Origin of the sequence: Burkholderia dolosa (genome assembly GCF_902499135.1) — a bacterium.
GTDB lineage: Bacteria > Pseudomonadota > Gammaproteobacteria > Burkholderiales > Burkholderiaceae > Burkholderia > Burkholderia dolosa.
In genome coordinates, this window is sequence record NZ_CABVPR010000009.1 from 1 (window position 1) to 56,068 (window position 56,068).

At 65.9% G+C, this 56,068-nt stretch carries 54 protein-coding genes (1 of these 54 cut by a window edge); 37 read left to right on the plus strand and 17 right to left on the minus strand.

Going from position 1 to position 56,068, the window contains the following annotated elements:
• The 6 genes from gspL to gspG form a co-directional block, all read right to left on the minus strand.
• A partial coding sequence (gspL, locus tag BUB20358_RS06255; protein WP_254593964.1) for a type II secretion system protein GspL occupies positions 1-560 on the minus strand: 560 nt, incomplete at its 3' end.
• Positions 561-584: 24 nt separating this feature from the next.
• On the minus strand, positions 585-1,718 hold the full coding sequence (gene gspK, locus BUB20358_RS06260; protein WP_035973224.1) for a type II secretion system minor pseudopilin GspK: 1,134 nt from the start codon (positions 1,716-1,718) through the stop codon (positions 585-587).
• Positions 1,719-1,720: 2 nt separating this feature from the next.
• The gene (locus tag BUB20358_RS06265) at positions 1,721-2,425 is read right to left on the minus strand and encodes a PulJ/GspJ family protein (protein ID WP_035971462.1); all 705 of its coding nucleotides are present in this window, start codon (positions 2,423-2,425) and stop codon (positions 1,721-1,723) included.
• Positions 2,403-2,831 carry a type II secretion system minor pseudopilin GspI gene (gene gspI, locus BUB20358_RS06270; RefSeq protein ID WP_045552543.1) on the minus strand — a complete coding sequence of 143 codons (429 nt, stop codon included), beginning with the start codon at positions 2,829-2,831 and terminating at the stop codon, positions 2,403-2,405. Before gspI ends, BUB20358_RS06265 begins: the two co-directional genes overlap by 23 nt.
• A gap of 2 nt (positions 2,832-2,833) precedes the next feature.
• Positions 2,834-3,361, minus strand: coding sequence for a GspH/FimT family pseudopilin (locus tag BUB20358_RS06275; protein WP_006763008.1), 528 nt, complete (start codon positions 3,359-3,361; stop codon positions 2,834-2,836).
• Between the two features lie 34 nt (positions 3,362-3,395).
• Positions 3,396-3,848 (minus strand): type II secretion system major pseudopilin GspG, encoded by a 453-nt coding sequence (gene gspG / locus BUB20358_RS06280; RefSeq protein WP_006763007.1) that lies wholly within the window; start codon positions 3,846-3,848, stop codon positions 3,396-3,398.
• 177 nt (positions 3,849-4,025) lie between these two features.
• Here gspG and BUB20358_RS06285 point away from each other — a divergent pair, with 177 nt between their 5' ends.
• Entirely contained in the window at positions 4,026-4,436 is a 411-nt protein-coding gene (locus BUB20358_RS06285) for a type II secretion system protein N (protein WP_006763006.1), read from the plus strand.
• Positions 4,437-4,457: 21 nt separating this feature from the next.
• On the opposite strand, the gene gspF is transcribed toward BUB20358_RS06285, so the two are convergent.
• Genes gspF through gspD form a run of 3 tightly spaced genes read right to left on the minus strand, consistent with a single transcriptional unit; the run spans position 4,458 to position 9,518 of the window.
• Positions 4,458-5,675, minus strand: a complete 1,218-nt coding sequence (gene gspF / locus BUB20358_RS06290; RefSeq protein WP_006763005.1) for a type II secretion system inner membrane protein GspF — start codon at positions 5,673-5,675, stop codon at positions 4,458-4,460.
• A gap of 4 nt (positions 5,676-5,679) precedes the next feature.
• Positions 5,680-7,179, minus strand: coding sequence for a type II secretion system ATPase GspE (gene gspE / locus BUB20358_RS06295; RefSeq protein ID WP_006763004.1), 1,500 nt, complete (start codon positions 7,177-7,179; stop codon positions 5,680-5,682).
• On the minus strand, positions 7,176-9,518 hold the full coding sequence (gene gspD, locus BUB20358_RS06300; protein ID WP_046377158.1) for a type II secretion system secretin GspD: 2,343 nt from the start codon (positions 9,516-9,518) through the stop codon (positions 7,176-7,178). Before gspD ends, gspE begins: the two co-directional genes overlap by 4 nt.
• Before the next feature lie 366 nt (positions 9,519-9,884).
• On the opposite strand from gspD, the gene BUB20358_RS06305 reads away from it, so the two are divergent.
• Both BUB20358_RS06305 and BUB20358_RS06310 read left to right on the plus strand, forming a co-directional pair.
• Positions 9,885-10,334, plus strand: coding sequence for a lytic transglycosylase domain-containing protein (locus BUB20358_RS06305; protein WP_006763002.1), 450 nt, complete (start codon positions 9,885-9,887; stop codon positions 10,332-10,334).
• Positions 10,335-10,494: 160 nt separating this feature from the next.
• Entirely contained in the window at positions 10,495-11,808 is a 1,314-nt protein-coding gene (locus BUB20358_RS06310; protein WP_035971458.1) for a GTP-binding protein, read from the plus strand.
• A gap of 119 nt (positions 11,809-11,927) precedes the next feature.
• Here the strand turns inward: BUB20358_RS06310 and BUB20358_RS06315 are convergent, their stop codons facing one another.
• A complete protein-coding gene (locus BUB20358_RS06315; RefSeq protein ID WP_006401505.1) occupies positions 11,928-12,206 on the minus strand; it encodes an HU family DNA-binding protein in 279 nt (92 codons plus the stop codon).
• Between the two features lie 388 nt (positions 12,207-12,594).
• Here BUB20358_RS06315 and mnmC point away from each other — a divergent pair, with 388 nt between their 5' ends.
• The 7 genes from mnmC to BUB20358_RS06350 all read left to right on the plus strand — a co-directional run bounded on the left by mnmC (position 12,595) and on the right by BUB20358_RS06350 (position 21,508).
• Positions 12,595-14,577: a bifunctional tRNA (5-methylaminomethyl-2-thiouridine)(34)-methyltransferase MnmC2/FAD-dependent 5-carboxymethylaminomethyl-2-thiouridine(34) oxidoreductase MnmC1 gene (gene mnmC / locus BUB20358_RS06320; RefSeq protein WP_006763000.1), complete on the plus strand. Its 1,983-nt coding sequence runs from the start codon at positions 12,595-12,597 to the stop codon at positions 14,575-14,577.
• A gap of 669 nt (positions 14,578-15,246) precedes the next feature.
• Entirely contained in the window at positions 15,247-16,461 is a 1,215-nt protein-coding gene (locus BUB20358_RS06325; protein ID WP_035971456.1) for a cation:proton antiporter, read from the plus strand.
• A gap of 14 nt (positions 16,462-16,475) precedes the next feature.
• Positions 16,476-17,591, plus strand: coding sequence for a YbdK family carboxylate-amine ligase (locus BUB20358_RS06330; protein ID WP_035971455.1), 1,116 nt, complete (start codon positions 16,476-16,478; stop codon positions 17,589-17,591).
• Between the two features lie 508 nt (positions 17,592-18,099).
• Entirely contained in the window at positions 18,100-18,738 is a 639-nt protein-coding gene (locus BUB20358_RS06335) for a MarR family winged helix-turn-helix transcriptional regulator (RefSeq protein ID WP_006762998.1), read from the plus strand.
• Positions 18,739-18,766: 28 nt separating this feature from the next.
• Entirely contained in the window at positions 18,767-19,477 is a 711-nt protein-coding gene (locus tag BUB20358_RS06340) for a glutamine amidotransferase (RefSeq protein WP_035973223.1), read from the plus strand.
• Positions 19,478-19,662: 185 nt separating this feature from the next.
• Positions 19,663-20,775 carry an NADH:flavin oxidoreductase/NADH oxidase gene (locus BUB20358_RS06345; protein ID WP_006762996.1) on the plus strand — a complete coding sequence of 371 codons (1,113 nt, stop codon included), beginning with the start codon at positions 19,663-19,665 and terminating at the stop codon, positions 20,773-20,775.
• Positions 20,776-20,980: 205 nt separating this feature from the next.
• Positions 20,981-21,508: an SET domain-containing protein gene (locus BUB20358_RS06350; RefSeq protein ID WP_035971453.1), complete on the plus strand. Its 528-nt coding sequence runs from the start codon at positions 20,981-20,983 to the stop codon at positions 21,506-21,508.
• 111 nt (positions 21,509-21,619) lie between these two features.
• Here the strand turns inward: BUB20358_RS06350 and BUB20358_RS06355 are convergent, their stop codons facing one another.
• Entirely contained in the window at positions 21,620-23,101 is a 1,482-nt protein-coding gene (locus tag BUB20358_RS06355) for a sensor histidine kinase (RefSeq protein ID WP_006762994.1), read from the minus strand.
• A gap of 109 nt (positions 23,102-23,210) precedes the next feature.
• The gene (locus BUB20358_RS06360; RefSeq protein ID WP_006401494.1) at positions 23,211-23,903 is read right to left on the minus strand and encodes a response regulator; all 693 of its coding nucleotides are present in this window, start codon (positions 23,901-23,903) and stop codon (positions 23,211-23,213) included.
• 123 nt (positions 23,904-24,026) lie between these two features.
• Here BUB20358_RS06360 and BUB20358_RS06365 point away from each other — a divergent pair, with 123 nt between their 5' ends.
• Positions 24,027-24,257 (plus strand): DUF3717 domain-containing protein, encoded by a 231-nt coding sequence (locus BUB20358_RS06365; RefSeq protein ID WP_006401493.1) that lies wholly within the window; start codon positions 24,027-24,029, stop codon positions 24,255-24,257.
• A gap of 92 nt (positions 24,258-24,349) precedes the next feature.
• Here BUB20358_RS06365 and BUB20358_RS06370 read toward each other — a convergent pair whose 3' ends face one another.
• Together BUB20358_RS06370 and phhA are read right to left on the minus strand one after the other, a co-directional pair.
• The gene (locus BUB20358_RS06370) at positions 24,350-24,658 is read right to left on the minus strand and encodes a 4a-hydroxytetrahydrobiopterin dehydratase (RefSeq protein ID WP_006762992.1); all 309 of its coding nucleotides are present in this window, start codon (positions 24,656-24,658) and stop codon (positions 24,350-24,352) included.
• A 100-nt stretch (positions 24,659-24,758) separates the two neighbouring features.
• Positions 24,759-25,685: a phenylalanine 4-monooxygenase gene (gene phhA, locus BUB20358_RS06375; RefSeq protein WP_006762991.1), complete on the minus strand. Its 927-nt coding sequence runs from the start codon at positions 25,683-25,685 to the stop codon at positions 24,759-24,761.
• Between the two features lie 106 nt (positions 25,686-25,791).
• Here phhA and BUB20358_RS06380 point away from each other — a divergent pair, with 106 nt between their 5' ends.
• A complete protein-coding gene (locus BUB20358_RS06380) occupies positions 25,792-26,277 on the plus strand; it encodes an Lrp/AsnC family transcriptional regulator (RefSeq protein ID WP_035973222.1) in 486 nt (161 codons plus the stop codon).
• Between the two features lie 72 nt (positions 26,278-26,349).
• On the opposite strand, the gene BUB20358_RS06385 is transcribed toward BUB20358_RS06380, so the two are convergent.
• Both BUB20358_RS06385 and BUB20358_RS06390 read right to left on the minus strand, forming a co-directional pair.
• Positions 26,350-26,898 (minus strand): class IV adenylate cyclase, encoded by a 549-nt coding sequence (locus tag BUB20358_RS06385; RefSeq protein WP_006762989.1) that lies wholly within the window; start codon positions 26,896-26,898, stop codon positions 26,350-26,352.
• Between the two features lie 266 nt (positions 26,899-27,164).
• Positions 27,165-28,064 (minus strand): LysR family transcriptional regulator, encoded by a 900-nt coding sequence (locus BUB20358_RS06390; protein ID WP_035971451.1) that lies wholly within the window; start codon positions 28,062-28,064, stop codon positions 27,165-27,167.
• Positions 28,065-28,448: 384 nt separating this feature from the next.
• On the opposite strand from BUB20358_RS06390, the gene BUB20358_RS06395 reads away from it, so the two are divergent.
• The 6 genes from BUB20358_RS06395 (at position 28,449) to BUB20358_RS06420 (ending at position 35,388) form a co-directional block, all read left to right on the plus strand.
• Positions 28,449-30,134: a GMC family oxidoreductase gene (locus BUB20358_RS06395; RefSeq protein WP_035973221.1), complete on the plus strand. Its 1,686-nt coding sequence runs from the start codon at positions 28,449-28,451 to the stop codon at positions 30,132-30,134.
• Between the two features lie 457 nt (positions 30,135-30,591).
• Entirely contained in the window at positions 30,592-31,371 is a 780-nt protein-coding gene (locus tag BUB20358_RS06400; protein WP_006762986.1) for an ABC transporter ATP-binding protein, read from the plus strand.
• On the plus strand, positions 31,368-32,123 hold the full coding sequence (locus tag BUB20358_RS06405; RefSeq protein ID WP_006762985.1) for an ABC transporter ATP-binding protein: 756 nt from the start codon (positions 31,368-31,370) through the stop codon (positions 32,121-32,123). Before BUB20358_RS06400 ends, BUB20358_RS06405 begins: the two co-directional genes overlap by 4 nt.
• Before the next feature lie 77 nt (positions 32,124-32,200).
• A complete protein-coding gene (locus tag BUB20358_RS06410) occupies positions 32,201-33,400 on the plus strand; it encodes an ABC transporter substrate-binding protein (protein WP_006762984.1) in 1,200 nt (399 codons plus the stop codon).
• Positions 33,401-33,532: 132 nt separating this feature from the next.
• Complete coding sequence (locus tag BUB20358_RS06415) at positions 33,533-34,417, plus strand: branched-chain amino acid ABC transporter permease (protein ID WP_006762983.1); 885 nt, start codon at positions 33,533-33,535, stop codon at positions 34,415-34,417.
• Entirely contained in the window at positions 34,417-35,388 is a 972-nt protein-coding gene (locus tag BUB20358_RS06420; RefSeq protein ID WP_006762982.1) for a branched-chain amino acid ABC transporter permease, read from the plus strand. Before BUB20358_RS06415 ends, BUB20358_RS06420 begins: the two co-directional genes overlap by 1 nt.
• A 494-nt stretch (positions 35,389-35,882) precedes the next feature.
• Here the strand turns inward: BUB20358_RS06420 and BUB20358_RS06425 are convergent, their stop codons facing one another.
• The gene (locus BUB20358_RS06425; RefSeq protein ID WP_158380485.1) at positions 35,883-36,296 is read right to left on the minus strand and encodes a hypothetical protein; all 414 of its coding nucleotides are present in this window, start codon (positions 36,294-36,296) and stop codon (positions 35,883-35,885) included.
• Between the two features lie 96 nt (positions 36,297-36,392).
• Here BUB20358_RS06425 and BUB20358_RS06430 point away from each other — a divergent pair, with 96 nt between their 5' ends.
• The 19 genes from BUB20358_RS06430 to BUB20358_RS06520 form a co-directional block, all read left to right on the plus strand.
• Positions 36,393-37,550: an ABC transporter substrate-binding protein gene (locus tag BUB20358_RS06430; RefSeq protein ID WP_006762981.1), complete on the plus strand. Its 1,158-nt coding sequence runs from the start codon at positions 36,393-36,395 to the stop codon at positions 37,548-37,550.
• Positions 37,551-37,739: 189 nt separating this feature from the next.
• On the plus strand, positions 37,740-38,795 hold the full coding sequence (locus tag BUB20358_RS06435) for a branched-chain amino acid ABC transporter permease (protein ID WP_006762980.1): 1,056 nt from the start codon (positions 37,740-37,742) through the stop codon (positions 38,793-38,795).
• A 4-nt stretch (positions 38,796-38,799) separates the two neighbouring features.
• Positions 38,800-40,584 (plus strand): branched-chain amino acid ABC transporter ATP-binding protein/permease, encoded by a 1,785-nt coding sequence (locus BUB20358_RS06440; RefSeq protein WP_006762979.1) that lies wholly within the window; start codon positions 38,800-38,802, stop codon positions 40,582-40,584.
• Positions 40,584-41,339 carry an ABC transporter ATP-binding protein gene (locus BUB20358_RS06445; protein ID WP_035971449.1) on the plus strand — a complete coding sequence of 252 codons (756 nt, stop codon included), beginning with the start codon at positions 40,584-40,586 and terminating at the stop codon, positions 41,337-41,339. The genes BUB20358_RS06440 and BUB20358_RS06445 overlap by 1 nt, the downstream gene beginning before the upstream one ends.
• Before the next feature lie 240 nt (positions 41,340-41,579).
• A complete protein-coding gene (gene mnmG / locus BUB20358_RS06450; protein WP_006762977.1) occupies positions 41,580-43,550 on the plus strand; it encodes a tRNA uridine-5-carboxymethylaminomethyl(34) synthesis enzyme MnmG in 1,971 nt (656 codons plus the stop codon).
• A complete protein-coding gene (gene rsmG / locus BUB20358_RS06455; protein WP_006762976.1) occupies positions 43,547-44,233 on the plus strand; it encodes a 16S rRNA (guanine(527)-N(7))-methyltransferase RsmG in 687 nt (228 codons plus the stop codon). Before mnmG ends, rsmG begins: the two co-directional genes overlap by 4 nt.
• 50 nt (positions 44,234-44,283) lie before the next feature.
• The gene (locus BUB20358_RS06460) at positions 44,284-45,063 is read left to right on the plus strand and encodes a ParA family protein (RefSeq protein ID WP_006762975.1); all 780 of its coding nucleotides are present in this window, start codon (positions 44,284-44,286) and stop codon (positions 45,061-45,063) included.
• Positions 45,064-45,094: 31 nt separating this feature from the next.
• On the plus strand, positions 45,095-45,988 hold the full coding sequence (locus BUB20358_RS06465) for a ParB/RepB/Spo0J family partition protein (RefSeq protein WP_035973219.1): 894 nt from the start codon (positions 45,095-45,097) through the stop codon (positions 45,986-45,988).
• A gap of 12 nt (positions 45,989-46,000) precedes the next feature.
• A complete protein-coding gene (locus BUB20358_RS06470) occupies positions 46,001-47,134 on the plus strand; it encodes an SLC13 family permease (protein ID WP_006762973.1) in 1,134 nt (377 codons plus the stop codon).
• A 591-nt stretch (positions 47,135-47,725) separates the two neighbouring features.
• Positions 47,726-48,253: an ATP synthase subunit I gene (locus tag BUB20358_RS06475; protein WP_006762972.1), complete on the plus strand. Its 528-nt coding sequence runs from the start codon at positions 47,726-47,728 to the stop codon at positions 48,251-48,253.
• A 109-nt stretch (positions 48,254-48,362) separates the two neighbouring features.
• Entirely contained in the window at positions 48,363-49,214 is an 852-nt protein-coding gene (gene atpB / locus BUB20358_RS06480) for a F0F1 ATP synthase subunit A (RefSeq protein ID WP_006762971.1), read from the plus strand.
• Between the two features lie 75 nt (positions 49,215-49,289).
• Entirely contained in the window at positions 49,290-49,559 is a 270-nt protein-coding gene (gene atpE / locus BUB20358_RS06485; protein ID WP_004195828.1) for a F0F1 ATP synthase subunit C, read from the plus strand.
• 129 nt (positions 49,560-49,688) lie between these two features.
• Positions 49,689-50,159, plus strand: a complete 471-nt coding sequence (locus BUB20358_RS06490) for a F0F1 ATP synthase subunit B (RefSeq protein ID WP_006401466.1) — start codon at positions 49,689-49,691, stop codon at positions 50,157-50,159.
• A gap of 2 nt (positions 50,160-50,161) precedes the next feature.
• The gene (locus tag BUB20358_RS06495; protein ID WP_006762969.1) at positions 50,162-50,701 is read left to right on the plus strand and encodes a F0F1 ATP synthase subunit delta; all 540 of its coding nucleotides are present in this window, start codon (positions 50,162-50,164) and stop codon (positions 50,699-50,701) included.
• Positions 50,702-50,745: 44 nt separating this feature from the next.
• On the plus strand, positions 50,746-52,287 hold the full coding sequence (gene atpA, locus BUB20358_RS06500) for a F0F1 ATP synthase subunit alpha (RefSeq protein WP_006762968.1): 1,542 nt from the start codon (positions 50,746-50,748) through the stop codon (positions 52,285-52,287).
• Positions 52,288-52,408: 121 nt separating this feature from the next.
• The gene (gene atpG, locus BUB20358_RS06505; RefSeq protein ID WP_006762967.1) at positions 52,409-53,284 is read left to right on the plus strand and encodes a F0F1 ATP synthase subunit gamma; all 876 of its coding nucleotides are present in this window, start codon (positions 52,409-52,411) and stop codon (positions 53,282-53,284) included.
• 66 nt (positions 53,285-53,350) lie between these two features.
• Positions 53,351-54,745, plus strand: a complete 1,395-nt coding sequence (gene atpD / locus BUB20358_RS06510) for a F0F1 ATP synthase subunit beta (RefSeq protein ID WP_006762966.1) — start codon at positions 53,351-53,353, stop codon at positions 54,743-54,745.
• A gap of 147 nt (positions 54,746-54,892) precedes the next feature.
• The gene (locus BUB20358_RS06515; RefSeq protein ID WP_006762965.1) at positions 54,893-55,318 is read left to right on the plus strand and encodes a F0F1 ATP synthase subunit epsilon; all 426 of its coding nucleotides are present in this window, start codon (positions 54,893-54,895) and stop codon (positions 55,316-55,318) included.
• A gap of 240 nt (positions 55,319-55,558) precedes the next feature.
• Positions 55,559-56,068: the beginning of an AMP-binding protein gene (locus tag BUB20358_RS06520; protein ID WP_006762964.1), read on the plus strand. The gene runs 1,218 nt beyond the window's last position; the window shows 510 of its 1,728 coding nt (coding positions 1-510); it begins with the start codon at positions 55,559-55,561; its stop codon lies beyond the right edge, outside the window.

Here is a 56,068-nt window from a genome sequence, read left to right on the forward strand (position 1 = left end):
AGCACCGCGGCCACCGTCGCAGGACGCGCGGCCGGCGCGAGCGCGTCGTCGGCGGCGATGCCGGGTTCCGCAGCGTCGCCCTCCTGCGGCACGGACGCCACCGCGTCGGCCGACGCGCACGGCGCGGGCAGGCAGCGCGTCGCAGGCACCGCCCGCAGGTGCCGATGGCCGGCTGCGGCGAACGCGTCGCGGATCGTGTGGAACCACGCACGGTCGACGACCGCGAGCACGCGGCGCCCGTCGGGCAGCGCGACCGGATCGAGCGCGATGTGGCAGCCGAGCGGATCCTGGATCAGCTGATCCTCGACGATATTGGGCAGCGCCTGGCGCAGCTTCGGGCCCTTGAGCGGCGGCACGGTCGCGGCCAGCAGCAGCACGTCGCGCGCGGCGACGATCAGCACCGTCGCGTTCGCGCGCGGCAGCAGCGCGAGCGCCGCGCGGCCGGCGCGCTGCACGTGGCCGGCCTTGTCGACGAGCGTGAACGGCAGCTCGGGCCACTGCCATTCCTGCAACGGCACGGCGGGCTCGCGCGGCGGCAAAGAAACAATCAACGTGCTCAAGAGCTCCTCTCCCGGATGGCGTCGTTATAGCTGATCGCGGATGCGCACGATCCGCGTCGTGTGCGTGGTCGGATCACGATACACGAGCGCCGTGCGATCGACCTCCGCGCGTTCGTGCTGGATCCGTCCATGCACGATGAAATAGCTCGAATTGACGTCGGCGAGGCTGCCGTCGATCGTCATGTTCGGCGCGCCGGCGCCGCGCAGCGCGAGCTGCACGTCGCCGACGTTGCGGAAAAACACGGTCTCGCGGCGCGACACGAGCGCCTGCGCGGACGACACGCTCATGCCCGGCACCAGCGCAGCGATCACTTCGGCCGGTGCGGTGTTCATGTTCACCGGCGTCGTGGTCGGCAGCACGGTGACGAACGGGCGCAGCCGCGCGACCATCTCGGGCGTCACGCCTTCGACGTCGAGCAGGCTGTCGACGCTCGTCATCATGAGCGGCGCCGGCCCGCGCTCGCCGCCCGCCAGCCCCGGTTCGTCGGTGAAGTCGCCGGTCTGCATGTCGCCGCCGGCCACCGGCGCGGTCGCCGCGGTGCCGCCGCCCGGCAGCGTCGGCGTCTGGAAGCGCGTCGCCGACTGCCGCAGGCCCGCGCGCACCTGCTGCGCGATGCGCTTCGCGAACGCGCCGTCGTAGCCGAGCGTCGTCAGCAGCCGCTGGAATACCTGCATCTGCGTCGCGTTGAGCTGCAGCACGCCCGGCGCCGGCGACGACACGAGATTGCGCAGATTGAACTTCGCCTGCGCATCCTCGATCGAGCCGGAGATATACGTGTCTTCGCCGCCGTTGTCGTTCGGCGCGCCGATCCGGCCGAGGAAGTCCGACAGTTTCGTCTTCGCGATCGGCACCGCCCAGATCCCGCCGAGATACGTGATGCCGGGCGCCGTGTCGGCTTCGGAGCGCAGGATCATCCGCGTCCAGTCGAGCGCGCCGCGTGCGACCCACTGCGCCTGCGCAATCGTGCGCTGGTTCTCGATGCGGCGGATCTGCACCTGCTGGCGCCACAGCATCCCGGACACGAGAATCGCCGACAGCGCGACGACCAGCAGCGCGGTGATGATCGCCGCGCCGCGCTCGCGGCGCAGCCGGCGCGGCACGCATGCGCGCACGACGGCGCGCGCGGCGGGCAACGGACGGGAAGGGCGCACGCGCATCGTCATTCCCCGACCAGAAACACGCGCGTGACCGGCACGCGCAGCGACGTCGCGCCGATGCTGACCTGCAGCCCGGTGACCGCGCGCGGCGGTGGCGCATTGCCGAGCTGCGGCACCTTCAGCGCATCGTTGTTCTGCGCGAGCGCGTCGTCGGCCGCCTGCAGGCTCGTGGTCCAGCCGACGCGCGGTACGTACAGCTTCGCGTCGATCGCGCCGACGCCGCCCATCAGCGCGACGTGGCTCCAGCCGTCGACGTCGCTGTCCTTCAGCACGCTGCGCAGCCGGTTCGCATCGCCGAGCGGCGGCGACGCATAGCGGACGACGCGTCCGCCCGCGATCCGGTAGCGAACCACCTGCAGCCGCGGCGCGGCGCCCGGCACGTACAGCGTGCGGACGATCTGCAGCGTGTTGCCGGCGACGCCGATCGCCGGCTGGCCCGCCTCGTCGTCGGTCGCCGCGAGCCGCGCGTCGATGCGCATCTGATCGAACATCTGCGCGAACACGCGCTCGTCTTCCATTGCGGACGCAACCTTGTCGCGGCCGCGCATGATCTGGTCGAGCCCGCGCCACGCGAGCACGGCGACCACCGCGAGGATCGCGATCGCGATCATCAGCTCGATCAGCGTGAACCCTCGCATGCGGCGTGCGCGGCGGACATGCGCGGGCCGGCGCCGCGTCGGCGCGTCAGAGCGGGCGGCCGGTTTCATTCGCGACCACCGTCACCATCTGCGCGAGCACGCCGGCGCGCCCCGGCATGCTCACCGACACCTGCACGCGGCGGAACACCGGATTCGGCGTCGCGCTCACACGCTGCGTGCAGACGAGCTGCACGTTGCCCTGCGAGCAGTCGAAACTCTGTTCGCCGATCTGCGGCCACGCATGCGCGAGCCGCAGCTGCGCGAGCGCGTTGTCGGCGCTCCAGCCGGCAAGCAGCCGGCGATGAAGATCGGACGCGTTGGTCGCCATCGTGCCGACCGCGCGGATCGACGCGGCGAGCGCGACTGCGATGATCGCGAGCGCGACGAGCACCTCGATCATCGTGAAGCCGCGCGCCCGAGGCAGCCCGGTCGACGGGCGCGGCAAGGCGGCGGAGAACGGTGGCCGACGACACATCGTCATTGCACCTCGTAGCGGCCGTTGCCGGTGCCGACGATCGTCGCGCTGCCGGCGGCCGAATGCAGCGTCACGCGCACCGGCGTGTCGATGCTCTCGGTGCCGAACACGAGACGGCTCGCGCGTGTGTCCGAGCCCGGATAGTCGATGTCCGCGCCGGTCACGCCGCCGTCCCAGTCGCGCGGGCGCAGCAGGTCGTCGCGCAGCGTGCGCCAGCCGTCGAACGAACTGACGTCGAAGCGGAAGCCGTGCGCGGTCGGCTGCCACGCAATCGGGCGCGCGCGCACCTGCGCTTCGTCGCCGGCCGTCTCGAACAGCAGCGCGAGGCGTTGCGCTTCCTCGCGCAGGTCGGTGCGCGGATTGCGCGTGAGCGACAGCGATGCGAGCGACACGAGCAGGCCCGCGATCACCAGCACGACCAGCATTTCGAGCAGCGTGAAGCCGCGTTCGCGCGAACGCGCGGCAAACGCCGCGCGAGCGCACGAGCGGCGGTCGCGGCCGGAGCGGGTGGGCATTCGCATCGCGCGCATCGGAGGAACGAACGTCAGGCCGAGCGGCGCTGCGTCATTGCCACGAACCGATATCGGAGTCGTTGCTCTCGCCGCCTTCCTTGCCGTCGGCGCCGTAGCTGAACACGTCGATTTCGCCGTGCACGCCCGGGTTCAGATACTTGTACGCATTGCCCCACGGGTCGTTCGGCAGCCGTTCGAGATAGCCGCCGTCCTTCCAGTTGTTCGGGATCGGATCGGTGGTCGGCTTCTGGATCAGTGCGTTCAGGCCCTGTTCCTGGGTCGGGTAGCGGCCGTTGTCGAGCCGATACAGCTTCAGCGCCTGCATGATCGTGCCGATGTCCTGCTTCGCGGCGATCCGGCGTGCCTCGTCCGGGCGGCTCATGATCTTCGGCACGATCAGCGCCGCGAGGATCCCGAGGATCGCGACCACCACCATGACCTCGATCAGCGTGAAACCGCGCTGACGGCGCGCGGCCGCATTGCGGCGAGTGATCCACGTTTGCATGACTGACTACCTCTTTCCAAAAAAATATCGTCGATTGAGTGACGCGGCCCGCGCATCCGGACGATCGCCTGACGGCGAGCTTCCGGTGCGCGGGGCGCGGAGCACGCATTGTAAGGCGCGCATTGCCGAGGGCTTTCACTCAACGCAAATTTCACATACATCCGTACAATAGCGCGCATGAACGCGCTCTCGATCCGGATCCTTTCCCTCGCTCTCTTCGCGGCGTTGTGCGCGACGGCCACGTACTGGGTCGTCACGCTGTCGGCCCGGGAAGCGCCGCTGCCCGCCGCCGCCGCGCGGCCGCCGATCCGCACCGAGGACGCCGCCGCGCTGTTCGGCGGACAGCTCGACAAGAACGCCGCGCAGGACATCCATCTGTTCGGCATCCTCGCGCTCGATCACGGCGGCGCCGCGATCGTCAGCATCGGCGGCGAGCCGCCGCGCGCGGTGTCGCTCGGCTCGGAGCTCGCGCCCGGCGCGAAGCTCGCCGAAGTCCGCAGCCGCTCGATCGTCATCGACCGCAACGGCGCGCGCGCCGAAGTCCAGCTCCCGGCGAACACGCCGTCCCCCACGATCTACGTGCGCTGAACGCAGCGGCGGCGCCCGCCGTCACTGCACCATGTTGTTCAGCTCGATGATCGGCAGCATCACCGCGAGCACGATCACCAGCACGATGCCGCCCATCGCGAGGATCAGCAGCGGCTCGAGCAGGCTCGTCAGGAACATCGTGCGGCGCTCGAGCTCGCGCGCTTCGCCGTCGGCCGCGCGATCGAGCATCGTCGTCACGTCGCCGGTCGCCTCGCCGGAACGGATCAGGTGCACGAGCACCGGCGGAAACGTCTTCACGTTGTTCAGCGCACGCGACAGCGCGGAGCCTTCGCGCACGCGCACGATCGCGTCGTCGATGTTCGCGCGCATCGCGCGGTTCGACAGCGTCTCGCCGGCCGCCTGCAGCGCACGCAGGATCGGCACGCCGGCCGCGGTCAGAATGCCGAGCGTGCTCGCGAAGCGCACCGTGTTGTAGCCGCGCACGAGCTTGCCCGCGAGCGGCGCGGTGAGCAGCCACCGGTCGAACGCGAGACGCGGCCCCGCGCGCGACAGCGTCGCCTTCACGAACCACCCGGCGAGCGCGACCGCGATCAGGAGCGCCCACCACCAGTGCCGCACGAAACCCGACAGCGCCATCATCACGATCGTCAGCAGCGGCAGCTGCTGCTTGGTGCTCGCGAACACGTTGACGACCTGCGGCACGACGTAGCTCAGCAGGAACGTGACGATGCCGAACGCGATCACCGTGACGATCGCCGGGTACGTGAACGCGAGCAGGATCTTCTGCTTCAGCGCGTTGCGCTGCTCGATGTAGTCGGCGAGCCGCGACAGCACGATGCCGAGCTTGCCCGTGTGTTCGCCGGCCGACACCAGCGCGCGGTAGATCTCCGGAAAATCGCGCGGGTGCTGGGTCAGCGCATTCGCGAGCGAATGGCCGCCGAGCACCTCGGCGCGGATCGACGCCATCAGTTCGCGGATGTAGTCGCGCTCCGACTGTTCGGTCAGCACGCCGAGCGCTTCGTCGAGCGGCAGGCCCGCGATCAGCAGGCTCGCGAGCTGGCGCGTGAGGATCGCCTGCTCGCGCTGCGACAGCTTGCGGCCGAGCGCGAGCCGCTGCGAGCGCGCGCCGCGCGTCGCGCTGGCCGCCGGCTCGACGACGAGCGGCGTGAGTCCCTGCGTGCGCAGCTGGCCGCGGGCGGCGCGCGCGCTGTCGGCGTCGATCACGCCTTTCTGCGCGCGGCCCGCCGCATCGATCGCTTCGAAACGGAATGCCGGCATCGCGCTATGCGCCTCCCGTCACGCGCAGCACTTCCTCGAGCGACGTTGCGCCGGCTGCAAGCCAGCGCTCGGCGTCGTCGCGCAGCGTGCGCATGCCTTGCGCGCGGCCCGCGGCCAGAATCTCCGCGTCGGCCGCATTGCGGTGAATCAGCGTGCGGATCGAATCGTCGACGACCAGCAGCTCGTACACGCCGCGCCGGCCCGCATAGCCGGACTGTCCGCACTTGTCGCAGCCGACCGGATGCCACACGGTGCGGCCTTCCTCGTGCCGCTCTTCCTTGCACACCGGACACAGCTGGCGCACCAGGCGCTGCGCGAGCACGCCGAGCAGCGACGACGCGAGCAGGTACGGCTCGACGCCCATGTCGGTCAGGCGCGTGACCGCCGACGCCGCGTCGTTCGTATGCAGCGTCGCGAGCACGAGGTGGCCCGTGAGCGACGCCTGCACGGCGATCTGCGCGGTTTCGAGATCGCGGATTTCGCCGATCATGATCACGTCCGGATCCTGACGCAGGATCGAGCGCAGCGCGCGCGCGAACGTCATCCCGATCCGCTCGTTTACCTGCGTCTGGCCGATGCCCGACAGGTCGTATTCGATCGGATCCTCGACCGTCATGATGTTGGTGGTCGCCGTCTCGAGCCGCGACATCGACGCGTACAGCGTCGTCGTCTTGCCCGAACCGGTCGGGCCCGTCACGAGCACGATCCCGTGCGGGCGCGAAATCAGCTTGTCGAACTGCGCGAGCGTGTCGCGGCCCATCCCGAGCGCTTCGAGGTTCAGCCGCTGCGCGTCCTTTTCGAGCAGACGCAGCACCGCGCGCTCGCCGTGCCCGGTCGGCAGCGTCGACACGCGCACGTCGACCGGCCGGCCGCCGACGCGCAGCGTGATGCGGCCGTCCTGCGGCAGGCGTTTCTCCGCGATGTCGAGCTGCGCCATGATCTTGATCCGCGAGATCAGCGCGCCGTGCAACGCCTTCTTCGGCCGCACGACGTCGCGCAGCGTGCCGTCGACGCGAAACCGCACGACCGACGCGTTCTCGAACGGCTCGATGTGAATGTCCGATGCCTGTTCGCGTGCGGCCTGCGTGAGCAGCGCGTTGATCATCCGGATGATCGGCGCGTCGTCTTCGGACTCGAGCAGATCCTCGACTTCGGGGATGTCCTGCATCAGCCGCGACAGGTCGACTTCGCCTTCGACCTCGCCGACGACTTGCGCGGCGCTGCCGTCCTGGCGCGCGTACGCCTGGTTGATCGCCTGCGCGAGTTCGTCGGCCGGCACGCGATGCACGGCGATCGAGCCGAAGTTGCGCGCGATCTCCGCAAGCGCCGCATCGCTCGTGCGTTCGCTGATCCACACTTCGAGCGTGTCGTCGAGCTGATGCGCGATCAGCACCTGGCCGCTCTTCGCGAAACCGTACGGCAGCAGCCGCGCGGCGAGCGGCGACGGCGGCTGCCGTTCGCCCGGCGCGCCGTCGTGGGCCGATGATGCGAGCACGTCGCTCACTGCGAGGCTCCCGGCGTCGCGGTCAGCGGCTGCTGCGGCACCGACTGCTGCGGCACGCTCTGCGGCTGCACCGGTTCGGGTGCAGGAACCGGCGCCGGCGCGGGAACGGGCGCGACCTGACGCTGCATCTGTTGACGGCGCATCTTGTCCAGATCGAACAGGTTGCCTGCGGGCGTACCGCCCTGGCTCGGGCCGAGCGGCATCGGCGGGACGATCGGGTCGTCCTTGTCGCGCATCACGTTGTTGTCGGACCTGTACGCGCCCGTCACGCCCTGGATGTAGTCGTAGCGGTTCGCCGTGACTTCCTGCGCGACGTTGCGATCGGTGATGATCACCGGGCGCAGGAACACCATCAGGTTGGTCTTCTGACGCTGCTTCGATTCCGACCGGAACAGCTGGCCGATCCACGGGATGTCGCCGAGCAGCGGCACCTTGCTGTTCGACACCTGGTAGTTGTCCTGCATCAGGCCGCCGAGCACGATGATCTCGCCGTTGTCGGCCAGAATCGTCGACTGGATCGAGCGCTTCGTGAACGTCGGGCCCGTCTGCGAGCTCGTCGTGCTGGGGACGACCGCCGAATCCTCGGTATAGAGCTGCAGCTTCAGGATCCCGCCGTCGGTGATCTGCGGCTTCACGTGCAGCGTCAGGCCGACGTCGCGACGGTCGTAGGTGTTGAACGCATTGCTCGTCGTGCCGCTCGTCAGGTTCGAATACGAACCGGTCGCGATCGGCACGTTCTGGCCAACGACGATCTTCGCTTCCTCGTTGTCGAGCGTGATCAGGTTCGGCGTCGACAGCACGTTCGCGTCGCTCACGCCGGAGAAATACTGCAGCAGCGCGCCGAGTCCCTGCACGCCGAACATGTTGTGCAGCCAGCCGACGTTCAGGCCCTGGGTCAGCGTTCCAAGATTCGCGGCCAACCCGCCGCCGGTGACGCCGCCGGCGCTGGTCGTCGTGCCGCCCGCCGTCAGGTTGATGATGCTATTGCCCAGGCCGGACGTGGGATTCAGGTTCGTGCCGCCGAGAAACTGACCGCTCGCCACCTGCCATTGGATGCCCAGGTTGCCCTGCGTCGTCGAGTTCAGCTCGACGATCAGCGCTTCGATGTACACCTGCGCGCGCCGCGCATCGAGCTGGTCGATCACCGCGCGCAGGTTGCGGTACACGGGGTCCGGCGCGGTGATGATCAGCGAGTTGGTCGCCGAATCGGCCTGGATCATCCCGCCCGGCTGGTTGTCGTCGCTCTTGTCCTTGTCGCCGCCGAGCAGCCCACCGCCGCCGAGGCCGCCGCTGCCCGACGCGCCGCTGCCGTACGACGAGGACGACGAGCCGCCGAGGCCGCCCGACGGCAGCGGCGGCGTGCCGGACGTGCCGGTCGAGAAGTTGCCGCTCGACGACGACCCGCCGCTCTGATTGAAGCTGTTCGCATCGTTCGACGACGCGGACGAACCGCTGTCGTTGCCGCCCTTGCCGAGCATCCCGCGCAGCGTTTTCGCGAGCTTCACCGCATCGGCGTTGCGCAGCGGCACCACGTGCATGTTGCCGGGCACCGAGCTCGGCGCGTCGAGCTGCTGCGCGAGCCGCTTCGCCGACGCGAGCCGCGCGGCGCTCGACGCGCGCAGCAGCAGCGAATTCGTGCGCGGGTCGGCGGTGACCGACACCTTCAGCGTCGCATCGCTGTTGCCGATCGCGCCCGGGTCGAGCATCTTCTGCATCTGCGCGGCGAGGTCGATCGCGTTCGCGTTGTGCAGCGGCACGACCTGCACCTGCGCGCCCGCCGCGCTGTCCACGCCGGCGATGATCTGCGCGATGCGGCGCACGTTGTCCGCGTAGTCGGTGACGACGATCGTGTTGTTCGCCGGGTAGGCCGTGACCGTATTGTTCGGCGAGATCAGCGGCCGCAGCACCGGCAGCAGGTTGTTCGCCGATTCGTTGCGCAGCTCGAACACCTGCGTGATCACCTGGTCGCCGCGCGCCTGCGGCGTATTGCCGACGTAGGTCGGCACGCCCTGCAGCTTCGCGTCGGCTTCCGGCACGACCTTCAGCACGCCGTGATCCTGCACGAGCGCGAAGCCCTGCATCCGCAGCGCCGACTGCAGCGTCTTCAGCGCCTGGTCTTCGGGCACCGGTCGTTCGGCGACGAGATTGAGCTGCCCCTTCACGCGCGGGTCGACGATGATCGTCTTGCCGGTGGCGGCGCCGATCGCCTTCGCGACCTGGTCGATATCCGCATTCACGAAGTTCAGCGTGACCTGAGCGTAGGCCGCCTGCGAAACGATGATGCCGGCGACGATCAAGGTCGTGGCGACGCGCCGCATAACGAAGCGATTTCTTGTCATGGATGATTGGGTCGATGCCGGCTCAGGCGATTTCCGGCGGTAGTGCAGGAATCCAAGTCCGAAAAGGGCGACATTAGCAGTTTTTCATGTCCGAAATATCACATTGATCCGAGGACTGTCTCATATACGACATCTGCGCGATGCAGCGTATGCGATATGTAAGCCTCGGTGCGGCATCGGCATTCCGCGGCAATGCCGCCGTTTCGAGATAAGCCGACATCGAAATGCGGTATAACCGGGCTGCCGTCGTCCCGCATGTCGCAACATGGCGGACTGCCGGTATGATACGGGCGGCGCGTTTCTCGTCGCATCAATAACGGGCGCGGGTTTTCCCGACCTCGCGTCATTTCCAGTCGTCTTCGCACCATGAACAGACGGTTCGCTTCGATCGCGTGGATCGCCGCCGGCGTGTGGTTCGCCGCCGGAAACGCTCGCGCGGATTGTTTCGACGAAGCCGCCCGGTACCAGAAGGTCAATCCGCTGATCCTGCGCGCGATCGCGTGGCAGGAGTCGCGCAACCGCCCGGACGCGCTGAACAAGAACACGAACGGCTCGATCGACTACGGGCTGATGCAGATCAATTCGATCCATCTGCCGACGCTGTCGCGCTACGGGATCGGCCGCGACACGCTGATGGAGCCGTGCAAGAACGTGTACATCGCCGCGTGGCATCTGCGCCAGAAGATGAACCGCTACGGCAATACGTGGCAGGCCGTCGGCGCGTACCATTCCGAAACGCCGTCGCTGCGCGACAAGTACGCGCGGCAGATCGCCGGCATCCTCGCGCAGTGGAAGCTGCTGCCGCCCACTCAATGACGCTGCGCCGTCGCGTGCCGCGCTGACGCCGCGCCGGTCGGGCGGCGCCCGTTTGATGCACAATGCGGGTCTCGCGCCGTCGCGTCGCACGGTGCCGGACCGATCGCGCCCCGCAAGCGCGCCGCGGCCGTTTTTCATTCTTTCGTTGGTGCATATCGTTATGAATCCGGCAATGACCCAGCCGTTGCCCGTCACCGTGCTGTCCGGCTTTCTCGGCGCCGGCAAGACGACGCTGCTCAATCACATCCTCGCGAACCGGGCCGGCCTGAAAGTCGCTGTGATCGTCAACGATCTCGCGGCCGTCAATATCGACGCGTCGCTCGTGCGCGACGCGCAGGCGCTGTCGCACGTCGAGGAGCGCCTCGTCGAAATGTCGAACGGCTGCATCTGCTGCACGCTGCGCGACGACTTGCTCGTCGAGATCCGCAAGCTCGCGGCGGACGGCCGCTTCGATGCGATCGTGATCGAATCGACCGGCATCGCGGAGCCGATGCCGATCGCCGAAACCTTCACGTTCGTCGACGACGACGGCGCGTCGCTGTCCGAAACCGCGCGGCTCGATACGCTCGTCACCGTGGTCGACGCATTCAATTTCCTGCGCGACTACGGGTCGGACGATGCGCTCGCGACGCGCGGCATCGCCGCGTCGGAAGACGACGACCGCACGCTCGTCGAGCTGCTGATCGAGCAGATCGAATTCTGCGACGTGCTGGTGATCAACAAGGCCGACCTCGTCGATGCGGACCAGCTCGCGCGCCTGCAGCACATCCTCGCGCGGCTCAATCCGCGCGCGCACCAGGTCGTGTCGACGTTCGGCAACGTGCCGCTCGATGCGGTGTTGAACACCGGCCGCTTCGATTTCGACGCGGCCGCGAACGCGCCGGGCTGGCTCGCGTCGCTCGATCGCGATCACACGCATTGCGACGATCCCGATTGCCACGATCACCATCATGCGCATGTGCACGGCGAAGCCGACGAATTCGGGATCGCGAATTTCGTTTACCGCGCACGCCGGCCGTTCCATCCGCGGCGGCTGTGGGCGCTGCTTCATCAGGAATGGTCGGGCGTGCTGCGCAGCAAGGGCTTCTTCTGGCTCGCGACGCGCAACGACATCGCGGGCTCGCTGTCGCAGGCGGGCGGCGTATGCCGGCACGGTCCCGCGGGCCTGTGGTGGGCCGCGCAGGATCGCGCGGAATGGCCGGACGACGACGAACTGCTCGCCGAAATTCGCGCGGAATGGCATGGCGATCTCGACGATCGCTCGGTCGGCGATCGCCGTCAGGAACTCGTGCTGATCGGCATCGGGCTCGATGCCGGTGCGTGGCGTGCGAAGTTCGATGCGTGCCTGTTGACCGATGCGGAATTCGCGCTCGGCGCGGCGGGATGGACTGCGCTCGACGATCCGTTTCCGGCGTGGGATGTCGATTCGCACGACGACGACGATCCCGGCGACGGACAGATCGTGCACGCGTAACACGCTGTAAGAAGCAATCGTTAAATCTTGCAAGCGTCGCGCGCACTGTGGCAAAAATGCCGCGCACGCCCAACAAAAAACCCGCCGAGCGGCGGGTTTTTCTTCGAACAGGCGCTGGATTAACGCTTGTTGACGGCGTCCTTGAACGCCTTGCCAGCCGTGAACTTGACCGTCTTGGCTGCCGGGATCTTGATGGTTTCGCCCGTCTTCGGGTTGCGGCCCGTACGTGCTGCGCGCTTGCCCGAACCGAAGCTGCCGAAGCCGATCAGCTGAACCGCATCACCCTTCGACACGGCCTTCTTGATAACTTCGAGCAGCGTGTCCAGCGTTTCGCCGGTTTGAGCCTTGCTGGCGCCCGTTTGGGCGGCGACGGCGTCGATCAGTTCCTGTTTGTTCATTAAGGTTCCTTTTTCAGGTTAGGTTGACACGAACAGCGCGAACGCGCCGATTATACGTGCGCGAACCGTGCCGTCGAGAGTCGGACTCCAACGGCACAGCGCCGAATCCTGGCCCGCGCGACGCGCCATCCGGCTTGCCGGCGGCCACCCCGCGGTACGGCGTTGCTATGATAGCGCAGCGCAAACCCAATAACGACAAGGGTTTCAAAGATTTTCATCGGTATTTCGCCGAATGAATCGTCGATTGCCCGTTTTTTGACCTGGGCCAACCGGACAGGATACGCAGCCGGGTCCGCCCGCGTGCGGCGCCGTTGGTTTTTGCCAACGGCCGCGCGCGCGGCTCCGCGCAAACCCTTGCCACGCTTGGCTGCCACGCTTTTTGTTTCGCATGCCCGACCGACTCGTTCCCGCCACGCTCGCGTTTCGCGACGACGGCACGCTCGTCTCGCCCGCGTACGGCGACATCTATCACAGCGCCGCAGGCGCCCTCGCGCAGGCCAACCAGGTGTTCGTCGCCGGCAATCGGCTGCCCGCGCGCTGGCAGGGCCGGCGCACGTTCACGATCGTCGAGACGGGCTTCGGCGTCGGCTGCAATTTCCTCGCGACGTGGGCCGCATGGCGCGACGACCCCGCCCGCTGCGAGCGGCTGCACTTCGTGTCGGTGGAAAAGCATCCGTTCTCGCGCGAAGACCTGCGGCGTGCGGCTTCGCATATCGTTGCAAACACAACGATATCGGCGGACGTCGACGCGCTGGTCGACGCGCTGGTCGACGCGTGGCCGATGCTCGTGCCCGGCGTGCACCGGCTCGAATTCGACGAAGGACGCGTGGTGCTGACGCTCGCGTTCGGCGACGCGCTCGACATGCTGACGAAGCTCGTCGCGCGCGCCGACGCGTTCTATCTCGACGGTTTCGCACCGGCGAAAAACGCGGACATCTGGTCCGTCGACGTGTTTCGCGCGCTCGCGCGCATCGCTGGAGACGATGCGACGTTCGCGACGTATTCGAGCTCGGGCGTCGTGAAGCGCGCGCTCGACGAAGCGGGCTTTGCATATCGGAAGGTCGAAGGATTCGCGGGCAAGCGCGCGATGCTCGTCGGCGAATACGCGCCGCGCTGGCGAATGCGGCGGCACGAGCCGCCGCGTGCGTTGCCGGTGCACGCGCGTCGTGCCATCGTGATCGGTGCGGGGCTGGCCGGCTGTGCGGTCACCGAACGGCTCGCCGCGCGCGGCTGGGACGTCACGCTGATCGAGCGGCACGACCGGATCGCGAGCGAAGCGTCGGGCAATCCGGCCGGCGTATTTCATCCGCTGATGACGCGCGACGACAACGTCGCGAGCCGCCTCACACGCAGCGGCTTCCTGCATGCGCTCGCACGCTGGCGTGCGCTCGAACGTGCCGGTCATGCATTCGCGCGCAGCACGGATGGAATGATTCACCTCGCGGAGTCGGCCGACGATTTCGCACGAATGCGCGATGCGTTCGATGCGCTCGGCGCGCCGGCCGACTATGTGTCGCTGCTCGACGTCGAAGCCGCACGTGCGCATCTGAATCTGCCGGTCGCGCAGGGCGGCCTGCTGTTTCCGCAGGGCGGCGCAGTGTGGCCGGCCGCGCTATGTACGGCGCAATGCGCGGCCGCCGGCGAACGCGTGCGGATGCTGACGTGCAGCGAAGTCGCGCGGCTCGAGCGGCACGGCGACGCGTGGCGCGCGATCGATGCGGGCGGCGGCACACTCGCCGAAGCGCCGGTCGTCGTGCTCGCGAACGCCGGCGACGCGGTGCGGCTCGCGGGCCTGCGGCACGTCGCGATGCAGCCGGTACGCGGCCAGCTCACGCTGCTGCCGCCGGGGAGCAGCGCGCCGCTGCGCTGTCCGGCGATCGGCGACGGCTACGCGGTGCCGCTCGGCGACGGCACGCTGCTGATCGGCGCGACGTTCGAACCGGACGACGTCGATCCGTCGATGCGCGCGGCCGGCCATGTCGAAAACCTCGAGCGCGTTCGACGTCTTTTGCCCGGGCTGATCGGCGACATCGCGGATATCGATGCGCTGCCGGGCCGCGTCGCATTTCGCTGGGTCGTCGGCGACCGGCTGCCGCTGATCGGCCCGCTCGCCGACGAAACTCACGCGATCGCGAACGCGCGTGCATTGAGCGGCGCGAAGGCGCGCGACCTGCCGCGCATGCCGGGCCTCTACGGCGCCTTCGGCTACGGCTCGCGCGGCCTCGTATGGGCTGCGCTCGGCGCCGAACTGATCGCATCGCAGCTCGAAGGCGAACCGTGGCCGCTCGAGCGCGAACTCGCGGAAGCGATCGACCCGGCCCGCTTCCTGATCCGTGCACTGCGCGCGCGGCAGGTGAGCGCCGCCGACTGATTCCCCGCACCGATCTTCACAGTTTTCGAACCCCGGCGCGCAAGGTTATCCACTCGACGTTGTGGATAACCGCGCGGATTCGGCGCGCACTTCGTGTGCAATCACAGTGGACGTAAACTGGGCAATTCGGCACAGCTCTGGCGCGGCCCAAAAGTTGCTCCTGTCAAACTGCTGTGCACGAACAGCCTGTGCAACGGGTTATGTGGTTTACAACACATTGATCCGTCAGCGTAAACCGAAGTTATCCACAGAACTGTGCGTGCCTTGTTAACTTCTACTACGTATATATACAGGTAAACCTTTGAAACCAAAGACCAGGATGCCGCACAGCGCGGCGAGTCGATTCAATCGGTTCCAGAGCGAAAAAGCTGTGGCACAATCGGTTTCCTTCGCGTTCGTCCGGCCTGGCGCCGGACATGCATCAACGGAACGGTCGGGCCGGTTTCGAATCTCAATCCTCGAGACTGCGCAGTCCGTTCACACACCAGGCCGACGATCCAGATCGGCACTCTGAGCGACATTTCCGTCGAATGACGGAAGAGGCGGATCCCATGTCCTGCCGTCGACCACAACAATCAAATTCGGGGCAATACCCAGCCGGCGCGCATCTCGTTCCTGTCGCTTGACCCCGCGTCGCTGGCGGTTGCTTCCAAAGGAGAAGTCAACACGATGAAGTCGGCGTTCTCGTTTCTGCCCAACTGGCCGCTTGCGGCGGATGCCGTGTTTTGGGCCGGCCTCGCGCTTTTCGCTGCGGGCCTGTGCGGCGAGCTGTGCTATCGCGCGTGGCGGTTGCCGCGCATTACCGGTTATGCGGTGATCGGTCTGATCGCCGGTTCGTTCGGGTTCGGCGTGATCGACTCGAGCACCGACGAAACGTCGCGGCTATTGATCGACGTCGCGCTCGGCCTGCTGCTGTTCGAGCTCGGCAGCCGCCTCGATCTGCGCTGGATCCGCCGCAATCCGTGGCTGATCGCGTCGAGCCTCGCGGAAGCGACGCTCACGTTCGTGCTCGTGCTGTTCGTGATGCTCGCGCTCGGCGTGTCGGGGATGGTCGCGCTCGTGCTGTCGGCGATCGCGATCGCGACGTCGCCGTCGATGGTGATCCAGCTGAAGACCGAACTGCGCGCGGAAGGCCAGGTGTCGCAGCGTCTGATCACGCTCACGGCATTGAACAGCGTGTACGCGATCGTGCTGACCAAGCTCGTGACGAGCTGGCTGCATCAGGAAGCGTACGGCAACGTGTTCGCGACGATCCTGCAGCCGGTCTATCTGCTCGCCGGGTCGTTCATCGTCGCGTATCTCGTTGCGCGCGCATGCAACTACCTGTTCCGCCACATGACCGCGACGATGCGCGACGAGCATTCGTTCGTCGCGCTGTTCGGCCTCGTGATGCTCGCGATCGCGGTCGCACAGGCGCTGAAGCTGTCCACGCTGCTCACGCTGCTGCTCGCCGGCATCATCGTAAAGAACCTCGAAGCGCGCCCGCAGCTGTGGCCCGAGCACTTCGGCACCGCGGGCTGGCTGCTGACGGTCGTGCTGTTCGTGCTGACGCTCACGTCGTTCACGTGGGGCGACATCGCGCTCGGCGGGCTGCTGGCGATCGTGCTGATCGTCACGCGGCTCGTCGCGAAGCTCGCGGGCGTCGTCGCGTTCGCGAAGCCGAGCGGCATCGGGATGAAGCAGGGCGTCGCGCTCGGCATCGCGCTCACGCCGATGTCCGCGCTGTCGTACCTGCTCGTCGACGACACTTATCAGCTCTATCCGAATTTCGACCCGCACCTGCGCGCGATCGTGATGTGCACGATCGTGGTCCTGCAGCTCGTCAGCCCGTTCGTCGTGTACCGATGCCTGTCGGCGGTCGGCGAACGCAGCGACAGCAACTGATTCCGGAACCTGCCATGGCACTCGAAACCTTCGTCAATTCCGAACCGTTCACGTTCGGCGTCGAACTGGAGATCCAGGTCGTCAACACGCACAACTACGATCTGACCAAGGCCGCATCCGACCTGATGCGCCTGATCCAGGACGAGACCTTTCCCGGCAACATCACGCCGGAAATCACCGAGAGCATGATCGAGCTGTCGACCGGCATCTGCCATTCGCACGAGCAGGCGGTCGGCGAACTGCACGCGATCCGCGACGTGCTCGTGAAGGCGGCCGACCAGCTCAACGTCGGGCTCTGCGGCGGCGGCACGCACGCGTTCCAGCAGTGGAGCGACCGGCAGATCTACGACGCGCCGCGATTTCAGTACATCTCCGAGCTGTACGGCTATCTCGCGAAGCAGTTCACCGTGTTCGGCCAGCACGTGCACATCGGTTGTCCCGATCCCGACAGCGCGCTGTTCCTGCTGCATTCGATGTCGCGCTTCATTCCGCACTTCATCGCGCTGTCCGCGTCGTCGCCGTTCGTGCAGAACGTCGACACCGGTTTTCATTCGGCGCGGCTCAATTCGGTGTTCGCGTTTCCGCTGTCGGGCCGCGCGCCGTTCGTGCTGACGTGGGACGGCTTCGAGGAGTACTTCACGAAAATGGTGAACACAGGCGTCGTGAACTCGATGAAGGACTTCTACTGGGACATCCGCCCGAAGCCCGGCTACGGAACGATCGAAGTGCGCGTGATGGACACGCCGCTGTCGGTCGACCGCGCGGCGGCCATCGCGTGCTACATCCAGACGCTTGCGCGCTACCTGCTGACCGACCGTCCGCTGAAGCTGTCGGAAGACGATTACCTCGTCTACACGTTCAACCGCTTCGAAGCGTGCCGCTTCGGGCTCGAAGGCACGTGCGTGAATCCTCAGACGGGCGAACGCCGCACGATCGCCGAAGACATCCTCGACACGCTCGACCGCATTGCGCCGCACGCGGCCGCGCTCGGCTCGCGCGCGGCGCTCGACGAGATCGGCGCGCTCGCGAAGGCGCGCGTGAACGACGCGTCGTGGCTGAGAACGATCTTCAAGCAGGAAAAGTCGCTGAACGAGACGGTCCGTCAGCAATGCCTGCGTTGGCGCGAATGAAAAAATGTTTTTCAGAATGCGCGCTCGACCGAGCGGCGATTCGCTGAACGACGGTCGACGCCGCATCGCGCCGCAAGCTGTTGTCGTGCAGCCGGCGATCTGTGGATAACCGGACATTCCATTGCAAAGTCAATGCTCTGCCGAATGGATAACCCGGTGGATCGCCGTCGTCGCATCGCACGCTTCGTCGAACGCGAAAATGTTTGCGTGCTGCATCGCTCGAGCGGCACGCGTCGACGGCACAACGGCGGGATCCGGTTATCCAGTGATTTTCCACAGATCGAAGGGGATAACTTAGCTGTGCGATTTTCCGCACTCGCTTAGAATGTCGGCTTTGCGGACGCCGGAGCCGCGCGTGCGCCAACGGTCGCCGCGAACGCGACCGCCGCGTGTGCCGCGCGACGGCGTGCGGACGGGCTCCGCGGAGCGCGCGTCCGTCCGAGATAAACAATTCGACCTCCACATTACGGCCGTTCGGCAGTCCGGGCGGCGGCAAAGCGAAAAGACTATGAGCGAAGGCGTTTACGGGAACGAGGCTGCGGGGCGTGTGACGCACAGCCTGCTGCGGTTGAGTACGGCCATGCGAAGCCAGGCATGGACTTGGGCAGAAAGCGCGGGTCTCACGCCGACACAGGGCGAGATTCTCGTGCTGCTGCTGCAGCGCAAGGGCCCGATGCGGCTTGGCGAGATTGCGCGCGAGACGCAGCTCACCGCAGCGACGACGAGCGACGCGGTGAGCACGCTCGAGATGAAGGGGCTCGTCGAGAAGCGCCGTGCGCTGGACGACGGCCGTGCGCTGGCGGTGCGCCTGTCGGCGCGCGGTCGTACCGCGGCGAAGAAGGCGCTGCAGTGGCCGGAATTTCTGTCGAAAGCGGTCGGCAAATTGGCCGCGGACGAGCAAGGCACGCTGTATCGCGCGCTGCTGAAGACGCTGCGTGAGTTGCAGGTCGCCGGCGTGACGCCGCCGCACCGCATGTGTCTCACGTGCACGCATCTGCAACCGGGCAAGCCGTCGAAAAAGCCCGTGCATCACTGCGCGGCGCTCGACATGGCGATGTCCGACTGCGATCTGCGAATCGACTGCCCGGTGCACGAACAAGCCGATGCAGCGACGCAGAAAAGAACGTGGAAGGTTTTCAACGGCTGACGTCCGTCGATCGACCGGGAGGCCGATGATGAACGCTGAAGTGGTGGCGATCCGCCACGTGCATTTCGAGGATCTCGGCAGCTTCGAGCAGGTGCTCGGCGAACGCGGCCGGCGTGTGCGCTATGTCGACGTCGGGTCGTCGCGCGTCGAGGTGCTCGACGTGCTGGAGCCGTCGCTGCTCGTCGTGCTCGGCGGCCCGCTCAGCGTGTACGACGATGCGCAGTATCCGACGATCGCGCCGCTCGCCGCGCTCGTGCGCCAGCGCATCGACGCCGCACTGCCGATCCTCGGCATCTGCCTCGGCGCGCAGTTCATCGCGCGTGCGCTCGGCGCACGCGTCTATCCGGCTGCCCAAAAGGAACTTGGCTGGGCGCCGCTCACGCTCACCGACGCGGGCCGCGCGTCGCCGATGCGCCACCTCGACGGCGCGGCGACGTCGATGCTGCATTGGCACGGCGACACGTTCGACCTGCCGGGCGGTGCGATCCATCTCGCGTCGACGCCTGCGTGCCGCAATCAGGCATTCGCGTGGGGGCAGCACGTGCTCGCGCTGCAATGCCATCCGGAAATCCGCACCGACCGCTTCGAGCCGTGGCTGATCGCGAACGCGGGCGAAATCGCGGCGACGCCCGGCGCCGATGCGCAGCGATTGCGTGCCGACACGGTTCGGCACGGCCCGGCGCTGGAAACGGCGGCGCGGCGCATGTTTGCGGAATGGCTCGACAGCGTCGGGCTGTGACAGGCGCCTGCACGTAGCGCGGCCGGGGGACGGCTGCGTCGAGGAAGCCGCGCCAAGCCGAACCTTGCCGGCCACACTCCGCCGGCCGCACCTGTCCATCCGCTTACTGCCGCTCCCGCTGCCTGCACGCTTCGGGCGCGCGTGCTACGCTCGTCCGCTCCTTTCCTTCCTCGCGAGCGTCATCCATGACTGCGCTGTTTTCTCCGTTCACGCTGCGCGGCGTGACTCTTCCGAACCGGATCGTGATCTCCCCGATGTGCCAGTACTCGGCCGAGCGCGGGGAGGCGACCGACTGGCACATGATTCATCTCGGCCATCTCGCGCTGTCCGGCGCGGGGCTGCTCTGCATCGAAGCGACGGCCGTCGAGCCGGACGGGCGCATCACGCACCAGGATCTCGGCCTGTGGGACGACGCGACCGAAGCCGCGCTGAAACCCGTGCTCGCCGCGATCCGCAAGCACTCGCCGATACGCGTCGCGATGCAGCTGTCGCATGCGGGACGCAAGGCGTCGAGCGACGTGCCGTGGAAGGGCGGTCAGCTGGTGTCCGTCGCGGACGGCGGCTGGCTGCCGCACGCGCCGTCCGCCGTGCCGCACCGGGACGGCGAGACGCCGCCGCTCGCGCTCGATGCCGCAGGCCTGAACCGGATCCGCGAAGCGTTCTCGGCAGCAGCGAAGCGCGCGGCGCGGCTCGGCATCGACGCGATCGAAGTACATGCGGCGCACGGCTATCTGCTGCATCAGTTCCTGTCGCCGCTCGCGAACCGGCGCACCGACGAATACGGCGGTTCGCGCGAGAACCGGATGCGCTTTCCGCTCGAGATCTTCGACATCGTGCGCGCGGCGTTTCCCGACGAGCGGCCGGTCGGCGTGCGCGTGTCGGCGACCGACTGGGTCGAAGGCGGCTGGGAACTCGACGACACGATCGCATTCGCGCACGAACTGAAGCGCCGCGGCTGCGACTGGATCGACGTGTCGTCGGGCGGCGTGTCGCCGCTGCAGAAGATTCCACTGTCGCCCGGCTATCAGGTGCCGTTCGCGCAGGCCGTGAAGCGCGCGGTCGGCATGCCGACGATCGCGGTGGGCCTCATCAACGAGCCCGCGCATGCGAACCGGCTCGTCGAAGACGGCGACGCCGATTTCGTCGCGATGGCGCGCGCGATGCTGTACGACCCGCGCTGGCCGTGGCATGCGGCCGCCGAGCTCGGCGCGCAGGTGACGGCGCCGCCGCAGTACTGGCGTTCGCAGCCGCGCGAGCACAAGACGCTGTTCGGCGACATCGCGTTCGGCCAGCGCTGAGCATCGACCGCGCAATATTGCGCGCGATGTTGAACGAAGCAATCCCGAACGTGTAGGATGCGGGTGATTCGCCGTATGCGTGGACGCGGCACCGACCGGTGCCGCGTTTTCGTTTCCGGGCTGCCCGACATGGGTCGCCACGTGCGGCGCAGGGCCGTCGTCGCGGCCGGATTCCGTTCAAGTCGTCTTCACAAGGATTCGTTCGATGAGTTCACGCAGGATCGCGGTGCGCCGCTCGGGTGTACACGGCAAGGGCGTGTTCGCCGTGGCGCCGATCAAGGCCGGCGAACGCGTAGTGGAATACAAGGGCGAGCGAATTTCGTGGAAGGAAGCGCTGCGCCGCCATCCGCACGATCCGAACGAGCCGAATCACACGTTCTACTTCGCGCTGGAAGAGGGCGGCGTGATCGACGGCAAGATCAACGGCAACAGCGCGCGCTGGATCAACCATTCGTGTGCGCCGAACTGCGAGGCCGAGGAAATCGACGGCCGCGTGTATATCCACGCGCTGCGCGACATCGAGCCCGAAGAAGAGCTGTTCTACGATTACGGCCTCGTGATCGACGCGAAGCTGACCAAGAAGCTCAAGCGCGAATACGCATGCCATTGCGGCGCGGATACGTGCCGCGGCACGTTGCTCGCGACACCGGACGAAGACAAGAAGAAAAAGAAGAAGGACAAGAAGGACGGCAAGTCCGAGTCCGGCTCGAAGGACAAGAAAAAGAAGAAGTGACGCGCGCGGCGGCGTGCGACGCACGGCCGCTGCATCCGCCGGTTGACGCATCGCATGCGTCGCCGCCCTCGTGCCTTTTGCCCGCCATACGGCGCGCGCACCGCGCTGCGCTCAGAGCGTCGGCGCGGCCGCCGGCGTTTCGCTGGCCGGCTTGCCGGTGCGCGCCGCGAGCGGCACGCGCACCACGAATCTCGAACCGCCTTCCGGCGCATCTTCGTACGACACGGTGCCGCCGTGCATCACGATGATGTCGTGCACGATCGCAAGGCCGAGCCCCGCACCCGTCTCGACGCCGGCACCGCTTTGCGCGTCGCCGCGGAAGAAGCGCTTGAACAGGTCCGCCTGCTGAGTCGCGGGCACGCCGGGGCCGTTGTCTTCGACGACGATCTCCGCGGCCGGCTGCCCGTCGTCGAGCGTGCTGCGCGCGACGTTGACCGTGATCCGCGCGCCGTGCGGCCGCGCGAGCGGCACGTATTTCAGCGCGTTGTCGAGCAGGTTCGCGATCACCTCGCGCAGCAGCACCGGATTGCCGCGCACGTTCAACGTTTCGTCGTCGCCCGGTTCGTCGCTGCGCTGGAAGCCGAGATCGACGTGCGACGCGAGCGCGCGCGGCACCCATTCGGCGCCCGTCTCGAACGCCATCGCCGCGAGATCGACGTCGACGAAACGCGCGGCTTGTTCGCCGGGCTCCGCGCGCGCGAGCGACAGCAGCTGGTTCGACAGCCGGACCGCGCGATCGGCGGCCGCGCGCAATTCGCGTACGGCCGCGAACGTCTGCTGCGGATCGCGCGCGACCGCGGCCTGCTCCGCGTGCAGCTTCACGGCGGTCAGCGGCGTGCGCAGCTGATGCGCGGCATCGGCGATGAACTTGCGCTGCGCGTCGAGCGCGGTCTTCAGCCGGCCGAGCAGCGCGTTCATCGCGCTCGTCAGCGGCCGGATCTCGAGCGGCACGTCGGTTTCGTCAACGGGCTCCAGCGACGTATGCGTCTGCCGGTTCAACGAATCGGCGAGATGCGTGAGCGGATCGAGCTGCTGGTTCACGACGCGCCACACGATTCCCCAGCCCGCGAGCAGCAGCAGCAGCAGCGGCATCATGATCGCGACGAGGAATTCGGCTGCGATCCGGTAGCGGTGCCGCACCGGCTGCGCGACTTCGACGACCATCGGCTTGCCGCCTTCGACGTCCTCGACGCGCACCTGCGCAACGCGCACCGCGCGATTGTCGTATTCCGCTTCGAACACGTAGGCATGATGCATGCGGCGCACGTTGATCCCGCGCAGCGGCAGCTTCGGATCGCCGGCGAGCTCCTGCTCGCCGTCGCTGATCCGGTAGATCAGCGCTTCGGCCGGATCGGAGAACATCGCCTGCGCGAGCGGCGGCACCGTGAACGGCGCATCGGGGCCCGCAATCTGGATCTGCTTCGAGATCGCGGTCGCGAGATCGGCGAGCGAGCGGTCGATCACGTGCTGCGTGTATTGCCACGCGAGCCAGTACGCGATCAGTCCGCTCATCAGCGCGAGCATCGACAGCGGCGCGGCGAGGCGCCGCAGCAGCGAGCGGCGCAGGCTGGTGACTGCCGGATCAGAAGACATTTCGACGGACAAATGAATAAGCGCCGCTCACGGGGAGCGGCGCGGTCGGGTGTCGTGCGTCAGCGCGCGCAGCGCTCGAGCGGCGGTGCGTGCCGACGCGCAACGCCGCTCAGACGCTCGCGGTCTGACGGATTTCCTGCAGCAGGTAGCCGAAGCCGCGCACCGTGACGATTTCGACGCGGCACTGCTCGAGCTTCTTGCGCACGCGGTGCACGTAGACTTCGATCGCGGTGTCGCCGAGATCGCCGCCGAAATGCGTGAGGTGATCCTGCAATTGCGCCTTGCTGACCACGCGGCCGTGACGCAGCAGCAGCATTTCGAGCACCGCGAACTCGCGCGGCGACAGTTCGAGCGGCTTGTCGTCGTTGAAGATGCGGCGATCGACGCCCGACAGGCGTACGCCGCCGAGCGACACTTCCGGACGCGGCATGTCGCTGTGCGGACCGCTGCGGCGCATCACCGCGCGGATCCGCGCTTCGAGTTCGGCCGGCTCGAACGGCTTGAGCATGTAGTCGTCGGCGCCCGAATTGAGACCCTGGATCCGGTCGTTCAACTCGTCGCGTGCGGTCAGCACGATGACCGGCGTGTGGCGGTTCGTCTGGCGAAAGCGCGTGAGCAGCGTCATGCCGTCGATGCCCGGCAGGCCGAGGTCGAGGATCACGAGTTCGTGGCGGTTCTGCGCAAGCGCCTGTTCGGCAAAGATGCCGTCGTGCACCATGTCGACGGTGAAGCCAGCCTGTTCGAGGCTGCTCTGGATACCGCGTGCGATGGGGCGGTCGTCTTCGATCAGAAGGAGTCGCATGAAGTTCGCTCAAGTACAATGGGTTGGCGGTTCAGGCACGCGGACAGCACGACGCCGTTTCCACAAGGGGCGCCGCATCGCGTGACATCAAGCATGGCGGCCAGCGAACGATTAAGTCCAATCATGTCCGATATTTCGATCCACGACCTCGAAGCCGCGATCAATTTCTGGCGCGCCCGCTCGCCGTCGAGCGGCGACGAACTCAAACTCTGCGAAGAGGCCAGCGCGCTTTCCAAGCCGTATGCGCTGCTGATTGTACAGCGCGAAAGCGCGCTGCAACTGGAAGGTTTGGACCCCAAGGCACGGAAAGCGTACGAGACTTACGTGCGCCTTAAGGATGGCTTGGAAAGCTGAAGGCTTTCGCTCAGTACATCCTAGAAAACGTTCAGCGGAATGAAAAGTTGACGCGCCGCGCATCGAAACGACGCGCGGCGGCATGCGGATGGTCAGGCACCGACGCTCGCGTGCGCGGCGGCCTGGTCGATGAAAAGCGCGAGTTCGATGTCGCGTTCGGTCAGTCCGTTCGCGTCGTGCGTCGACAGCGTCACGTCGACGCGGTTGTAGACGTTGAACCATTCCGGATGATGGTTCATTTCCTGCGCCTTGATCGCGACGCGCGTCATGAAGCCGAATGCCTCGTTGAAATCGGCGAAGCGCAGGCTGCGCTGGATCGCGTCGCGGCCCGCGACGGCCGACCAGTTCGGCAGCCGCTCGAGCCGGGCCTTGCGCTCTTCGGATGTCAGTTTGTGGATCATCGTTGCACCTCTCGGATAACGGCGTTCGCGCGCGGCGGAGTCTGCGCGGGGAAGCCGGCATCGATCATTCTTCCATAGTTGCCTGCCGCGCGTCGGCGCTTCATGCGTCGTCGTCGGCCGGCCAGCCTTCGCCTGTGCCGCGATGCAGCACGCGGTCGGTATCGAGCACCGCGCCCGCCGGAATCTCGGGCAGCGTCGCGAGCCGCGCGGCGAGCGCGCGACCGTCGACGTCGGCCAACGCGAACAGCTGCGCGAAATCGTCGATCACGAAGTAGGTCTTCTGGAACGTGTCGATTCGGTAGCGGGTGCGCATCACGCGCTCGAGGTCGAAGCCGAGCCGGTTCGGCGCCGCACTCTCGACGCTGTACAGGCTTTCGCCCTTGCTCGACACGATTCCCGCGCCGTAGATCGACAACCCGTTCGTGCCGTGCGGGTCGCGGATCAGCCCGAACTCCACCGTGTACCAGTAAAGGCGTGCAAGGCGCGCGAGCGCCGCTTCGTCGTCGGCGACCGCGAGCGCGGTGCGGCCGTACGCCTGCATATAGTCTGCGAATACGGGCGCAATCAGCAGCGGCACGTGGCCGAACAGATCGTGGAAGCAGTCCGGTTCCTGCAGATAGTCGAGCTGGTCGGGGCGGCGCATCCACCACGTGACCGGAAAGCGGCGGTTCGCAAGGTGCTCGAAGAATACGCGGTCGGGCACGAGGCCCGGCACGGCGACGATCTCCCAGCCGGTCGCGCGTGCGAGCTGGCGGTTCACGTCGGCAAACGACGGTACGCGATCCGCCGGCAGATCGATCTTGCCGAGCCCCGCGACGAACGCGTCGCACGCGCGCCCGCGCAGCAGCGCCGACTGGCGCGCATAGAGCTGCCGCCACACCGCGTGATCGACGTGGCCGTAGCGTTCCAGCGGCTGGTCGATGGTGAAATCTGCGCGGGTTTCGAGGCCCGCGTCGAACTGCTCCTGCAGTTTCGCGGTGACGACGGTGGACATGATCGGCTCTGACGTTCTGCGGTTGGACTGCATGCAAGTGTAGAGCGGGATGCGCGCGGATTGGGCGCATAGTTGGCGTTTACGCGCTATTGAATGCGATAATCGCGCACTAAATCTAGGATTTATGCGGAGAATGACGATGCTGGAACTCGATCACTTCGATCTCGCGCTGCTCGACGTGCTGCAGCGCTTCGGTCGCGCGACTCATCAGCAGCTCGGCGACGAGGTGCCGCTGTCGCCGTCGCAGATCGGGCGGCGGCTGCAGCGGCTCGAGGCGACCGGCGTGATCGAAGGCTATCGCGTGATGCTCCGGCCCGAAAAACTCGGGCTCGGCGTGACGGCGTTTACGAGCCTGAAGCTCAAGCACCACGGCGATTCGATCATCGAGCAGTTCCAGCAGCAGATCGACGTGCTGCCCGAAGTGCTGGAGTGCCATGCGGTGGTCGGCGACGCCGACTATCTGCTGCGGATCGTCGCGCCCGACCTGAACGCGCTGTCGCAGTTCGTGATGAAGAAGCTGATGCGCGTGCCGGGCGTCGACAGCGTGCGTTCGAACATCGTGCTGACGACGTTCAAGCGCAACGGCGCGCTGCCGCTCGCGCATCTGGCGCCGGGCGCGGCGTGAACCGGCAGCGGCCGTACCGGTAACGGCAGCAACGGGCCGCGCCGATCGTGCCGAACGCGATGCGTCGCCGCGTCACGACGCGGCGGACGCCGCCGGTTCGCGCCGCGCATCGGCATTCAGCAGGTCGACGTACGCGACCGCGACGAGATCGTCCTGCGACACGCCGAGCTTCGCGAACACGTCGTGCGCCTCCGCTTCGCCGCCCGCTTCGTCGTCGTCCGGGCCGAGCACCACTTCCAGCTCGATGAAGTCGCCGAGGCCGTCGACGCGGTCCAGATGAATGCGCGTGCGGCCCGCGAGGTACACGTGCCGCTCCTTCGTGACGATCCCGCGCGTCGTCAGTGCGGTCGCGAGCAACGCGTGCATCGCGTCCGGATTCGTCACCGGGCTGCGCGTGTAGTACGACGCCTTCGGACCGTCGCGGTCGTCGCGCTGATAGAAGATCAGTTCGGCCGGTGTGCCGTCTTCGAAGCGGCGCAGCTTCAGCCGGCCGCGCGGCACGTCGTAGAAGAAATCCTGCTGGCGGTAGAAGAGCGGCGCTTCGGTCGCGAGCGTGGCGGCGCGTTCGCGCAGACGCTCGAATTCGCGGGCGCGGGCTTTGATCTCGATGTTGCGGGCCATGCGGGTCTCCTTCGGTCGACAGGGGTCTCGCGGTGTGCGAACGCACAATCTAGCAAAAAGACCCGGACGGCGGCGTGACGGCGGGCATCGGCGCGGCGAGGTGACGCGGGGCGCGCGGTGGCCGCACGCGGCTCACGCGGCTCACGCGGCCCATTCCCGGCCGTGATACGGACGACGCGATGCGGTAGCGATTCGGTCGGCCAACGGGGACAACGATGAACGCGGCGCGACCGTCGCGCGCGCGGTCTCGCATTCATCAGCGTGGCTCATATCGTCCACTGCGTCTCGATCAGTCGAAGCGCAGCCGCGATCGCGGGCTCGTCGCGCCGCTCGGCAAGCGTCACGAACGTCAGCTCGGTCGGCACCGTCACGCGCTCGACGATCGTCAGCGCGTGCGCGTGCGCTTCGGCCAGCGCGATCGCGTCGCGGGCGAGCGTGAGGCCGATTCCCGACTTGACGAGATCGAGCATCGACTGCTCCTGATCGACTTCGGCGACTTTCACCGGCTCGGCGCCCGCGCGCGCGAAGCAGCGCGACAGCAGCCGGTTGTGTGCGGACGCCGGCGGCGTCCAGATCCACGGCAGCGCGGCGAGCGCACGCCAGTCGTGTGCGCGCTGCACGCGCTCCTTCCAGCCGGCTGGCGCGAGCACGCGGTAATGGAAACGCGTAAGCGTGACGGTATGGAACAGCGCGCCGTCGCGCGGATCGTCGTCGCCGGGCCGGCCGATGTAGTAGCCGACGTCGAGCGCGTGCGCGCGTATCTGTTCGAGTACCCAGCCCGACATTCCGTGACGCAGCGCGGTTTCGATCTGCGGATGGGTTTCGACGAGCGCGCGCAGGAAGCCGCCGAGCCGCAGGAATTCCGGATCGAGGATCGTGCCGATCCGCAGCCGGCCGCGCACCTCGTGGCGCAGCGCAGCGGCGGCGCGCTGCACGTCGGCCGCCGCGGCGAGCGCGCGCTCCGCGTGCGGCAGCAGCGTCTGGCCGTCGCGCGTCAGCGCGAGGCCGCGCGACGTGCGCGTAAACAGCGCGACGCCGAGCGTCTCCTGCAGATGCTTGATCTGCAGGCTCACGGCCGGCTGCGTCAGATGCAGCTGCGCGGCGGCGCGTGTCAGGTTGCCTTCGCGCGCCACCGTCGCGAACGCGCGGAGCAGGGTGAGGTCCATCGTCGTGATATGAGCGCGGCTTATAACGCAGTTCAGCATAACTCATTGGATCGGCGCTCGTCGGCGGGAGTACGCTTCATCGATCGTATCGATCGGCGCAGCGTCGATGCCGTGCGGATGCCGACGGCGAGCGAGATGCTGGAAGCGCGCCGCAACACACACGCGTTGCAATGCCCAATGCTCGCCGTGGCATCGGCATCGACGTGCCGATTCGGGTTTCCGCGCCGATGCGGCGACGCTCGTCGATTCTCGCGCGCACCGGTGCCTGCTCGCACTGCGCCGCCGGCGATACCGCCGATGCGCGCGACGACGCCGCGGCGCGCACGATACGCAACGACGCGGGGCATCGCGCCGCGCGACGCACAACAACGAAGGAGACACGTCGTGACGACTGGACGCACGCTCGAAGGCGAATTCGACTATGTGATCGTCGGTGCGGGCACCGCGGGCTGCGTGCTCGCGAACCGCCTGACCGAGGATCCCGACATCCGTGTGCTGCTGCTCGAAGCGGGCGGCAAGGACGACTATCACTGGATTCATATTCCGGTCGGCTATCTGTATTGCATCGGCAATCCGCGCACCGACTGGCTATACAAGACGCAGCCGGAAGCGGGGCTGAACGGCCGCGCCCTGTCGTATCCGCGCGGCCGCGTGCTCGGCGGCTGCTCGTCGATCAACGGGATGATCTACATGCGCGGGCAGCGCGAGGACTACGACGGCTGGGCGCAGGAAACCGGCGATGCGGGCTGGTCGTGGGACAGCGTGCTGCCGATTTTCAAGCGCAGCGAGGATCACCACGCGGGCGCGAGCGACGCGCACGGCGCAGGCGGTTATTGGCGCGTCGAGAAGCAGCGACTGCGCTGGCAGATTCTCGAATCGTTCGCGCAGGCCGCGCAGCAGACCGGCATTCCGGCGACCGACGATTTCAACCGCGGCGACAATTCCGGGGTCGGCTATTTCGAGGTCAACCAGAAGCGCGGCGTGCGGTGGAATGCGTCGAAGGCGTTTCTGCGGCCCGCGATGACGCGCGCGAACCTGACCGTGATCACCGGCGCGCACGTGCAGCGCGTGGTGTTCGACGGGCGGCGCGCGGTGGGCGTCGAATATCGCGGCGGCGGCACCGATTACGTCGCGCGCGCGCGGGCCGAAGTACTGCTGACGTCGGGCGCCGTGAATTCGCCGCAGTTGCTCGAGTTGTCCGGCATCGGCGACGGCCGGCGGCTGCAGGCGCTCGGCATCGACGTCGTGCACGATCTGCCGGGCGTCGGCGAAAACCTGCAGGATCATCTGCAACTGCGGATGGCGTTCCGCGTCGACGGCGTGCGCACGCTCAATACGCTGTCCGCACGCTGGTGGGGCAAGCTGATGATCGGCGCGCAATATGCGCTGCTGCAGCGCGGGCCGATGTCGATGGCGCCGTCGCAGCTCGGCGCGTTCGCGAAATCGGACCCGGACGATCCGGCGCTCACGCGCCCCGATCTCGAATATCACGTGCAGCCGCTGTCGCTCGAGCGTTTCGGCGAACCGCTGCATCGCTTCAATGCGTTCACGGCTTCCGTCTGCCATCTGCGGCCGACGTCGCGCGGCAGCGTGCATATCGCGAGCGCCGATCCGGGCGCCGCGCCGACGATCGCGCCGAACTATCTGTCGACCGACTACGATCGCCACGTCGCCGCGAACGCGCTGCGCGTCACGCGCCGGATCGCGTCCGCGCCTGCGCTCGCGCGCTATCGTCCGCAGGAGATTCTGCCCGGCCCGCGCTATCAGACCGAAGCCGAACTGATCGAGGCGGCGGGCATCGTCGGCACGACGATCTTCCATCCGGTCGGCACGTGCCGGATGGGCCGCGCAGACGACCCGCGCGCGGTGGTCGACAGCCGGCTGCGCGTGCGCGGCATCGACGGGCTGCGAGTCGTCGACGCGTCGGTGATGCCGACGATCACGTCGGGCAACACCAATTCGCCGACGCTGATGATCGCCGAGCGCGCGAGCGACATGATTCGCGCGGACCGCCGCGCAGCACGCGAAACGACGCACGTGCGAACCGAAGTGGCGGCTGCGCCCGTGTGAGCGAGCGCCGGCACGCGGCCGCGCTCGCTCGTCTGCGCGCGTTGCCGCTGCTTCGACATGCCAAGCAACGGCGTTTGTCGAGTCGGTTTCCGAGAACCGGCGCGATCGCGGATTTTCGACCGTCGCGCGCTCCGTTGTTGTGCGTCCGGGAACGAACCGTGCGGTGCACGCGCATTCGACGTGCATCGACAGAGCAATCGAGACGCACGTCGAAAATCTCGCGCAAGAACCGTGCATGGCTGGGCGATATCGCGGCCAGCCCTATAAGTGCAAATCCCGATGATTGCACTGCACCAACGGGGCGACAATGTGGCGCAGCGTGCATACGCGTCGGCGCGGGAGACCACCCTCGAGGCGTAACACGGCGCCCGGGGGCAGCCAGCTCATCCGCCGATCTGTTCACGGCCGCTTGCGCGAATCTTCCCGGTGCTTCGCCTGACTTCGTACGGAAGGGAACATGATTCTCGGCGACACGATTCTGGAAACACGCGGACTGACGAAGGAATTCAGGGGCTTCACGGCCGTGAACGGCGTCAACCTGCGTGTGCGCCGCGGTGCGATCCACGCGTTGATCGGACCGAACGGCGCGGGCAAGACCACCTGCTTCAACCTCCTGACCAAGTTTCTGACACCGACGGCCGGCCAGATCGTCTTCAACGGTGTCGACATCACCGACGAACGGCCCGCGCAGGTTGCGCGGCGCGGCATCATCCGGTCGTTTCAGATCTCGGCGGTGTTTCCGCATCTCACCGCGTTGCAGAACGTGCGCATCGGCCTGCAGCGCGCGCTCGGCACGGAATTCCATTTCTGGCGCAGCGAGCGCACGTTGAAGCGTCTGGACGATCGCGCGATGGATCTGCTCACGCAGGTCGGCCTCACCGATTTCGCGCACGTGCCGACCGTCGAACTCGCATACGGCCGCAAGCGCGCGCTCGAAATCGCGACGACGCTCGCGATGGAGCCCGAGCTGATGCTGCTCGACGAACCGACGCAAGGGATGGGCCACGAAGACGTCGATCGCGTGACCGCGCTGATCAAGAAGGTCGCAAGCGGCCGCACGATCCTGATGGTCGAGCACAACATGAACGTGATCGCCGGCATCTCCGACACGATCACCGTCCTGCAGCGCGGCGAAGTGCTCGCGGAAGGGTCGTACGCGGAAGTATCGAAGAATCCGCTCGTCATCGAGGCTTACATGGGCAGCGCCGACGCGGCGCTCGCGGGAGCGCACGCATGAAGCACAGCGAACGGGAGGAACGCGAATTGAGCGGCGTCGAAAGCGGCACGCCCGCGCTGGAGATCACGGGGCTCGAAGCCTGGTACGGGGAATCGCACATATTGCACGGCGTCGACCTGACCGTTCACCGCGGCGAAGTCGTCACGCTGCTCGGCCGCAACGGTGCGGGCCGCACGACGACGCTGCGCGCGATCATGGGGCTCACCGGACGCCGCAGCGGGTCGATCAGGGTCGCCGGCAACGAGACGATCGGGCTGCCGACGCATCGCATCGCGCACTTCGGCGTCGGCTACTGCCCGGAGGAGCGCGGAATCTTCTCGAGCCTGTCGTGCGAGGAGAACCTGATGCTGCCGCCGCCGATCGGGCCGCGCGACCACGCGATGTCGCTCGACGAGATCTACGCGATGTTTCCGAATCTCGCGACGCGCCGGCAGAGCCAGGGCACGCGGCTGTCCGGCGGCGAGCAGCAGATGCTCGCGGTCGCGCGGATCCTGCGCACCGGCGCGAACCTGCTGCTGCTCGACGAAATTTCGGAAGGGCTCGCGCCGGTGATCGTGCAGGCGCTCGCGCGGATGATCGTCGCGCTGAAGGCGCGCGGCTACACGATCGTGATGGTCGAGCAGAACTTCCGCTTTGCCGCGCCGCTCGCGGACCGCTTCTACGTGATGGAGCACGGCCGCATCGTCGAGCATTTCCGCGCGGCCGAACTCGAAGGCAAGATGCCGATCCTGCACGATCTGCTCGGCGTGTGACGCCGCGCCGTTTCCATTGCCGCTAGCCGTGGCGGCCCACGAACAACCACAACGCATCAGAACAACAGGAGACGTCAATGAAAATGAAGACCCTCGCACACGCCTGTCTCGCACTTGCGACCGCAGCATTCACTGCCGGCGCCGCGCACGCGGCGGATACCGTGAAGATCGGCTTCATCACCGACATGTCGGGGCTTTACGCGGACATCGACGGGCAGGGCGGCCTCGAGGCGATCCGCATGGCCGTCGCCGATTTCGGCGGCAAGGTGCTCGGCAAGCCGATCGAGGTCGTGTATGCCGATCACCAGAACAAGGCGGACATCGCGGCGTCGAAGGCACGCGAGTGGATGGACCGCGGCGGGCTCGACCTGCTGGTGGGCGGCACGAATTCGGCGACCGCGCTGTCGATGAACCAGGTCGCAGCCGAGAAGAAGAAGGTCTACATCAACATCGGCGCCGGCGCCGACACGCTGACCAACGAGCAGTGCACGCCGTACACCGTCCACTACGCATACGACACGATGGCGCTCGCGAAAGGCACCGGCTCGGCGGTGGTCAAGCAGGGCGGCAAGACGTGGTTCTTCCTGACCGCCGACTACGCGTTCGGCAAGGCGCTCGAGAAGAACACGTCGGACGTCGTGAAGGCGAACGGCGGGCAGGTGCTCGGCGCGGTCCGGCATCCGCTGTCCGCGTCGGATTTCTCGTCGTTCCTGCTGCAGGCGCAGGCATCGAAGGCGCAGATTCTCGGCCTCGCGAACGCCGGTGGCGACACGATCAACTCGATCAAGGCCGCGAAGGAGTTCGGCATCACGAAGACGATGAAGATCGCCGCGCTGCTGATGTTCATCGACGACGTGCACAGCCTGGGCCTCGACACGACGCAGGGCCTCGTGCTGACCGACAGCTGGTACTGGAACCGCGACGCGGCGTCGCGCCAGTGGGCGCAGCGCTACTTCGGCAAGATGAAGAAGATGCCGTCGAGCCTGCAGGCGGCCGACTACTCGTCGGTGACCACCTATCTGAAGGCCGTGCAGGCAGCCGGCACGACCGATTCCGACAAGGTGATGGCCGAGCTGAAGAAGATGAAGATCAACGACTTCTACGCGAAGGGCTACATCCGTCAGGACGGCAGCATGATCCACGACATGTACTTGATGGAGGTGAAGAAGCCGTCGGAATCGAAGGAGCCGTGGGACTACTACAAGGTGCTCGCGACGATTCCGGGCGAGCAGGCGTTCGGCACGAAGCAGGAATCGCGCTGCGCGCTGTGGAAGTAAGCGCGTCGTAGCGGCGCGTGCGGGACGCGCGCCGCGCGGCTGCTGCTGCAGCGACGTGCGTGCTCCGCCGCCCGCACGGGCCGCTGCAGAGACGTTGCGCATGCAACGAAACTCATTCTGACGGCTAAGTCGATGGAAATCTTTGGCATTCCGTTGCCGGCGATGCTGAGCCAGTTGCTGCTCGGCCTCGTCAACGGCTCGTTCTACGCGATCCTGAGCCTCGGGCTCGCGGTGATCTTCGGGCTGCTCAACGTGATCAACTTCGCGCACGGCGCGCTGTTCATGCTCGGCGCGATGCTCGCGTGGATGGGGCTGTCGTACTTCGGGCTGCCGTACTGGGCGATGCTCGTGCTCGCGCCGCTGATCGTCGGCGCGTTCGGGATCGCGATCGAACGCTCGATGCTGCGCTGGCTGTACAAGCTCGATCACCTTTACGGGCTGCTGCTCACGTTCGGCCTCACGCTCGTCGTCGAAGGCGTGTTCCGGTCGGTCTACGGCTCGTCCGGCCAGCCGTACGACGTGCCGTCGCAGCTGTCCGGCGCGACCGATCTCGGCTTCATGTTCCTGCCGAACTACCGTGCGTGGGTCGTCGTCGCGTCGCTCGCGGTGTGTCTCGCGACGTGGTTCGTGATCGAGAAGACGCGGCTCGGCGCATATCTGCGCGCGGGCACCGAGAATCCGAAGCTCGTCGAGGCGTTCGGCGTGAACGTGCCGATGATGATCACGCTCACGTACGGCTTCGGCGTCGCGCTCGCCGCGTTCGCGGGCGTGCTGGCCGCGCCGGTGATCCAGGTGTCGCCGCTGATGGGCCAGCCGATGATCATCACCGTGTTCGCGGTCGTCGTGATCGGCGGAATGGGGTCGATCCTCGGCTCGATCGTCACCGGGCTGATGCTCGGCGTGATCGAGGGCTTCACACGCGTGTTCTATCCGGAAGCGTCGGCCACCGTCGTGTTCGTGATCATGGCGATCGTGCTGCTGATCCGCCCGGCGGGCCTGTTCGGCAAGGAAAAATGATGCAGAGAAAAGTGCTCTACGGCGTGCTGCTCGCCGCACTGCTCGTCGCGCCGTTCATCGGTGCGTATCCGGTCTTCGTGATGAAGGTGCTCACGTTCGCGTTGTTCGCGGCGGCGTTCAATCTGCTGATCGGCTATACGGGGCTGCTGTCGTTCGGCCACGCGATGTTCCTCGCGACCGCCGGCTACGTGACCGGGTATTCGATCCAGACGCTCGGTGCGACGCCGGAGCTCGGCGTGCTCGCGGGCACCGTCGCCGCGACGCTGCTCGGGCTCGTCGTCGGACTCTTCGCGATTAGGCGACAGGGCATCTACTTCGCGATGATCACGCTCGCGTTCGCGCAGATGGTGTACTTCATCTACCTGCAGGCGCCGTTCACGCACGGCGAGGACGGCCTGCAGGGCGTGCCGCGCGGGCGGCTGTTCGGCATCGTCGATCTGTCGAACGACGTCGCGCTGTACTACGTCGTGCTCGCGGTGATCGTCGCGGCGTGCGCGTTCATCGTGCGGATCGTCCATTCGCCGTTCGGTCAGGTGCTCGTCGCGATCAAGGAGAACGAGGCACGCGCGATCTCGCTCGGCTACGACACCGACCGCTTCAAGCTGCTCGCGTTCATCCTGTCCGCGGCGCTCGCGGGGCTGGCCGGCGCGCTGAAGGTGGTCGTGCTCGGCTTCGAGACGCTGTCCGACGCGTACTGGACGATGTCGGGCCTCGTCGTGCTGATGACGCTCGTCGGCGGGATGGGCACGCTGTTCGGCCCGCTGCTCGGCGCGGCGCTGATCGTCGCACTGGAAGACCGGCTCGGCGATATCGGCGAATGGCTCGCGTCGACGACCGGCATCGGCTGGTTCCACTCGCTCGGCGAATCGGCGACGATCGTCACCGGCCTGATCTTCATCGCGTGCGTGCTCGCGTTCCGGCGCGGGATCGTCGGCGAGATGGTCGCGCGGATCAAGCCGCTCAGGGCGTGACGACGAAAGGGCCGGCCGCGTGCGCAATGTTGATGCGAAGCACCATTCTGCGCGGCTCGGCGACGCGCCGTTGCACGCTCGCGCCGGTGCCTGACGAGCAGCTGGTGCCCCATTTTCGTGCGGCAATGCACCATAGGGGTAAATGCTAAGTTGCCGCAGTGCTTAAGCTTCTTTAAGCTTCGTCTCAGTTCTGATGCACCGCGAATCGAATTTGCAGGTGGAGAACGAGGAGACAATCGAGGCACAAAGTGCCCGAACCCCAAAGCGCTGTTGGACGGAATCCAACAGCGCTTTTTCATTTGTACGCGCGAATCGATATTCGCCGTGCAGCGAATGCGATTGATCGATTCGGCGTTCGTGTTTTTCTCGGCGCTTTGCACGCGTCTCCTGGTCTTCTCCGTTTCTCTCGCTTCTCCGCAAACCGTTCGCTGCTGTCGCATCGCGACGCGCATGCGGTTCGGGCTTACCCGGTTGGCGTGCGAAAAAAGCGTCCGTTACACTCGCCTTTCACCGACCGTGCGGTCGGGAAAATGGTCGGCAGTTCTCCTACAAGCACAATGCAGAAGACGGAGTACGGTTGGATGAGAAGCGCGGGACGATGGATCGGGGCAGCAGCGGCGGCACGTGCCGGCGGTTCGTCGTTCGACGCGCACGGTGCCGCCTTCTTCATATCGCCGCGCACGCGCGGCCGCGACGTAGCGGTCCGCGTCGGCGCAATTGGTTGCGCTCGCAACCGTCAAGCGCGCGATATCGTATTTCTCTTTCGAATTCTTCATGCTGACGACATTGCCGGCGCGCATCGTGACGTCGAACGGCTCTATCGGTCGGCATGCCGGCATTCGTTCGAGCGGACTGTCCGGCTTGCGCGGATTCAGCGCGGTGCGGCGCGGGAAAACCAGTGTAGGCATCGCAATGCGAGATAGTTAAATTATTAACTTGTTTGAGGACCGGGAGCCGCCCGAGCGACCCGCGGATTTTTCGAGCAGCGTTTGGAGACAACGTAAATGAAGATGAATCGATGGATGGAAGCCTTGCTTGCGGCCGGCCTCGTATGTGCGGCTGCGACGGCGTCGGCGCAGGTGAAGATCGGGGTGACGCTGTCGGCGACGGGGCCGGCCGCATCGCTCGGGATCCCGGAAAAGAACACGATTGCGCTGCTGCCGAAGGAAATCGCGGGCAAGAGCGTGCAGTACATCGTGCTCGACGATGCATCCGATACGAGCCGGGCCGTGCAGAACGTGCGCAAGCTGATCGACGAAGATCACGTCGACGCGATCATCGGTTCGTCCGTCACGCCGAACTCGCTCGCGATGCTCGACCCGATATCGCAGGGCAAGACGCCGACGATTTCGCTCGCCGCGAGCGCACAGATCATCACGCCGATGGACGCGAAACGCGCGTGGATGTTCAAGGTGCCGCAGAACGATCAGTTGATGGCCGACGCGATCGCCGGCTATATGGCGAAGCACGGCGTGAAGACGGTCGGCTTCATCGGCTTCGCCGACGCGTACGGCGACAGCTGGTACAACACGTTCAGCGCGGCGGCTGCCAAGAACGGGATCAAGATCGTGTCGAACGAGCGCTACAACCGCACCGACGCGTCGGTGATGGGGCAGGTGCTGAAGCTGATGGGCTCGAACCCGGATGCGGTACTGATCGCCGGTTCGGGCACGCCGGCGGCGCTGCCTGCGAAGACGCTGAAGGAGCGCGGCTACAAGGGCAAGGTCTATCAGACGCACGGCGTCGCGAACAACGACTTCCTGCGCGTATGCGGCAAGGATTGCGAAGGCGAGATCCTGCCGGCCGGTCCGGTGCTCGTCACCGACCAGCTTCCCGATTCGAATCCGGTGAAGAAGCCGGCGCTCGCGTACAAGGCTGCGTACGAGAAGGCGTACGGCGCAGGCTCGCTGTCGACGTTCGGTGGACATGCATGGGATGCGGGGATGCTGCTGCAGCGTGCGATTCCCGATGCGCTGAAGAAGGGGCAGCCGGGCACCGAGGCATTCCGCGAGGCGCTGCGTGCGTCGCTCGAAAACGTGAAAGACCTGCCGGTGTCGCACGGCGTGATCAACATGACGGCGACCGACCACAACGGTTTCGACACGCGGGCGCGCGTGATGGTGCAGATCGTCGACGGCAAGTGGAAGCTGCAGGCCGAGTGAGCATCGCGTGAAACCGGGGCGCGCGGCGCGGGATCGTGCCGTGCGCGCCGTCGGCACGGCGCCGCGCATGACGGCAGCGCCCGTGCCACAAGAATTCTTCCGGGAGCCCGCGCATGACGCCACGACGCGTGCGCGCGGCGGTTCGCTCCCGTCGCCGTTTCTCCGCAGCATTCTCGATACACGAAACGTATGGATCTCTCGATTGCGGCGATCCTCGCTCAAGACGGCATCACGACCGGCGCCATTTATGCATTGCTGTCGCTCGCGCTCGTGCTGGTGTTTTCCGTCACGCGGGTGATCTTCATTCCCCAGGGCGAGTTCGTCGCCTACGGCGCGCTGACGCTCGCGGCGTTGCAGGCGCAGAAATTCCCCGCCACCTGCTGGCTGCTCTTCGTGATGGGCATCGCGTGTTTTCTGCTCGAAGTCGGCGGCCTGATCCGGCATCGCGAACGCCGGCATCAGCTCGGCCGTACGCTCGCGACGCTCGGCAGCCGCTATGTGCTGCTGCCGCTCGCGGTATTCGCGATCACGCGCAGTTTCGCCGCGCAGCCGCTGCCGATGCTCGCGCAGATCGCGCTGACGCTCGCGATCGTCGTGCCGATGGGGCCGTTCGTGTATCGGCTCGTGTACCAGCCGATCGCCGAAGGCACGACGCTGCTGCTGCTGATCGTATCGGTTGCGGTTCATTTCGCGATGGTCGGCCTCGGGCTCGTGATGTTCGGCGCGGAAGGCTCGCGCACCAACGCGTTCTCCGACGCGTCGCTGTCGGTCGGCAGCATGACGGTGTCCGCGCAAAGCATGGTCGTCGTCGTGACCGCGCTCGTGCTGATCGGCGCGCTCTACGTGTATTTCGGCCGAACGATCGCCGGCAAGGCATTGCGCGCAACGTCGGTGAACCGGCTCGGTGCGCGGCTCGTCGGCATCGGCACGACCGAAGCCGGGCGCCTCGCGTTCACGTTCGCGGCGGGGCTCGGCGTGCTGTCCGGGATTCTCGTGGGTCCGCTGACGACGATCTACTACGACTCCGGTTTCCTGATCGGGCTGAAGGGCTTCGTCGGCGCGATCATCGGCGGGCTCGTCAGCTATCCGCTCGCGGCAGCCGGGTCGCTGCTCGTCGGCGTGCTCGAATCGTACTCGTCGTTCTGGGCGAGCGCGTACAAGGAGGTGATCGTGTTCACGCTGATCATTCCGGTGCTGCTGTGGCGGAGTTTCGCGACACCGCACGCGGAAGAAGACGAGGAGTGACGCGATGAAGACGATGGTGCGCAACAAGACGTTCTGGCTGTTCCTCGTGGTGCTGTTCGCGTTGCCGGTACTGCCCGGCGTGCTGCAGGTGCCCGAATACTGGATCACGCTGCTCAATTACATCGGTCTGTACGCGATCGTCGCGATCGGGCTCGTGCTGCTGACCGGCGTCGGCGGAATGACGAGCTTCGGGCAGGCGGCGTTCGTCGGCGTCGGCGCATATACGACGGCGTTTCTGACGACGCACTATGGCGTATCGCCGTGGCTCGCGCTGCTCGTCGGCGTCGCGTTGACGGCGCTCGTCGCGCTCGTGCTCGGGATGGTGACGATGCGGCTGTCCGGGCATTTCCTGCCGCTCGGCACGATCGCTTGGGGGCTCGCGCTGTTCTACCTGTTCGGCAACCTCGAGCTGCTCGGCAAGTACGACGGGATCAACGGCATTCCGGCGCTGAACCTGTTCGGCGTCGAACTCGACAGCGGGCGCAGCCTGTATTTCCTGATCTGGGCCGTCGTGCTCGCGGCGATCGTATCGGTGCAGAACCTGCTGAACAGCCGCCCCGGCCGTGCGATCCGCGCGTTGCGCGGCGGTGGCGTGATGGCCGAAGCGATGGGCGTGAACACCGCGTGGATGCGTGTCGTGATCTTCGTCTACGCTGCCGTGCTCGCCGCGGTATCGGGATTCCTGTACGCGCACCTGCAGCGCGCGGTGAACCCGACCCCGTTCGGACTGAACCACGGTATCGAGTTTCTGTTCATGGCCGTGGTCGGCGGCGTGTCGCACGTGTGGGGCGCGGTGCTCGGTGCGGCGATCCTCACCGTGCTGCAGGACTATCTGCAGACGCTGCTGCCGAAGCTGCTCGGCTCGGAAGGCAACTTCGAGATCATCGTGTTCGGCGTGTTGATGGTGCTGCTGCTCCAGTACGCGAGGCAGGGCGTATGGCCGTTCGTCGCGAAGCTGTTTCCGCGCGGGCCGCGCGCGCACGTGCCGGAGCAGGCGGACCCGCTGCCGCAGCGCGCGAAGCCGACGGCCGGTGAGCCGCTGCTCGTCGTCGACAACGCGCGCAAGCAGTTCGGTGGCCTCGTGGCCGTCAACGACGTGAGCTTCGACGTGAAGGCGGGGCAGATCATCGGGCTGATCGGACCGAACGGCGCCGGCAAGTCGACGACCTTCAACCTGGTGACGGGCGTGCTGCAGCCGACCGCCGGCACGATTACGTTCCGCGGCGAGCGCATCGACGGGCTTACGTCGCGCCAGATCGTCCGACGCGGGATCGGCCGCACGTTCCAGCACGTAAAGCTGCTGCCGACGATGACGGTGCTCGAGAACGTTGCGATCGGCGCGCATCTGCGCGGCCATACGGGCGTGTGGCGCAGCATCGCGCGGCTCAACGCGCACGAGGAAGCGCAATTGCTCGCGGAAGCCGCGCGGCAGATCCGGCGCGTCGGGCTGGAAAAGCATATGTACGACGACGCGGGCAGTCTCGCGCTCGGTCAGCAGCGCATCCTCGAAATCGCACGCGCGCTGTGCTGCGATCCGACGCTGCTGCTGCTCGACGAGCCGGCGGCCGGCCTGCGCTACCAGGAGAAACAGCAGCTCGCGGAGCTGCTGCGACGCCTGAAGGCGGAAGGGATGAGCGTGCTGCTCGTCGAGCACGATATGGATTTCGTGATGAACCTCACCGACCGGCTGGTCGTGATGGAGTTCGGCACGCGGATCGCGGAAGGGTTGCCGCAGGACGTGCAGCAGGATCCGGCGGTGCTCGAAGCATATCTGGGCGGGGTGGAGTGATGACGGATACGACGATGCCGATTCTCCACGTACGCGACCTCGCGGTCCGGTACGGGAAGGTGGAGGCGCTGCACGGTGCGGCGATCAAGGTTGGAGCGGGGCAGATCGTCAGCGTGATCGGCCCGAACGGCGCCGGCAAATCGACGCTGCTGAACGCGATCATGGGCGCGTTGCCCGTCAACGGGCATGCAACGGGCGCGGTCGTGTACCGCGGCACGGATGTGAGCCTGCTGCCGATCGAGCAGCGCGTCGCACGCGGGATGTGCCTGGTGCCCGAAAAGCGCGAATTGTTCGGCACGATGACGGTGGAGGATAACCTCGTGCTCGGCGCTTATCGGCGCAAGCAGGCCGGCGAAGCGAACTTCCTCGATCAGCTCGATCCCGTGTTTGCACTGTTTCCGCGGCTCAAGGAACGGCGCAGGCAGGCCGCCGGCACGTTGTCGGGCGGCGAGCGGCAGATGCTGGCTGTCGGCCGTGCGTTGATGGGCAAGCCGGACTTGCTGATGCTCGATGAGCCAAGCCTCGGCTTGGCGCCGCTGATCGTGAAGGAGATCTTTCATATCATCAGCGCGTTGCGCAGCACAGGCGTTGCCACGCTGCTGATCGAGCAGAATGCGCGCGCCGCGTTGCAGATTTCCGACTACGGCTATGTGCTGGAAACCGGCGAATTTGCGCTGGAAGGGCCGGCCGCCGACCTGGCGCAGAATCCGCAAGTGATCGAGACCTACCTCGGATTGGCGAAGAAGACGGCGTAAAGCTGGCGCGCGGTGGCAAACGGACGGCGTGTTTCACGTGAAACACGCCGTTTTTGTTGCGCTGCTTGCATCCCGCAGCGTGGCGGTGCGTGCGCTGATGGACGTGGCGAGCGACGAAATCCGTGAAATGAGCGGACCCTACCATTCGGACGGCATTCGGGCGAAAAGCGAACCCGCTATAATTCGCCCCATACATTTCTCTGATAGGTTCGCGCGCTGTCCTGCGCGCGGAATCCCGCCATGCTTTATCCCACAGAATTTGACGTCATCGTCGTCGGCGGTGGTCACGCCGGCACGGAAGCCGCGTTGGCGTCCGCCCGAATGGGCGCGAAGACGCTGCTGCTGACCCACAACATCGAAACGCTCGGTCAGATGAGCTGCAACCCGTCGATCGGCGGCATCGGTAAAGGCCATCTGGTCAAGGAAGTCGACGCGCTCGGCGGCGCGATGGCCGCTGCCACCGACGAAAGCGGCATCCAGTTCCGGATTCTCAACTCATCGAAGGGGCCGGCCGTGCGCGCAACGCGTGCACAGGCCGATCGCGTCCTGTACAAGGCAGCGATTCGCCGCCGGCTCGAGAATCAGCCGAACTTGTGGCTGTTTCAGCAGGCCGTCGATGATTTGATGGTCGAAGGCGACCGCGTGGTGGGCGCCGTCACCCAGATCGGCATCCGCTTCCGCGCACGCGCCGTCGTGCTGACGGCCGGCACGTTCCTTGACGGCAAGATTCACGTCGGCCTGAACAACTATACGGGCGGCCGCGCGGGCGATCCGGCCGCCGTGTCGCTGTCTGCGCGCCTGAAAGAACTGAAGCTGCCGCAAGGCCGGCTGAAGACCGGCACGCCGCCGCGAATCGACGGCCGCACGATCGATTTCTCGAAACTGGACGAGCAGCCGGGCGACCTCGATCCGATCCCCGTCTTCTCGTTCCTGGGCCGCGTCGAGCAGCACCCTCAGCAGCTGCCATGCTGGGTCACGCATACGAACGAGCGTACGCACGACATCATTCGCGGCGGCCTCGATCGTTCGCCTATGTATACAGGCGTGATCGAAGGCGTGGGGCCGCGTTACTGCCCGTCGATCGAGGACAAGATTCATCGCTTCGCGTCGAAGGAGTCGCACCAGATCTTCCTCGAGCCGGAAGGGCTGACCACGAACGAGTTCTACCCGAACGGCATCTCGACGAGCCTGCCGTTCGACGTGCAGCTCGAACTCGTGCATTCGATGCGCGGCCTCGAAAACGCGCACATCCTGCGGCCCGGTTACGCGATCGAGTACGACTACTTCGATCCGCGTGCGTTGAAGGCGTCGCTGGAAACGAAGGCGATCAACGGGCTGTTTTTTGCGGGGCAGATCAACGGGACGACCGGCTACGAAGAGGCGGCCGCGCAAGGGCTGCTTGCCGGCCTCAACGCGGGCCGTTATGTGCAGGAGAAAGACGCGTGGTGTCCGCGTCGCGATCAGGCGTATCTCGGCGTGCTGGTCGACGACCTCGTCACACGCGGCGTCGCCGAGCCATACCGGATGTTTACGAGCCGGGCCGAATACCGGCTCAGCCTGCGCGAAGACAATGCCGACATGCGGTTAACGGAAATCGGCCGCGAACTCGGGCTGGTCGACGACGTGCGTTGGGATGCGTTCTGCCGGAAGCGCGATGCTGTTTCACGTGAAACAGAACGTCTGAAGTCGACGTGGGTAACGCCGAAGACGCTGCCGGCGGAAGAAGCGACCGCACTGCTCGGCAAGGCGATCGACCACGAATACAGTCTCGCCGAATTGCTGCGTCGCCCTGGTGTCAGCTATGACGGCGTCTGCGGGCTGAAGGGCGGCGAATGCGGGCCGGCTGAGCCGTTGGCCGACGATCCGGTACTGCTTGCGCAAATCAAGGAGCAGGTCGAGATCGGCATCAAATATCAGGGCTATATCGAGCGGCAGGCAAACGAGATCGAGCGCAACGACGCGAACGAGAACACGCGACTGCCGGACGGTATCGATTACCGTGACGTTCGCGGGCTGTCGTTCGAAGTGAGCCAGAAACTCAATGAATTCCGGCCGGAAACGATCGGGCAGGCATCGCGGATCTCGGGCGTCACGCCGGCCGCGATTTCGCTGCTGATGGTGCATTTGAAGCGCCGCGGGCTTGGGCGTCGGAACGGCGCGGCGGCCGAAGCGGCTGAGCAGGGGGACGGCACTGTCCCGGCGCAACGATGACCGCGCGTCGCGCGCCGGCGGTTAATCGGGACGTACTTGAACGAATGCTCGTCGACGGCGCGGCCGCACTCGATGTCGCGCTGACGGACACGCAACGCAACCAGCTGCTCGACTATGTCGCGCTGCTCGGCAAGTGGAATGCGGTCTACAACCTGACCGCGATCCGCGATCCGCAGCAGATGATGATTCAGCACATTCTCGATTCACTGTCGATCGTCCCGCATCTGCGTGCGCGCGAGTCGGCTCGTGTGCTCGATGTCGGATCGGGCGGCGGTTTGCCTGGAATCGTACTGGCGATCGTCCGGCCGGACTGGCACGTTACGCTCAACGATATCGTGCAGAAGAAGTCGGCGTTCCAGACGCAGATGCGCGCGGAGCTGAAGCTCGCGAACCTGTCGGTCGTTACGGGGCGGGTCGAATCGCTGCAGCCGGGTGTCGACGTTCCGGAAAAATTCGACGTGATCGTATCGCGCGCCTTCGCTGATCTGTCCGACTTCGTTAAACTTGCTCGACATCTCGTCGCGCGCGGCGGATCGATCTGGGCGATGAAGGGTGTATATCCGGACGACGAGATTGCGCGACTGCCTGAACGCAGCCGCGTCAACCAGACGATGCGGCTCGCGGTGCCGATGCTCGACGCCGAGCGGCATCTGATCGAAGTCTGCGTCGACGAAGCGATTTGACGGCGCGCTGCGGCGCGCCGATTGTTTGAAGTAAGAGGAACACATCAACGATGGCAAAGATCTTCTGCGTTGCAAACCAGAAGGGGGGCGTCGGCAAGACGACGACATCGGTCAATCTCGCCGCAAGCCTTGCAGCGCAGGAGCAACGAGTACTGTTGATCGATCTGGACCCGCAGGGCAACGCGACGATGGGCAGCGGGATCGACAAGGCCGCGTGCGATGCGACCGTGTACGAAGTGCTGGTCGACGGCGTGTCGGTGGCCGACGCGCGCGTACGGCCGGAAGCCGTCACGTACGACGTGCTGCCTGCGAACCGCGAGCTGTCGGGCGCCGAGATCGAGCTGATCGGCATCGACAACCGCGAGCGCCGGCTGAAGGCTGCGCTCGAACGCGTTGCCGACGACTATGACTTCGTGCTGATCGACTGCCCGCCGACGCTGTCGTTGCTGACGCTGAACGGACTGTGTGCCGCGCACGGCGTCGTGATTCCGATGCAGTGCGAGTACTTTGCACTGGAAGGGCTGTCGGATCTCGTCAATACGATCAAGCAGGTTCACGCGAACATGAATCGCGACCTGAAGATCATCGGCTTGCTGCGCGTGATGTTCGATCCTCGCATCACGTTGCAACAGCAGGTTTCCGATCAATTGAAAGCGCACTTCGGCGACAAGGTGTTCGACGTGGTGATTCCGCGCAACGTGCGTCTGGCTGAAGCGCCGAGCTACGGATTGCCGGGCGTCGTGTTCGACAGCAGTTCTCGCGGTGCGCAAGCGTATCTCCAGTTCGGTGCCGAGATGATCGAGCGCGTGCGTGCGTTCGAAGCGTCCTGATTCCGATATGAGCGAAACGAGGAAGAAAGAGATGAACGCCGTACCAAAGAAGAAGGGTTTGGGACGTGGCCTCGAAGCGCTGCTCGGCGGCAGCGCCGATATCACCGAAGCGGTGAAGATCGAAGGCGCGCCGAGCACGCTTGCGCTCGGCAAGTTGCAGGCCGGCAAGTACCAGCCGCGCACGCGGATGGACGAGGGCAATCTGCAGGAACTGGCGGCCAGCATTCGCGCGCAGGGTGTGATGCAGCCAATCCTGGTGCGGCCCATTTCATCAGACAAATACGAAATCATCGCCGGCGAACGGCGCTTCCGCGCGGCGCGACTGGCCGGCCTCGAAGAGGTGCCGGTGCTGGTGAAGGACGTGTCCGACCAAGCCGCTGCGGCGATGGCGCTGATCGAGAACATTCAGCGCGAAGACCTGAACCCGCTCGAAGAGGCGCAAGGCATTCAGCGCCTGCTCGACGAGTTCGGTTTCACGCACGAGCAGGCGGCCGAGTCGGTCGGCCGTTCGCGCAGCGCCGTGTCGAACCTGCTGCGCCTGCTGAATCTCGCGGCGCCGGTGCAGACGATGCTACTGGCCGGCGATCTCGACATGGGCCACGCGCGTGCGCTGCTCGCGGTCGACGCCGCGACGCAGATCACGCTTGCGCACCAAGTGGTCAACAAGCGGATGTCGGTGCGCGAGACCGAGAAGCTCGTCGCGCAAACGACGAAGGCAGCCCCTGCGGTGAAGGCGCGCGCAAAGGACGACGGCGGCCGCGACACGCGCCGTCTCGAAGAGGAGTTGTCCGATCTGCTCGCGTCGACGGTGAAGATCAAGCTCGGCCGCCGCGGGCGAGGGCAGGTGATGATCGATTTCGGCAACCTCGATGCGCTCGAGGGCATTCTCGCGCGGCTGCGCGGCAACGTCGCCGCCGAAGAATAACGGGGAGAGCCGATGGAGAATACCGGCGCGTCGACGCCACGCCGGTTGTTCGGCTGGCTTGCTCAGGAGCCCGTGCTATCGGTGCTGGCATTCGCGCTGATCGTGCTGCAATGGTTGCGCCCGCAACCAGTTGCTGCACTGGCCGGCCTCGTCGACTGGCAGACCGTTGCGACGCTCGCCGGTCTGCTGATGCTGACCAAGGCGCTCGAGCTGTCCGGCTGCCTGATGTGGCTCGCGCACCGTATCGTGCATCACGTGCGCTCCGAACGCGGTCTCGCGATGCTGCTCGTCGGGTTCGCCGCAGCGCTCGCGATGTGGCTCACCAACGACGTCGCGCTGTTCGTCGTCGTGCCGCTGATGGTATCGCTGCGTGCGTTGACGCCGCTGCCGTTTCGGCGGCTCGTGATCGTCGTTGCGCTGTCCGTCAATGCCGGGTCGGTCGCGACGCCGCTCGGCAATCCGCAGAATCTTTTTCTGTGGCAATTGAGCGGCGTGTCGTTCGGCGGATTCGTGATCGCGCTCGGGCCGCTAGCGCTGGCGCTGATGGCGCTGCTGCTCGCGCTGACCGCATGTGCGTTTCGCGCGAAGCCGCTCGATCTGTCCGGCGATGTCGCCGAGTTTCCCGTGCAGCGCACGCACGCGGCGATCGCTACCGTGCTGTTTGCCGCGTTCGTGCTGCTCGCCGACGCGCACCATCCGTTGCCGGGATTGCTCGCGGTCGCGATCGTACTGCTCGCCGTCAAGCGCGACGCGGTTCTGAAGATCGACTGGCTGCTGCTGCTGATCTTCGTGCTGATGTTCGTCGTGCTGCGCAGCGCGGCCGCACTGCCGGCCGTACACGACGCGATCGCGCGTGCGCATCTCGACTCGCCGCTGCGGGTGTTCGCCGCGGGGGCGGTGCTGTCGCAGGGGATCAGCAACGTGCCGGCCGCGATCCTGCTGTCGGAATTCACGCGCGACTGGCGTGCACTGGCGTTCGGCGTGTCGGTCGGCGGCTTCGGCTTTGCGATCGGTTCGCTCGCCAACCTGATCGCGGTACGCCTCGCGAAGGAGCCGCGCATGTGGCTGCCGTTTCATCTCGTGTCGATTCCGTTCGCACTCGCAAGCGCGGGGCTCGGTGCATGGCTGCTCGTTCTTCACGGCTGAACCGCTGAACGGCTGCATGTCGACGATTCACGCACATCGTGTCTGGATCGACGGTGCGGCACACGGCATTGGCGGCATCCGCGCGCTGTTGATAACCGCGCCGATTCACAGTCGAACGTCTGTGACGGCGCGCGGCCGTTCGTCCGCATCGTCGCTGTCACCGGCGATCGCGGTGTCGTGAATCATCGTTCGATCGCGATCGATCGAACTGCAGCGCAGAGCTGCGCGCTTCTTGTCCGGGACGCCGCCCGCGATGAATCCATCTCCACGATCACGCCGACTTCCCGTCGCCGCAGCGACTGCGCGATCGGCGCGCACGCCGATCGAAACACGGCTCGTCGCGTGCTTGTCACCGCATTTCTGCGGCATCGAATTCCGCTGCAACGAAGCGACCTTACAACTGTCATCGTACGTCCGCGACCGACCGGTTTTACACATGACGACGCGTCGTTTTGCACAGGTTTTTGTCGCGTCTAAAGCCTTGAATCACTTGCAACTATCGCTTACAATCGCCCGGATTTGTTAGCTAGGCACCCCTGAAAGCTTTCGGAAAGTTTGGGGCCGGGTTCAAGGACTTTGCGGAAGATTGCGATGGCGGGTCAGGCGCCGAACGACAGGCACGATGATCACCGCGCGCAACGCACCGCTTCAGCGGCCGGCGAGCGGCGCGAGTTCGACGGCGACGACTGGGATGCCGAGCAGCAAGATAACAACATCGTTCCGCTTACACGGGCAGAAGCCGAGAAGCTGTTCGGCCCGAACGTGAGCAAGCCGTCGCGCGTGACGCCGTACAAGGTCGTGATCGCGCAGGTGGCACTGTCCCTGGTTGCAACGCTGGCGTGGTGGCTGTTGTCGAAGTCGCCGGGTGCCGCTGCGCAATCCGCGTTTCTGGGCGGGGCGATCGGCTGGGTGCCAAGCGCGTTGTTCGTGGCACGACTGAAGGCAGGTGGCTCGGCCACCGTGATGAGCTGGGTGGCAGGCGAAGCACTGAAACTCGGCGTGACGATCGGGATGTTCGCCGCAGTGGCGTACGGCTATGCCGGCGTTCATTGGCCGGCACTCCTCGTCACCTACCTCGTCGTGCTGAAGACGTACTGGATCGCGTTGGCCTGGCGGTAACGAACAACCAGCGTGCGGTTTCGACAGCGAGCCGCACCGGCTCGTTCCCGCAATAGCGTGTTGCGGAACGGGCAAAACGATTTTCGACAATTTGGGTGGCATTAACGATATGGCAGCTAGCGAAGGCACGCGTGGTCCGGATCCGTCCGAGTACATTGCGCACCACTTGCAGAATTTCTCCACCTCGCATCAGACGTCGATTTTCGACATCCACGTCTGGAATCTCGACACGCTGTTCTGGTCGATCGTGTGCGGCCTCGTGACGATCGTCCTGCTGCGCCTCGCCGCGCGCAACGCGACGTCCGGCGTGCCGGGCCGTTTCCAGTGCGCGATCGAGATGCTCGTCGAGATGGTCGAAGATCAATCGAAGGCCATCGTCCACGGCAATCGCACGTTCATCGCGCCGCTCGCTCTCACGGTGTTCGTGTGGGTCGCGTTGATGAACTCGCTCGACTTCCTCCCGGTCGACCTGCCGGGCCGCATCATTGGCCTGCTCGGCCTGTCGAACGTGATTTCCCACCATCGCATCGTCCCGACCGCCGACCTGAACGGCACGCTCGGCATCGCGCTCGGCGTGTTCGTGCTGATGATCTACTACAGCATCAAGATCAAGGGCGCGGGCGGTTTTGCGCATGAGCTGCTGTCGGCGCCGTTCGGCGGCCACCCGCTGCTGTGGATCCCGAACCTCGCGCTCAACATCGTCGAATACGTCGCGAAGACCGTCTCGCTCGGCATGCGGCTGTTCGGCAACATGTACGCGGGTGAGCTGTTGTTCCTGTTGATCGCCCTGCTCGGCAGCATGTGGAACTTCGGCGGCGATGCAACGTTCCTCGGCTTCGTTGGTCACGTGATCGCGGGCAGCGTCTGGGCAATCTTCCACATCCTGATTGTTCTGTTGCAGGCATTCATCTTCATGATGCTGACGCTGGTGTATCTCGGCCAGGCGCACGACAAGCACTAAGCGCGGCGTGCAAACAAGAGTCTTCGTTTTATTTTTTTAAATCTCAGTTCCAAGTCTTTTCACAAAGGAGTGATCATGCAAGCTTTCATCGCCAACATCCAGGGTCTGACCGCCATCGGTATCGGCATCATCATCGGCCTGGGTGCAATCGGCGCCTGTATCGGTATCGCGCTGATGGGCGGCAAGTACATCGAAGCGTGCGCACGTCAGCCGGAACTCATCAACCCGCTGCAAACGAAGATGTTCCTGCTGGCTGGCCTGATCGACGCGGCATTCCTGATCGGCGTTGGTGTCGCAATGCTGTTCGCGTTCGCGAACCCGCTCCTGTCGAAGCTCGCAGGCTAAGGTTCCTCGGAAATATGCGCGCGGCGTAACGCCGCCGCAGGGCGGAACGGAGACTTGGGCGCTGATCGAATGCAACTCGATGAGCGCCTTACCGTTTCATTTTTCCGGAATAGCAGATAAGGAAACACCGTGAATCTCAACGCAACTCTGTTTGCGCAAATGGTCGTGTTCCTGGTCCTCGCGTGGTTCACGATGAAGTTCGTGTGGCCGCCGTTGATCAACGCCCTCGACGAACGTTCGAAGAAGATCGCCGACGGCCTCGCGGCCGCGGAGAAGGGCAAGGCGGAACTCGAAGCAGCGCACAAGCGCGTGGACCAGGAACTCGCGCAGGCCCGCAACGACGGCCAGCAGCGCATCGCCGACGCCGAAAAGCGCGCGCAGGCGGTCGCCGAGGAAATCAAGGCCAACGCCCAGGCTGAAGCTGCCCGTATCGTCGCCCAGGCGAAGGCGGAAGCAGAACAGCAAATCGTGAAGGCGCGCGAAGCGCTGCGCGGCGAAGTCGCTGCGCTGGCCGTGAAGGGCGCCGAGCAGATCCTGAAGCGCGAAGTCGATCAAACGGCCCACGCCCAACTGCTGAATCAACTGAAAGCCGAGCTCTGATCATGGCCGAACTTGCAACCATCGCCCGCCCTTACGCAGAAGCGCTGTTCCGCGTGGCCGAGGGCGGTGACATCGCCGCCTGGTCCACGCTCGTGCAAGAGCTGGCCCAGGTTGCGCGTCTGCCGGAAGTGCTGTCGGTCGCGTCGAGCCCGAAGGTGACGCGTGCGCAAGTGGCCGAGCTGCTGCTTGCCGCGGTGAAGTCGCCGCTCGCGTCCGGCGCCGAAGCGAAGAACTTCGTGCAGATGCTGGTCGACAATCATCGCATCGCGCTGCTGCCGGAAATCGCCGAACAGTTCGAGGCGCTCAAGAACGAGCGCGAAGGTGCAGCCGACGCCGAGATCGTGAGCGCGTTCCCGCTGGACGGCGCGGATCTCGACAGCCTCGTCGCGAGCCTCGAGCGCAAGTTCAAGCGCAAGCTGAAACCGACGGTCGCAGTCGATTCGTCGCTGATCGGCGGCGTGCGCGTGACGGTCGGCGACGAAGTGCTCGACACCTCGGTTCGCGCGCGCCTCGCATCGATGCAGGCTGCCTTGACCGCCTGAGCGCCACGCCGGCACGCAACAGAATTGACTATCAGGAGCGAATAATGCAACTCAATCCCTCTGAGATCAGCGAGCTGATCAAGAGCCGGATCCAGGGCCTTGAAGCGAGCGCAGACGTTCGCAACCAGGGCACCGTGATCTCCGTGACCGACGGTATCGTGCGCATCCACGGCCTGTCGGACGTGATGCAGGGCGAAATGCTCGAGTTCCCGGGCAACACGTTCGGCCTCGCGCTGAACCTCGAGCGCGACTCGGTCGGCGCGGTGATTCTCGGCGAATACGAACACATTTCGGAAGGCGACATCGTCAAGACGACGGGCCGCATTCTCGAAGTCCCGGTCGGTCCGGAACTCGTCGGCCGCGTGGTCGACGCGCTCGGCAATCCGATCGACGGCAAGGGCCCGGTCAACGCGAAGCTGACCGACGCGATCGAAAAGATCGCCCCGGGCGTGATCTGGCGTAAGTCGGTGTCGCAGCCGGTGCAAACGGGTCTGAAGTCGATCGACTCGATGGTGCCGATCGGCCGCGGCCAGCGCGAGCTGATCATCGGCGACCGTCAGTGCGGCAAGACCGCGGTGGCGCTCGACACGATCATCAACCAGAAGGGCAAGGACCTGATCTGTATCTACGTCGCGATCGGCCAGAAGGCTTCGTCGATCATGAACGTGGTGCGCAAGCTCGAAGAAACGGGCGCGCTCGAATACACGATCGTCGTCGCCGCTTCGGCATCGGATTCCGCCGCGATGCAGTACCTCGCACCGTACGCGGGCTGCACGATGGGCGAATACTTCCGCGACCGCGGTCAGGACGCGCTGATCATTTACGACGACTTGACCAAGCAGGCTTGGGCATACCGTCAGATCTCGCTGCTGCTGCGCCGTCCGCCGGGCCGTGAAGCGTACCCGGGCGACGTGTTCTATCTGCACTCGCGTCTGCTCGAGCGCGCCGCGCGCGTGTCGGAAGAGTACGTCGAGAAGTTCACGAACGGCGAAGTGAAGGGCAAGAGCGGTTCGCTGACGGCGCTGCCGGTCATCGAAACGCAAGCGGGCGACGTGACCGCGTTCGTTCCGACGAACGTGATCTCGATTACCGACGGCCAGATCTTCCTGGAAACCGACCTGTTCAACGCAGGCATCCGCCCGGCAATCAACGCCGGCGTGTCGGTGTCGCGTGTCGGCGGTGCCGCGCAGACGAAGGTCGTGAAGAAGCTGTCGGGCGGTATCCGTACCGACCTCGCGCAGTACCGCGAACTCGCCGCATTCGCGCAGTTCGCATCGGACCTCGACGAAGCGACCCGCAAGCAGCTCGAGCGCGGCCGCCGCGTGACGGAACTGCTGAAGCAGCCGCAGTACCAGCCGCTGCAGGTGTGGGAACTCGCGGTGTCGCTGTTCGCCGCGAACAACGGCTACCTCGACGATCTCGACGTGAAGCAGGTGCTGCCGTTCGAGAAGGGCCTGCGCGAATTCCTGAAGACCAGCCACGCTGAACTCATCAAGCGCATCGAAGACACCAAGGATCTCTCGAAGGACGACGAAGGCGCGCTGCGCGCGGCGATCGAATCCTTCAAGAAGTCGGGTGCCTATTGATCCGCGAGTGACACACTGAGGCCGCGCGCGGGCGCCGATGCGCCCGCGCCGCTTCGGTGAGCGATGCATGAGCCCCGAGTAAAGCGCTGAAGCGCTAACTCGGGGCGCAAAGGAGCAAGCTATGGCTGGAATGAAGGAAATTCGCGGCAAGATCAAGAGCGTGCAGAACACGCGCAAGATCACGAAGGCGATGGAAATGGTGGCCGCATCGAAGATGCGCCGCGCGCAGGAACGCATGCGCGCCGCTCGTCCGTACGCGGACAAGGTCCGTGCCATCGCCGCGCACATGAGCCGTGCGAACCCGGAGTACCGCCACCCGTTCATGGTGGCAAACGACGGCGCGAAGACGGCCGGCATCATCCTCGTGACGACCGACAAGGGTTTGTGCGGCGGTCTGAACACGAACGTGCTGCGCGCGACGATCCAGAAGTTCAAGGAGCTCGAAGAGAAGGGCCAGACGGTCGAAGCCACCGCGATCGGCGGCAAGGGCCTCGGCTTCCTGAACCGCTTCGGCGCGAAGGTGATGTCGCAGGTCGTGCACCTCGGCGACACCCCGCATCTGGACAAGCTGATCGGCGCGGTGAAGACGCAGCTCGATCTGTACTCGGAAGGCAAGCTGTCGGCGGTCTATCTCGCTTACACGCGCTTCATCAACACGATGAAGCAGGAAGCCGTGATCGAGCAGCTGCTGCCGCTGTCGTCGGAGCACTTCGAAGCCGATGACGGTACGCCGGCCACGTCGTGGGACTACATCTACGAGCCGGACGCGCAGGCAGTCGTCGACGAACTGCTCGTGCGTTACGTCGAGGCGCTGGTGTATCAGGCCGTCGCGGAGAACATGGCGTCCGAGCAATCGGCGCGGATGGTCGCGATGAAGGCCGCGTCCGACAACGCGAAGACGGTGATCAGCGAACTGCAGCTCGTGTACAACAAGAGCCGTCAGGCCGCGATCACGAAGGAACTGTCGGAGATCGTCGGCGGCGCAGCCGCTGTTTAAGCGCGCGCCCGGGACGACAACTGCGCCTTTGCGCGAGTAAAGAATCAGGTATTTAAAGGAAAAGCGATGAGTACTGCTGCTTTGGTAGAAGGCAAGATCGTACAGTGCATCGGCGCCGTTATCGACGTGGAATTCCCGCGCGAAAGCATGCCGAAGATCTACGACGCGCTCATTCTCGATGGTTCGGAACTGACGCTCGAAGTCCAGCAGCAGCTGGGCGACGGCGTGGTCCGTACCATCTGTCTGGGTGCATCCGACGGCCTGCGCCGCGGTCTGACCGTGAAGAACACGGGCAACCCGATTTCGGTGCCGGTCGGCAAGCCGACCCTCGGCCGCATCATGGACGTGCTCGGCCGTCCGATCGACGAAGCGGGCCCGATCGAAAGCGAAACGAAGCGTTCGATCCACCAGAAGGCGCCGGCGTTCGACGAGCTGTCGCCGTCGACCGAGCTGCTCGAAACGGGCATCAAGGTCATCGACCTGATCTGCCCGTTCGCGAAGGGCGGCAAGGTCGGTCTGTTCGGCGGTGCAGGCGTGGGCAAGACCGTCAACATGATGGAGCTCATCAACAACATCGCGAAGGAGCACGGCGGCTACTCCGTGTTCGCGGGCGTGGGCGAGCGTACCCGTGAAGGGAACGACTTCTACCACGAAATGAAGGACTCGAACGTTCTCGACAAGGTCGCGCTCGTGTACGGCCAGATGAACGAGCCGCCGGGCAACCGTCTGCGCGTCGCGCTGACCGGCCTGACGATGGCCGAGTTCTTCCGCGACGAAGGCCTCGACGTGCTGTTCTTCGTCGACAACATCTACCGTTTCACGCTGGCCGGTACCGAAGTGTCGGCACTGCTCGGCCGTATGCCGTCGGCCGTGGGCTATCAGCCGACGCTGGCTGAAGAAATGGGCAAGCTGCAGGAACGCATCACGTCGACGAAGAAGGGCTCGATTACGTCGGTTCAGGCCGTGTACGTCCCTGCGGACGACTTGACCGACCCGTCGCCGGCAACGACCTTCGGCCACCTGGACGCAACCGTCGTGCTGTCGCGTGACATCGCGTCGCTGGGTATCTACCCGGCGGTCGATCCGCTCGACTCGACGTCGCGCCAGATCGACCCGAACGTGATCGGCGAAGAGCACTACTCGATCACCCGTCGCGTTCAGCAGACGCTGCAGCGCTACAAGGAACTGCGCGACATCATCGCGATTCTGGGCATGGACGAACTGTCGCCGGAAGACAAGCTGTCGGTCGCCCGTGCACGTAAGATCCAGCGTTTCCTGTCGCAGCCGTTCCACGTCGCGGAAGTGTTCACGGGTTCGCCGGGCAAGTACGTGCCGCTGAAGGAAACGATCCGCGGCTTCAAGATGATCGTCGACGGCGAGTGCGACCACCTGCCGGAACAGGCGTTCTACATGGTCGGCACGATCGACGAAGCCTTCGAGAAGGCCAAGAAGATCCAGTAAGGGTCATGTGGGACGGGAGTGAGCGCCGAGCGCTCGCTCCGGTCGACCGTCGTGGGGCTGGGCAGGCGCTGACGCGCCGGTTTCGGCCCGCTACGGCATGGATCGGAGTCGGCGCCGACGCGCTCGCTCCGGTCGACAGGAGTCGATATGGCAACCATCAAAGTAGACGTCGTCAGCGCGGAAGAGCAGATCTTCTCGGGCGAGGCGAAATTCGTCGCGCTGCCGGGCGAAGCGGGTGAGCTGGGTATCCTGCCGGGTCACACGCCGCTGATCACGCGGATTCGTCCGGGTGCGGTGCGCATCGAAGTCGAGGGCGGCAACGACGAATTCGTGTTCGTCGCGGGCGGCATTCTCGAAGTGCAGCCGGGCGCCGTGACGGTGCTCGCCGACACCGCGATCCGCGGCAAGGACCTCGACTCGGCGAAGGCCGAGGAGGCGCGCAAGCGCGCCGAGGAAACGCTGCAGAACGCGAAGTCGGACATCGACCTCGCGAAGGCGCAATCCGAGCTCGCGACCGCGATGGCGCAGCTCGAAGCGATCCAGCGTCTGGCGAAGATCCGCAGCCGGCACTGAGCCGCGCGTATCCCGCGAAAGAAAGCAGCCTTCGGGCTGCTTTTTTTTCGCCGTCGGCCGGTGATGCCCGTCGTTGCGTCCGGTCGTGCTATTTCATCCGTCCGCCGCGATTTGATGTCAGAGTGTCGTCAGCGGAGCGCGGCATCATCCGCGGTAAAGGTCGTCCGTCGCGATCTCGACGACGGGCGTCGGCGCCGGCCCCGCGCCGGGCCGATCAGACAAAAACGGACGGAGACATTCATGGCAGCAGACCTTGGCGTGAGGGCGCTGATCGCGCCCGAGAACGGCCTGTCGTACGTGCGCGGCGCAACCGATGTGCCGCTGTCCGAAGCGACGATCGGCCGATTCCTGCTCGATACGGCCGGCCGGTTTCCCGATCGTCCGGCCGTCGTGTTCCGCGAGCAGCAGGTGCGCTGGACCTGGCGCGAATTCGCGGACGAGATCGACGTGCTCGCGGCCGGCCTGGCGGCGCTCGGGATCGTGAAGGGCGATCGTGTCGGTATCTGGTCGCCGAACCGCAGCGAATGGCTGCTCACGCAATTCGCGACCGCGCGGATCGGCGCGATCCTCGTCAACATCAATCCGGCGTACCGGCTCGCGGAGCTCGAATACGCGCTGAACAAGGTCGGCTGCAAGGCGGTGATCGCGGCCGAGCGCTTCAAGTCGTCCGCGTACGTCGAGATGCTGCAGACGATCGCGCCGGAGCTGGCGACCGCGACACCGGGCGACCTGCACGCGGCGCGTGTGCCG

Excerpts from the sequence above, each read along its gene's own strand:
- gspK (WP_035973224.1), bottom strand. The coding sequence starts at position 1,718 with ATGCGCGTGCGCCCTTCCCGTCCGTTGCCCGCCGCGCGCGCCGTCGTG.
- BUB20358_RS06265 (WP_035971462.1), bottom strand. The coding sequence starts at position 2,425 with ATGAAACCGGCCGCCCGCTCTGACGCGCCGACGCGGCGCCGGCCCGCG.
- gspI (WP_045552543.1), bottom strand. The coding sequence starts at position 2,831 with ATGTGTCGTCGGCCACCGTTCTCCGCCGCCTTGCCGCGCCCGTCGACC.
- BUB20358_RS06275 (WP_006763008.1), bottom strand. The coding sequence starts at position 3,361 with ATGCGCGCGATGCGAATGCCCACCCGCTCCGGCCGCGACCGCCGCTCG.
- gspG (WP_006763007.1), bottom strand. The coding sequence starts at position 3,848 with ATGCAAACGTGGATCACTCGCCGCAATGCGGCCGCGCGCCGTCAGCGC.
- BUB20358_RS06285 (WP_006763006.1), top strand. The coding sequence starts at position 4,026 with ATGAACGCGCTCTCGATCCGGATCCTTTCCCTCGCTCTCTTCGCGGCG.
- gspF (WP_006763005.1), bottom strand. The coding sequence starts at position 5,675 with ATGCCGGCATTCCGTTTCGAAGCGATCGATGCGGCGGGCCGCGCGCAG.
- gspD (WP_046377158.1), bottom strand. The coding sequence starts at position 9,518 with ATGACAAGAAATCGCTTCGTTATGCGGCGCGTCGCCACGACCTTGATC.
- BUB20358_RS06305 (WP_006763002.1), top strand. The coding sequence starts at position 9,885 with ATGAACAGACGGTTCGCTTCGATCGCGTGGATCGCCGCCGGCGTGTGG.
- BUB20358_RS06310 (WP_035971458.1), top strand. The coding sequence starts at position 10,495 with ATGAATCCGGCAATGACCCAGCCGTTGCCCGTCACCGTGCTGTCCGGC.
- BUB20358_RS06315 (WP_006401505.1), bottom strand. The coding sequence starts at position 12,206 with ATGAACAAACAGGAACTGATCGACGCCGTCGCCGCCCAAACGGGCGCC.
- mnmC (WP_006763000.1), top strand. The coding sequence starts at position 12,595 with ATGCCCGACCGACTCGTTCCCGCCACGCTCGCGTTTCGCGACGACGGC.
- BUB20358_RS06325 (WP_035971456.1), top strand. The coding sequence starts at position 15,247 with ATGAAGTCGGCGTTCTCGTTTCTGCCCAACTGGCCGCTTGCGGCGGAT.
- BUB20358_RS06330 (WP_035971455.1), top strand. The coding sequence starts at position 16,476 with ATGGCACTCGAAACCTTCGTCAATTCCGAACCGTTCACGTTCGGCGTC.
- BUB20358_RS06335 (WP_006762998.1), top strand. The coding sequence starts at position 18,100 with ATGAGCGAAGGCGTTTACGGGAACGAGGCTGCGGGGCGTGTGACGCAC.
- BUB20358_RS06340 (WP_035973223.1), top strand. The coding sequence starts at position 18,767 with ATGAACGCTGAAGTGGTGGCGATCCGCCACGTGCATTTCGAGGATCTC.
- BUB20358_RS06345 (WP_006762996.1), top strand. The coding sequence starts at position 19,663 with ATGACTGCGCTGTTTTCTCCGTTCACGCTGCGCGGCGTGACTCTTCCG.
- BUB20358_RS06350 (WP_035971453.1), top strand. The coding sequence starts at position 20,981 with ATGAGTTCACGCAGGATCGCGGTGCGCCGCTCGGGTGTACACGGCAAG.
- BUB20358_RS06355 (WP_006762994.1), bottom strand. The coding sequence starts at position 23,101 with ATGTCTTCTGATCCGGCAGTCACCAGCCTGCGCCGCTCGCTGCTGCGG.
- BUB20358_RS06360 (WP_006401494.1), bottom strand. The coding sequence starts at position 23,903 with ATGCGACTCCTTCTGATCGAAGACGACCGCCCCATCGCACGCGGTATC.
- BUB20358_RS06365 (WP_006401493.1), top strand. The coding sequence starts at position 24,027 with ATGTCCGATATTTCGATCCACGACCTCGAAGCCGCGATCAATTTCTGG.
- BUB20358_RS06370 (WP_006762992.1), bottom strand. The coding sequence starts at position 24,658 with ATGATCCACAAACTGACATCCGAAGAGCGCAAGGCCCGGCTCGAGCGG.
- phhA (WP_006762991.1), bottom strand. The coding sequence starts at position 25,685 with ATGCAGTCCAACCGCAGAACGTCAGAGCCGATCATGTCCACCGTCGTC.
- BUB20358_RS06380 (WP_035973222.1), top strand. The coding sequence starts at position 25,792 with ATGCTGGAACTCGATCACTTCGATCTCGCGCTGCTCGACGTGCTGCAG.
- BUB20358_RS06385 (WP_006762989.1), bottom strand. The coding sequence starts at position 26,898 with ATGGCCCGCAACATCGAGATCAAAGCCCGCGCCCGCGAATTCGAGCGT.
- BUB20358_RS06390 (WP_035971451.1), bottom strand. The coding sequence starts at position 28,064 with ATGGACCTCACCCTGCTCCGCGCGTTCGCGACGGTGGCGCGCGAAGGC.
- BUB20358_RS06400 (WP_006762986.1), top strand. The coding sequence starts at position 30,592 with ATGATTCTCGGCGACACGATTCTGGAAACACGCGGACTGACGAAGGAA.
- BUB20358_RS06405 (WP_006762985.1), top strand. The coding sequence starts at position 31,368 with ATGAAGCACAGCGAACGGGAGGAACGCGAATTGAGCGGCGTCGAAAGC.
- BUB20358_RS06410 (WP_006762984.1), top strand. The coding sequence starts at position 32,201 with ATGAAAATGAAGACCCTCGCACACGCCTGTCTCGCACTTGCGACCGCA.
- BUB20358_RS06415 (WP_006762983.1), top strand. The coding sequence starts at position 33,533 with ATGGAAATCTTTGGCATTCCGTTGCCGGCGATGCTGAGCCAGTTGCTG.
- BUB20358_RS06420 (WP_006762982.1), top strand. The coding sequence starts at position 34,417 with ATGCAGAGAAAAGTGCTCTACGGCGTGCTGCTCGCCGCACTGCTCGTC.
- BUB20358_RS06425 (WP_158380485.1), bottom strand. The coding sequence starts at position 36,296 with ATGCCTACACTGGTTTTCCCGCGCCGCACCGCGCTGAATCCGCGCAAG.
- BUB20358_RS06430 (WP_006762981.1), top strand. The coding sequence starts at position 36,393 with ATGAAGATGAATCGATGGATGGAAGCCTTGCTTGCGGCCGGCCTCGTA.
- BUB20358_RS06435 (WP_006762980.1), top strand. The coding sequence starts at position 37,740 with ATGGATCTCTCGATTGCGGCGATCCTCGCTCAAGACGGCATCACGACC.
- BUB20358_RS06440 (WP_006762979.1), top strand. The coding sequence starts at position 38,800 with ATGAAGACGATGGTGCGCAACAAGACGTTCTGGCTGTTCCTCGTGGTG.
- BUB20358_RS06445 (WP_035971449.1), top strand. The coding sequence starts at position 40,584 with ATGACGGATACGACGATGCCGATTCTCCACGTACGCGACCTCGCGGTC.
- mnmG (WP_006762977.1), top strand. The coding sequence starts at position 41,580 with ATGCTTTATCCCACAGAATTTGACGTCATCGTCGTCGGCGGTGGTCAC.
- rsmG (WP_006762976.1), top strand. The coding sequence starts at position 43,547 with ATGACCGCGCGTCGCGCGCCGGCGGTTAATCGGGACGTACTTGAACGA.
- BUB20358_RS06460 (WP_006762975.1), top strand. The coding sequence starts at position 44,284 with ATGGCAAAGATCTTCTGCGTTGCAAACCAGAAGGGGGGCGTCGGCAAG.
- BUB20358_RS06465 (WP_035973219.1), top strand. The coding sequence starts at position 45,095 with ATGAACGCCGTACCAAAGAAGAAGGGTTTGGGACGTGGCCTCGAAGCG.
- BUB20358_RS06470 (WP_006762973.1), top strand. The coding sequence starts at position 46,001 with ATGGAGAATACCGGCGCGTCGACGCCACGCCGGTTGTTCGGCTGGCTT.
- BUB20358_RS06475 (WP_006762972.1), top strand. The coding sequence starts at position 47,726 with ATGGCGGGTCAGGCGCCGAACGACAGGCACGATGATCACCGCGCGCAA.
- atpB (WP_006762971.1), top strand. The coding sequence starts at position 48,363 with ATGGCAGCTAGCGAAGGCACGCGTGGTCCGGATCCGTCCGAGTACATT.
- atpE (WP_004195828.1), top strand. The coding sequence starts at position 49,290 with ATGCAAGCTTTCATCGCCAACATCCAGGGTCTGACCGCCATCGGTATC.
- BUB20358_RS06495 (WP_006762969.1), top strand. The coding sequence starts at position 50,162 with ATGGCCGAACTTGCAACCATCGCCCGCCCTTACGCAGAAGCGCTGTTC.
- atpA (WP_006762968.1), top strand. The coding sequence starts at position 50,746 with ATGCAACTCAATCCCTCTGAGATCAGCGAGCTGATCAAGAGCCGGATC.
- atpG (WP_006762967.1), top strand. The coding sequence starts at position 52,409 with ATGGCTGGAATGAAGGAAATTCGCGGCAAGATCAAGAGCGTGCAGAAC.
- atpD (WP_006762966.1), top strand. The coding sequence starts at position 53,351 with ATGAGTACTGCTGCTTTGGTAGAAGGCAAGATCGTACAGTGCATCGGC.
- BUB20358_RS06515 (WP_006762965.1), top strand. The coding sequence starts at position 54,893 with ATGGCAACCATCAAAGTAGACGTCGTCAGCGCGGAAGAGCAGATCTTC.